General features: G+C 58.4%; 42 protein-coding genes and 18 pseudogenes. 35 read left to right on the forward strand and 25 right to left on the reverse strand.

Going from position 1 to position 48923, the window contains the following annotated elements; genetic code table 11:
* Positions 1-360 precede the first annotated feature (360 nt).
* On the reverse strand, positions 361-879 hold the full coding sequence (locus tag EFQ99_RS32515) for a hypothetical protein (protein ID WP_097603435.1): 519 nt from the start codon (positions 877-879) through the stop codon (positions 361-363).
* A gap of 28 nt (positions 880-907) precedes the next feature.
* Positions 908-1341 (reverse strand): annotated as a pseudogene (gene soxR, locus EFQ99_RS32520) (redox-sensitive transcriptional activator SoxR).
* A gap of 85 nt (positions 1342-1426) precedes the next feature.
* Here soxR and EFQ99_RS32525 point away from each other — a divergent pair.
* The 3 genes and pseudogenes from EFQ99_RS32525 to EFQ99_RS35840 form a co-directional block, all read left to right on the forward strand.
* Complete coding sequence (locus EFQ99_RS32525) at positions 1427-2149, forward strand: SDR family NAD(P)-dependent oxidoreductase (RefSeq protein ID WP_097603437.1); 723 nt, start codon at positions 1427-1429, stop codon at positions 2147-2149.
* Positions 2146-3192: an S-adenosylmethionine:tRNA ribosyltransferase-isomerase gene (locus EFQ99_RS32530; protein ID WP_097603438.1), complete on the forward strand. Its 1047-nt coding sequence runs from the start codon at positions 2146-2148 to the stop codon at positions 3190-3192. The genes EFQ99_RS32525 and EFQ99_RS32530 overlap by 4 nt, the downstream gene beginning before the upstream one ends.
* A gap of 78 nt (positions 3193-3270) precedes the next feature.
* Positions 3271-3585: pseudogene (locus tag EFQ99_RS35840) on the forward strand (hypothetical protein); the annotation flags it as partial.
* A gap of 172 nt (positions 3586-3757) precedes the next feature.
* Here the strand turns inward: EFQ99_RS35840 and EFQ99_RS32535 are convergent.
* Positions 3758-3985 carry a hypothetical protein gene (locus EFQ99_RS32535; protein ID WP_097603450.1) on the reverse strand — a complete coding sequence of 76 codons (228 nt, stop codon included), beginning with the start codon at positions 3983-3985 and terminating at the stop codon, positions 3758-3760.
* Positions 3986-4107: 122 nt separating this feature from the next.
* On the opposite strand from EFQ99_RS32535, the gene EFQ99_RS36080 reads away from it, so the two are divergent.
* The 5 genes from EFQ99_RS36080 to EFQ99_RS32555 all read left to right on the forward strand — a co-directional run bounded on the left by EFQ99_RS36080 (position 4108) and on the right by EFQ99_RS32555 (position 6892).
* Positions 4108-4236 (forward strand): hypothetical protein, encoded by a 129-nt coding sequence (locus tag EFQ99_RS36080; protein WP_280951838.1) that lies wholly within the window; start codon positions 4108-4110, stop codon positions 4234-4236.
* A 457-nt stretch (positions 4237-4693) separates the two neighbouring features.
* Entirely contained in the window at positions 4694-5224 is a 531-nt protein-coding gene (locus EFQ99_RS32540; protein WP_245436892.1) for a hypothetical protein, read from the forward strand.
* A 155-nt stretch (positions 5225-5379) separates the two neighbouring features.
* The gene (locus tag EFQ99_RS32545) at positions 5380-5586 is read left to right on the forward strand and encodes a hypothetical protein (RefSeq protein WP_097603440.1); all 207 of its coding nucleotides are present in this window, start codon (positions 5380-5382) and stop codon (positions 5584-5586) included.
* A gap of 9 nt (positions 5587-5595) precedes the next feature.
* Positions 5596-5823, forward strand: coding sequence for a DUF2188 domain-containing protein (locus EFQ99_RS32550; RefSeq protein ID WP_097603441.1), 228 nt, complete (start codon positions 5596-5598; stop codon positions 5821-5823).
* 124 nt (positions 5824-5947) lie between these two features.
* Positions 5948-6892: an Abi-alpha family protein gene (locus tag EFQ99_RS32555; protein WP_097603442.1), complete on the forward strand. Its 945-nt coding sequence runs from the start codon at positions 5948-5950 to the stop codon at positions 6890-6892.
* A gap of 81 nt (positions 6893-6973) precedes the next feature.
* Here the strand turns inward: EFQ99_RS32555 and EFQ99_RS32560 are convergent, their stop codons facing one another.
* From EFQ99_RS32560 to EFQ99_RS32570, 3 genes and pseudogenes are all read right to left on the reverse strand, one after another.
* Positions 6974-7894, reverse strand: coding sequence for a site-specific integrase (locus EFQ99_RS32560; protein WP_245436893.1), 921 nt, complete (start codon positions 7892-7894; stop codon positions 6974-6976).
* Positions 7891-8786, reverse strand: a pseudogene (locus tag EFQ99_RS35845) (TIR domain-containing protein). The gene EFQ99_RS32560 and the pseudogene EFQ99_RS35845 overlap by 4 nt, the downstream one beginning before the upstream one ends.
* 34 nt (positions 8787-8820) lie before the next feature.
* Positions 8821-9063: a hypothetical protein gene (locus EFQ99_RS32570; RefSeq protein ID WP_097603451.1), complete on the reverse strand. Its 243-nt coding sequence runs from the start codon at positions 9061-9063 to the stop codon at positions 8821-8823.
* Between the two features lie 309 nt (positions 9064-9372).
* Here EFQ99_RS32570 and EFQ99_RS32575 point away from each other — a divergent pair, with 309 nt between their 5' ends.
* The 3 genes from EFQ99_RS32575 to EFQ99_RS32585 all read left to right on the forward strand — a co-directional run bounded on the left by EFQ99_RS32575 (position 9373) and on the right by EFQ99_RS32585 (position 15701).
* Positions 9373-11523: an McrB family protein gene (locus EFQ99_RS32575; protein ID WP_245436895.1), complete on the forward strand. Its 2151-nt coding sequence runs from the start codon at positions 9373-9375 to the stop codon at positions 11521-11523.
* A 5-nt stretch (positions 11524-11528) separates the two neighbouring features.
* Positions 11529-12770 carry an McrC family protein gene (locus tag EFQ99_RS32580; protein ID WP_097603443.1) on the forward strand — a complete coding sequence of 414 codons (1242 nt, stop codon included), beginning with the start codon at positions 11529-11531 and terminating at the stop codon, positions 12768-12770.
* A gap of 237 nt (positions 12771-13007) precedes the next feature.
* Positions 13008-15701, forward strand: coding sequence for a UvrD-helicase domain-containing protein (locus EFQ99_RS32585; RefSeq protein WP_097603444.1), 2694 nt, complete (start codon positions 13008-13010; stop codon positions 15699-15701).
* A gap of 87 nt (positions 15702-15788) precedes the next feature.
* Here EFQ99_RS32585 and EFQ99_RS32590 read toward each other — a convergent pair whose 3' ends face one another.
* A complete protein-coding gene (locus EFQ99_RS32590) occupies positions 15789-17006 on the reverse strand; it encodes a phospholipase D family protein (protein ID WP_164736484.1) in 1218 nt (405 codons plus the stop codon).
* Positions 17007-17823: 817 nt separating this feature from the next.
* Here EFQ99_RS32590 and EFQ99_RS32595 point away from each other — a divergent pair.
* From EFQ99_RS32595 to EFQ99_RS36210, 4 genes and pseudogenes are all read left to right on the forward strand, one after another.
* Positions 17824-18498, forward strand: a complete 675-nt coding sequence (locus EFQ99_RS32595; protein ID WP_008534132.1) for an MreC domain-containing protein — start codon at positions 17824-17826, stop codon at positions 18496-18498.
* Between the two features lie 127 nt (positions 18499-18625).
* Positions 18626-19179: pseudogene (locus tag EFQ99_RS32600) on the forward strand (hypothetical protein).
* A gap of 135 nt (positions 19180-19314) precedes the next feature.
* Positions 19315-20409 (forward strand): nucleotidyltransferase family protein, encoded by a 1095-nt coding sequence (locus EFQ99_RS32605; protein WP_012489416.1) that lies wholly within the window; start codon positions 19315-19317, stop codon positions 20407-20409.
* A 167-nt stretch (positions 20410-20576) separates the two neighbouring features.
* Positions 20577-21415: pseudogene (locus EFQ99_RS36210) on the forward strand (HAD-IC family P-type ATPase); the annotation flags it as partial.
* 77 nt (positions 21416-21492) lie between these two features.
* Here the strand turns inward: EFQ99_RS36210 and EFQ99_RS32615 are convergent.
* Positions 21493-22314, reverse strand: a complete 822-nt coding sequence (locus EFQ99_RS32615; protein WP_008534144.1) for a universal stress protein — start codon at positions 22312-22314, stop codon at positions 21493-21495.
* 129 nt (positions 22315-22443) lie between these two features.
* On the opposite strand from EFQ99_RS32615, the pseudogene EFQ99_RS32620 reads away from it, so the two are divergent.
* Positions 22444-22899: pseudogene (locus EFQ99_RS32620) on the forward strand (pyridoxamine 5'-phosphate oxidase family protein).
* A 151-nt stretch (positions 22900-23050) separates the two neighbouring features.
* Here the strand turns inward: EFQ99_RS32620 and EFQ99_RS35860 are convergent.
* Positions 23051-23191: pseudogene (locus EFQ99_RS35860) on the reverse strand (alcohol dehydrogenase); the annotation flags it as partial.
* A 16-nt stretch (positions 23192-23207) separates the two neighbouring features.
* On the opposite strand from EFQ99_RS35860, the pseudogene EFQ99_RS32630 reads away from it, so the two are divergent.
* The 4 genes and pseudogenes from EFQ99_RS32630 to EFQ99_RS32640 all read left to right on the forward strand — a co-directional run.
* Positions 23208-23450 (forward strand): annotated as a pseudogene (locus tag EFQ99_RS32630) (alcohol dehydrogenase); the annotation flags it as partial.
* 204 nt (positions 23451-23654) lie between these two features.
* Positions 23655-24524 (forward strand): annotated as a pseudogene (locus EFQ99_RS35865) (S1C family serine protease); the annotation flags it as partial.
* A 94-nt stretch (positions 24525-24618) separates the two neighbouring features.
* Positions 24619-24912, forward strand: a complete 294-nt coding sequence (locus tag EFQ99_RS35870; protein WP_245436896.1) for a PDZ domain-containing protein — start codon at positions 24619-24621, stop codon at positions 24910-24912.
* A gap of 123 nt (positions 24913-25035) precedes the next feature.
* The gene (locus EFQ99_RS32640; RefSeq protein WP_008534151.1) at positions 25036-25683 is read left to right on the forward strand and encodes a BON domain-containing protein; all 648 of its coding nucleotides are present in this window, start codon (positions 25036-25038) and stop codon (positions 25681-25683) included.
* Here EFQ99_RS32640 and EFQ99_RS32645 read toward each other — a convergent pair.
* A complete protein-coding gene (locus EFQ99_RS32645; RefSeq protein ID WP_016737392.1) occupies positions 25649-26527 on the reverse strand; it encodes a response regulator in 879 nt (292 codons plus the stop codon). The two genes, EFQ99_RS32640 and EFQ99_RS32645, sit on opposite strands and share 35 nt — an antisense overlap.
* 774 nt (positions 26528-27301) lie before the next feature.
* Between EFQ99_RS32645 and EFQ99_RS35270 the strand changes: the two genes are divergently transcribed.
* A complete protein-coding gene (locus tag EFQ99_RS35270; protein ID WP_257784652.1) occupies positions 27302-27439 on the forward strand; it encodes a hypothetical protein in 138 nt (45 codons plus the stop codon).
* A 220-nt stretch (positions 27440-27659) separates the two neighbouring features.
* On the opposite strand, the gene EFQ99_RS32655 is transcribed toward EFQ99_RS35270, so the two are convergent.
* The gene (locus EFQ99_RS32655; protein WP_008534153.1) at positions 27660-28712 is read right to left on the reverse strand and encodes a type III polyketide synthase; all 1053 of its coding nucleotides are present in this window, start codon (positions 28710-28712) and stop codon (positions 27660-27662) included.
* Between the two features lie 270 nt (positions 28713-28982).
* Between EFQ99_RS32655 and EFQ99_RS32660 the strand changes: the two genes are divergently transcribed.
* From EFQ99_RS32660 to EFQ99_RS32675, 4 genes are all read left to right on the forward strand, one after another.
* Positions 28983-29192 (forward strand): CBS domain-containing protein, encoded by a 210-nt coding sequence (locus EFQ99_RS32660; protein WP_008534154.1) that lies wholly within the window; start codon positions 28983-28985, stop codon positions 29190-29192.
* 154 nt (positions 29193-29346) lie between these two features.
* On the forward strand, positions 29347-29604 hold the full coding sequence (locus EFQ99_RS32665) for a BON domain-containing protein (RefSeq protein ID WP_008534156.1): 258 nt from the start codon (positions 29347-29349) through the stop codon (positions 29602-29604).
* 39 nt (positions 29605-29643) lie between these two features.
* Positions 29644-29787, forward strand: a complete 144-nt coding sequence (locus EFQ99_RS35280) for a hypothetical protein (RefSeq protein WP_016737394.1) — start codon at positions 29644-29646, stop codon at positions 29785-29787.
* Positions 29788-30108: 321 nt separating this feature from the next.
* Complete coding sequence (locus EFQ99_RS32675) at positions 30109-30429, forward strand: hypothetical protein (RefSeq protein ID WP_008534157.1); 321 nt, start codon at positions 30109-30111, stop codon at positions 30427-30429.
* Here EFQ99_RS32675 and EFQ99_RS32680 read toward each other — a convergent pair.
* The 7 genes and pseudogenes from EFQ99_RS32680 to EFQ99_RS36380 all read right to left on the reverse strand — a co-directional run.
* A pseudogene (locus EFQ99_RS32680) lies at positions 30380-30780 on the reverse strand (transposase); the annotation flags it as partial. The gene EFQ99_RS32675 and the pseudogene EFQ99_RS32680 overlap by 50 nt on opposite strands.
* A gap of 178 nt (positions 30781-30958) precedes the next feature.
* Positions 30959-31283 (reverse strand): annotated as a pseudogene (locus EFQ99_RS32690) (xanthine dehydrogenase family protein molybdopterin-binding subunit); the annotation flags it as partial.
* Complete coding sequence (locus tag EFQ99_RS32695; protein ID WP_004674371.1) at positions 31280-32041, reverse strand: N-acyl homoserine lactonase family protein; 762 nt, start codon at positions 32039-32041, stop codon at positions 31280-31282. The pseudogene EFQ99_RS32690 and the gene EFQ99_RS32695, both read right to left, overlap by 4 nt.
* A 1-nt stretch (position 32042) precedes the next feature.
* Positions 32043-32321, reverse strand: coding sequence for a (2Fe-2S)-binding protein (locus EFQ99_RS36215; protein ID WP_008534159.1), 279 nt, complete (start codon positions 32319-32321; stop codon positions 32043-32045).
* Between the two features lie 186 nt (positions 32322-32507).
* Positions 32508-32723 (reverse strand): hypothetical protein, encoded by a 216-nt coding sequence (locus tag EFQ99_RS35880; protein ID WP_308821658.1) that lies wholly within the window; start codon positions 32721-32723, stop codon positions 32508-32510.
* Positions 32724-32925: 202 nt separating this feature from the next.
* A pseudogene (locus EFQ99_RS35885) lies at positions 32926-33144 on the reverse strand (FAD binding domain-containing protein); the annotation flags it as partial.
* A 200-nt stretch (positions 33145-33344) separates the two neighbouring features.
* Positions 33345-33503 (reverse strand): annotated as a pseudogene (locus tag EFQ99_RS36380) (transposase domain-containing protein); the annotation flags it as partial.
* Positions 33504-33712: 209 nt separating this feature from the next.
* On the opposite strand from EFQ99_RS36380, the gene EFQ99_RS32715 reads away from it, so the two are divergent.
* The 4 genes and pseudogenes from EFQ99_RS32715 to EFQ99_RS32735 all read left to right on the forward strand — a co-directional run.
* Entirely contained in the window at positions 33713-34180 is a 468-nt protein-coding gene (locus tag EFQ99_RS32715) for an avidin/streptavidin family protein (RefSeq protein ID WP_004674376.1), read from the forward strand.
* 217 nt (positions 34181-34397) lie between these two features.
* Positions 34398-34625 (forward strand): annotated as a pseudogene (gene tnpB / locus EFQ99_RS36090) (IS66 family insertion sequence element accessory protein TnpB); the annotation flags it as partial.
* Positions 34626-34951: 326 nt separating this feature from the next.
* On the forward strand, positions 34952-35239 hold the full coding sequence (locus tag EFQ99_RS32730; RefSeq protein ID WP_008534161.1) for a hypothetical protein: 288 nt from the start codon (positions 34952-34954) through the stop codon (positions 35237-35239).
* A gap of 47 nt (positions 35240-35286) precedes the next feature.
* Positions 35287-35954, forward strand: a pseudogene (locus tag EFQ99_RS32735) (transposase domain-containing protein); the annotation flags it as partial.
* A gap of 77 nt (positions 35955-36031) precedes the next feature.
* On the opposite strand, the gene EFQ99_RS32740 reads toward EFQ99_RS32735, so the two are convergent.
* The 5 genes from EFQ99_RS32740 to EFQ99_RS32755 all read right to left on the reverse strand — a co-directional run bounded on the left by EFQ99_RS32740 (position 36032) and on the right by EFQ99_RS32755 (position 40610).
* Positions 36032-36424: a hypothetical protein gene (locus EFQ99_RS32740; RefSeq protein ID WP_004674379.1), complete on the reverse strand. Its 393-nt coding sequence runs from the start codon at positions 36422-36424 to the stop codon at positions 36032-36034.
* Between the two features lie 26 nt (positions 36425-36450).
* On the reverse strand, positions 36451-38400 hold the full coding sequence (locus EFQ99_RS32745) for a multicopper oxidase family protein (protein ID WP_037174857.1): 1950 nt from the start codon (positions 38398-38400) through the stop codon (positions 36451-36453).
* A gap of 480 nt (positions 38401-38880) precedes the next feature.
* A complete protein-coding gene (locus EFQ99_RS36095) occupies positions 38881-39003 on the reverse strand; it encodes a hypothetical protein (RefSeq protein WP_009982859.1) in 123 nt (40 codons plus the stop codon).
* A gap of 22 nt (positions 39004-39025) precedes the next feature.
* Positions 39026-39727 carry a RibD family protein gene (locus EFQ99_RS32750; protein WP_008534164.1) on the reverse strand — a complete coding sequence of 234 codons (702 nt, stop codon included), beginning with the start codon at positions 39725-39727 and terminating at the stop codon, positions 39026-39028.
* A gap of 31 nt (positions 39728-39758) precedes the next feature.
* Entirely contained in the window at positions 39759-40610 is an 852-nt protein-coding gene (locus tag EFQ99_RS32755) for an SDR family NAD(P)-dependent oxidoreductase (RefSeq protein WP_008534165.1), read from the reverse strand.
* Between the two features lie 467 nt (positions 40611-41077).
* Between EFQ99_RS32755 and EFQ99_RS32760 the strand changes: the two genes are divergently transcribed.
* The 5 genes and pseudogenes from EFQ99_RS32760 to EFQ99_RS32775 all read left to right on the forward strand — a co-directional run bounded on the left by EFQ99_RS32760 (position 41078) and on the right by EFQ99_RS32775 (position 45000).
* Positions 41078-41860 carry an SDR family NAD(P)-dependent oxidoreductase gene (locus EFQ99_RS32760; protein ID WP_170967852.1) on the forward strand — a complete coding sequence of 261 codons (783 nt, stop codon included), beginning with the start codon at positions 41078-41080 and terminating at the stop codon, positions 41858-41860.
* The gene (locus tag EFQ99_RS32765; protein ID WP_245441629.1) at positions 41857-42819 is read left to right on the forward strand and encodes an SDR family oxidoreductase; all 963 of its coding nucleotides are present in this window, start codon (positions 41857-41859) and stop codon (positions 42817-42819) included. Before EFQ99_RS32760 ends, EFQ99_RS32765 begins: the two co-directional genes overlap by 4 nt.
* A gap of 131 nt (positions 42820-42950) precedes the next feature.
* A pseudogene (locus tag EFQ99_RS35895) lies at positions 42951-43130 on the forward strand (helix-turn-helix domain-containing protein); the annotation flags it as partial.
* Between the two features lie 12 nt (positions 43131-43142).
* Positions 43143-43847 (forward strand): LysR substrate-binding domain-containing protein, encoded by a 705-nt coding sequence (locus EFQ99_RS32770; RefSeq protein ID WP_244414416.1) that lies wholly within the window; start codon positions 43143-43145, stop codon positions 43845-43847.
* A gap of 286 nt (positions 43848-44133) precedes the next feature.
* The gene (locus EFQ99_RS32775; protein WP_237353332.1) at positions 44134-45000 is read left to right on the forward strand and encodes an ISAs1 family transposase; all 867 of its coding nucleotides are present in this window, start codon (positions 44134-44136) and stop codon (positions 44998-45000) included.
* A 409-nt stretch (positions 45001-45409) separates the two neighbouring features.
* Here the strand turns inward: EFQ99_RS32775 and EFQ99_RS35900 are convergent.
* A pseudogene (locus EFQ99_RS35900) lies at positions 45410-45590 on the reverse strand (hypothetical protein); the annotation flags it as partial.
* 468 nt (positions 45591-46058) lie between these two features.
* On the opposite strand from EFQ99_RS35900, the gene EFQ99_RS32790 reads away from it, so the two are divergent.
* On the forward strand, positions 46059-48503 hold the full coding sequence (locus EFQ99_RS32790; RefSeq protein WP_004674391.1) for a beta-glucosidase: 2445 nt from the start codon (positions 46059-46061) through the stop codon (positions 48501-48503).
* A gap of 297 nt (positions 48504-48800) precedes the next feature.
* Here EFQ99_RS32790 and EFQ99_RS32795 read toward each other — a convergent pair.
* Positions 48801-48923: pseudogene (locus tag EFQ99_RS32795) on the reverse strand (IS481 family transposase); the annotation flags it as partial.

The following is a 48923-nucleotide window of genomic DNA, read 5'->3' on the forward strand; positions in this document are numbered from 1 at the left end:
TCGATCATATGGAAGTTTCTAGTTCCAGAGCTAGGCGCAGACATAGAAGCTCACAGTTTGTGAATCGTCTGTCCGCAATACAGCGGCCAACGCTACTGACGCCAGATGGGGTCAGCTTGTCGCTTACCGACAATCGAAGCGATGTCCGCCATCAGCCGATAATCATTGCACATTGCTCTTAACGGTCGGAGGTGATCGCCGTGCACCCGGAGGTGGGCCCCGGAGTGAGGACGATGCCGAACAACGAAAACAGGCTGCTTCCCGCCAAGCGAACGTTCACGGTTGAAATTCAAACACGAGCCTGGCCGAGAGCGTCGAATGAAATGAGGACAGTTCATCCGGTTCTGGCGGCAGCAGCGATTACGTTTCCTGAGACGCTTCAAATTCGACAAAAGCGGTTGCGAAGAAGAGATGGCGCTTTGCCGGTCCCCTGTTGGTTTTGGGAAGGCCCGCTATTGTCGCGTGAGATCCCTTGAGCAGCGCGACCAGGAACAGATCGCAACTTTCGACGACCATTTTAGGCCGGAGCTGGTCGGTGGCCTTCAGGTATTTTGAAAATGCTGGAATAGTTCTCTTCACGGTTGCTTGAAGCAGCGCAGGCGACAGGACCTGGAAAAGATCCTTTGGCTGCGTGAGTCTTAGAGCCTCAATCGTGCCCCACAAGGCGTCGGCATTGAGGCGGTAATTCAGCGTCTTTCCCCATACTGTCGGCCCGAAATGTTCTTCAAGCGTATCCGACAGGGCCCTGACATCCTTGATACGGCCCTTGGCCAGGATGTCCTGCTGGCGCTGCGCCTCCACGCGTCGGGAGTTCGCGCTGATCAGGCTGGAGATGGTATGGTCGCCGGATTGCGTGAGCAGGCCGAGAGAGTCTAGCATCAAGACCTCGTCATTGTTGGAGGCTCATTCACCCGAGCCAATACCTCGCCCCCGGGCCTTTGCGTCCTGCCACGTCAGCAGGGTTCGCCAACCGGCATCGGTCGATCGACAGGCAGCCGCAACCGATGCATTCGCCAAGACCGGACCGCAGGCGCTGTAACTCGGCTATGCGCTGGTCGATACGTTTTGCCCACACGCTCGACAACTGCGACCAATCCCGACGTGACGTACGCGATCGGCCGGCAGCTTGGCGAGCTCGGCGCCGATCTCCTCAAGCGTCAACCCGATCCGCTGTGCAAAGACGATGAAAGCGATCCGCCGCAATGCAGACCGGTGATAGCGTCGATGTCCCGAGCCGGCGCGCTCGGATGCGATCAACCCACGCTCCTCATAGAAGCGCAGAGCTGATGAGGCAATGCCGCTGCGCCGCGACACGTCGGTGATGGTTAGCATCGGATCCATGCACAAATAAAAGCACGAAGCTCTCTTGACTTCAAGTTAACTTGAACTTGTAGCAGTTAGGCGTACCCATTGAAGGAGCACCGCAATGCAGGCGAATATCGATCTTCAAGAACTTCGCGTAGGGATCACCGGCGGCACTTCCGGCCTCGGACTGGCGTTTGTGCGGCAGCTTGCCGAGAAGGGTGCGAGCGTTGCCTTCGTCGCCCGCACCGCCGCGAATGTCGGACGCGTCGCAGCCGAGACGGGTGCGCACGGCATTGTCGCCGATATCGGCAAGAAGGAAGACATCTATCCGATCGCGATGCAGATCAGTGCCAATCTTGGCGGCGTCGACGTCCTGATCAACAATGCATCGAGCCTCGGTCCTGTGCCTCTGGCGCTTCTTGCCGACACGGAGTGCGAGGAGCTGGAAGCGGCCCTCGTAGTCAACCTGCTTGGCGCCTTCCGGCTGACGAAAGCCCTATTCGGTGCGCTTGCCACGTCGGCGCGCGAGGGCCGCGGCGCGCTGGTGATCAACATCTCCAGCGACGCGGCGGTCAACGCCTATCCCGGCTGGGGCGCATACGGCGCGAGCAAGGCAGCGCTTGCCCATCTGACGGCGATTTGGGACGCGGAGGCGAAAGGAGATGGAATAAGGTTTCTTGCCCTCGACCCGGGCGATATGGACACCCCGCTGCACGCGCTGGCGCTACCAGACGCCGATCGGTCGACCTTGAAAGATCCGGAACTGGCCGCTGCCGAGATCATCGAAAAGATGCTCGACGCGTTGCCGAGTCACGATGCGCTTGCCGCCGGAGCCCACGCGTGATCGCCGCTGATCGGCTCGATCGGCAATCGGCCAGGCTGCTCGTCGTGGAGCCGGACGGCACGATGCGCGACCTGCCGCGGGCTAACCTCGGGACGTTATTCGATCCTGGCGATCTGGTTGTCGCCAACGACGCTGCGACCTTGCCTGCCAGCCTGCACGGCACGCATCTCCAATGTGGAAAGACAATCGAGATCCGCTTAGCCGGCTGGCTGTCACCTTCCGCTCCAGTCCGCTTCCTTGCGATCGTCTTCGGCTCGGGCGATCACCGCACCCGCACGGAAGATCGGCTGCCGCCCCCTGCGCTGTCATCAGGCGATCGCCTCCAGCTCGGCCCACTTCAAGCCGTCGTTAAGCGCATTCTCGACCATCCTCGCCTTCTCGAGCTTAGCTTCCAAGGCACCCGAGCAGCCATGTTTGCAGGACTGGCGCAGCATGGTAGGCCGATTCAATACGCGCATGTTCCGGAGCCGCTGGCACTGTGGGATGTTTGGACGAGAATTGCCGCCCGGCCGGTCGCGTTCGAGGCGCCATCGGCTTCCTTCGCGCTCGACTGGCGCACACTGCAAGCTTGGCGTCGGCGCGAGATCGGTTTTGCAACACTCACGCATGCCGCCGGCATTTCTTCCACCGGCGATCCCGCGCTCGACTCGCGCCTTCCCTTCGACGAGCCGTACCACATCCCTGAATGTACCGTGGCGCAGGTAGCGCGGGCGCAGCTCAAGGGCAGTCGCATCATCGCGATCGGCACGAGCGTCGTGCGCGCACTTGAAGCAGCCGCCAATCCCGATGGCAGCGTGCGTGCCGGAGATGGTATTGCGACAGGGCGTATCGCACGGGGCACTCCGCTCCGCGTCGTCGATGCGGTTCTCACTGGCGTCCACCAGCTGGGCGAAAGCCATTTCGAGCTGTTGCGCGCCTTCGCCGACGACAGCCTCCTCGCCAGTGCCTCCACCGCTCTAACTGCATACGGTTATCGTGCGCATGAATTCGGCGATTCCATGCTGCTTAACCGTCAACCGCCACCTAATTGGCGCGAACCTTAGATGGATAAAGCAGTTTGCATCGCCGTTCCTTGGCTGGCGGCACTGAAGCGTCGCGTAAGGCCGGTTGGAACATCGGCTCGCTCGCGCAAGGTGGTGCTCGGCGTCATCGTGATCAATGGCAGGATACAGCAGGAGGCCGACGTGGAACACCTCGTCGCTCAGTAGATCTTCGATCTCTCGGCCGATCTGTCGTGCCTGCCGGGCGCGACAGTAAATTCTGGGCGCCGACCGGACGCGGCGGCGACGTGTTCGCGCACGGCTCTTCAGGCAGCCCGGATTCTCACGAACGGCCGGCGCCGGGGCTTCGGCTCGGAGATATGTTTGTGCCGGACCTTTGATATCGATACCCTGAAGATCAGGGCAGGAATTTTCAGTAGATTTGCTGCTGACTAATGGTAGCCACGGCGCCGCGGTTGTTCGATTCCCATCAGGGCGCGCAACCGAGGAAGTTGGCGAACGCATAAGATGCGACCGGAGCGTCTAGGCCCTACGCCGATGTCCTGCCGCGACAATTCTAATTGCCACCGCCTTAAATCCACCTATGAAGATGCCGCACCAGTGCGGGCTACTCGGCGGCTTGACGCAGCGGATATTTCGCCGGGTGTTCGGCGGGCCCAATAAATTCGAAATCGTCCGGCATGGCGTGCTGATCAGTGCCGAGGAGTGCTAACGTCCAGTAGTCGGGTTCTGCGCCGAAGATAGTAGAGACCTGTACTACCGTAATCTTGCCCTCGAAATACTTCGATGAGCGCGCCCAGTACAGCGCATCAGGGACCAAACTTGTTACAGCCACAACGCCCACTCCGTTTGATGACATGGATGGTATCAGAATCTCCATAGATGAACATCTCTCATTTTGATTGAAGACAGGTCACTCATCCTTGCCTTCATCAATCAGAGCCTGCTGTGGATATAATGAATAAACTTGAGCTGGTTATCTTCAACATGCGGATCGAGGGCGTCGGTTTTTACGGGCAAACCCTGGCCGCCCTGATCGGGATCGTGCTGATCGGCCTGATCTTCTGGCGGCGCGTCTATGCGTGAGCACCGGCCGCGTCAGCGGGAAAGCGGGACACGCGGCCCGCTTTCAGGTGCGGAGGATTGACGTGGGGAAGGTGAGGGGAACCTGCCGACCTGGCACATATGGTGCCGCCATCAGATGAGTAATGGACAGCTTAGAATGTCAGAAATTGTTCCGCTATCGAAACAAACTGTTGATATCGTCAAAATTTATCGGGAAACGGAGAAAGAACCGCCATGCGCGTATTCCGCGAACCACAACCAATTCCTATATTGAGACAGCAACAGTGCGCCACAGCTTAGATAAAGAGGCGCCGAGTTAAGACTTTCTTAGGGGTATCATCTGCAGAGCCTTTTTATCGGCCGAAAAGCGGCAAGAAGCCTTTACTACATCGACGAGCAGGCGCGCCGCATCGGGCGGCCGCTCAACACTCACGCAACCATCAATTTCGCCTGCACCGGTTGCGATCCGCGTGAGGCCGTGAAGGCCTTCGCCAAAATCAGACAGAACCATTTCGGCAAATGGACGACGCGCCAACTCCCCCCGCCACTTCGTCATGAGGCCACCGGCGCCTATGCCTTCGAAAACGTAAGAGACGACGCGCCTTTCCTTACTCTCCAGCCAGGTGATGATCATAACGTTCACGTTCACTGGATCGTTCATCTGCCGCCCGGCTGCCTGAAGGCCTTCGAAGAGAAGCTATGGCGCTGGGTCGAACGCTGCTGCAACGGTATTCACGACGCAAAGGCCATTATGATTACCGAGCGTCCGGCCGCCGTGATGCGCAATTACGTTCTCGCAGGCTGCGACCCCAAATGGGCCGAGATCTATCGGGCCACGGCCCAACCTCAAGGCATGATCGTTGGCGGTCGTCGCTCCGGCACAACCGAAAACCTGGCCCGAAAACGACGCATTGAACGCGATCGCCAGGACAAGAAGGTCCGCCCGCTTCCCTATCAAGGCGGATCAAAAAGCATCAAAACGCACCGAAAATCGGCGCTAGTAGATTGATTTTTTTGAGGATTTTGCTATATTATAAGGGAGTTCCGACGAAACGGAACTCCCTTCGACACCACCGCTTTGACAACGGTGAACGCCTTTTAGTCCGCAAACGTAAAAGTGCGTTGTCGAGGGCCTTTGTCAAGACCTAGAGAGGTTCAAACCGCATGAAGCATCGTAATAGCAGCCCCCGGCTGACCCCGATCCTCGCCTCGAAGATCAAGGGTCTCTGGGCACACAGCCCCCTCAACCAGGCCCAGATCGCAGCCCGCCTCGGCGAGTTGAACCAGGGCCGCGTCAGCGAGGTCATCACCGGCCAGAAGTTCCCTGACGTTCCGCCTGCAGACCTGCCGGCAATCCGCCACTATATGTGAGGTAAGACCATGGCACGTGATACCCATCGAGTAATGCCCCACAAGGACGGTGGCTGGCAGGTGAAGCGCGACGGCGACCAGAAGGCCAGCCACCGCACGGATACCAAGGCCGAAGCGGAAAAGCTCGCCCGGCCGATCAGCCAGCACCAGCAGACGGAACTGCAGATCCATGGCAAGGACGGCGCCATTCAGCGCTCCGACAGCCATGGTCATGACCCGAGGTCATCCAAGGGCTAAATCCCTGCTACGGCCGAAGCCTCCCAATCGGCCGTAACGTCATCTGCGAAGGCAGGTGCAAGATCCTCTTGCACCTGCTGGACGGGCTATGAACAAAATCTTTTGGTGCTCAATGAGACGATGAATGACCGAAAGTAATGACGCCAACTCGAAGCCTGCGGTCTCTGTAGATGTCAGCATAGGCAAGGAAATCGATCGCAGCCTCGCGGAGATCATCACCGCTTTGCTGCACCCTGCCGCTAAAGTAACTGGCAGTCTTCTCGCCGATAAAATCGGGATCTATGCCGACCGTGTTCGCCGGAAGCGTGAGCAAAATGCGCAGCTCGGGCTCAGCCAAGTTCGTGCCAATCTCGATGCCGCTGGCGTGGAGCTTGAAGCCATCACGCCCCCGAAGGAAGAAGAGCTGCACATGCTAATGAATGGCATGTCGCTGGCTGATGATGAAAACCTGCGAGACCTGTGGGCGGGACCCTTCACTCAGGTGCTGGACCCAAAATCAGCGATCACCGCTGAACGACCTTTCATAAGTGTACTGGAAAGCCTCTCTCCCTCAGATGCCAAAATCATCGATTTTTTGGCAAGCAAGCGCCGCACCGATGCGGAACTCAAACGGCTTGTGCGAATAGCCCTGCCCCGAGATTTCCAAAAAGCGACCGATGAAGAGCGCGAAGCGGTAGAAGAGGCAAGACGTTTTAATGCGGAGACACGCCGGAAAGCGCACCGAACGCTAGAAGACAAGGCTATTCTATATGAGCTGCACAAACTTCCTAATTCAGGCTGGGCGGACAATCTCCTTCGGCAAGGTGTAATCGAACGCGTTCCACTGCCGCTTCGCATGCCGGCACTTCCGAACATCGCTAACATCAACGAGCGTAACCTGCTTCAAGTTCTAAACAATCTCGTACAGCGGTTCGAGATTTTGCAGCAGGCGGAGGCACAGGATGCGAAGCTACCAGGATTGCTGCCAAAACATTCGACAGAGAACTCTTTCGAGCTTCCCGTAATGTTTACGGGGTTCGGAACACGATTGGCACAAGCGTGCGGCCTTTTAGACGAGGCCCATCAGTAATGCCGTACTCTTCCGACGCAACGATCCTTCGCAGACAAGGCAAATTAAATGAGGATCCGCTCGATCTCATCCAAGCTGACGTCATCGCTGCGGCGATCGTAAAACTGGGTCGTGCGTGTTGACGATGATTGGCAATGTTGGCTGCCTTCTGCTGCGTCCCACCGTTCTTGAGGTAGGCGGTGATGCCGGTGGCGCGGAAGGTGTGATTACAAACGGCCGTGCTGATGCCGGCGGCGATGGCCCGGCGTTGAACCATGGCATAGGCTTCGGCCTGCGCGAGGGCCTGATCCAGATAGCCGTCCTGTGCCTCTTGATCGTCTGAAACAGCGGCGCACGCAGATCCGCTTTCAGGCCCGCTGTAGCCATGTAGTCGTCGAGATAGGCTTCCAACGTATGATGACAGGGCAGTTCCACCTGCTTGCCGCCCTTCTCATGTAGACGCACCCATAGGCGCCGGTTCTGCGGATACACGTCCTTCACCTCCATGCTCGAGGCGGCACCAATCCGCGCAAAGGTGTAGGTCATCAAGCCAATCAGCGCCCGATCTCGCTTGCCGATCAGGGTGTCGGCCGGGATGCTGTCGAGCAGCTGGCGGGCTTCCTCCGGAGCCAGGACCGGCGTCTTGCCCCTCTTCCGGGAATGTTTTGGTCCACGGACGGAATGAGCGGGATTGGTTTGCATGACATGGCCCGTTACTAGCCAGTCAAAAAGGTGCCGCACGGCGGCCAGGCGCTGCTTGGCCGTTGGTGCGGCGTGGCTCCTAGTCAGCTCCTGGACCCAGCCGGCGACGTGGATGGGTGTGATGGCGTCCAGCGATCGGGCACCGCTGTGTTCGCACCACCGCAGAAGCTCGACGGCTGCCTTGGCGTAAGAGCGACGGGTATTTGGATTGCGGATCTGTGCCGTGAAGAATTCCAGGAATCGACGGCTGCCAAGATCATCCAAGGCGACGATCGCAGGAAGCGCATAGAAGCGTGGCTGACTGGGCACAACCTGGCTCATGCCCACACCCGATTGGGATCGAATTCCAGTTTGGCCGCCTTGAGCTCTTTCACAAGAGCCATTTTCCAGCCGTCGGACGAGTCCATATCGGTATAGACGACACCGAATAGGTCCGACGGAATTTCCACGTCGCCTTTGCGCAGCAGACAGACCTTTCCGCGCCCCAATTTCCCAGAAAAGTATCCGAGTTCAAAGATCACGTTCTGGCGCGCGCGCTGCGCGTGGCCAGGCGCAGCCACAGATGATCCCACGTCATCGGGTGTGAGGAGCACCACTGCGAAACCGACCTCACCGGCACAGTCCTCGTACTTCTCGATGATGGTGCGGCCCTGGTTCGGTTGCTCTTTGAGAACAATAACGTCGAGCTTCAACTTCTCCAAGAACCGGGCCAGCTTGTCCAAAGCGCCCTCGTCATGGCCGTGCACGATAAATACCTTGTTGGACGCAGGCATGGTGGACCTCGGCTTGCTCACGCTTGAATCAGGAAAAACTCCATCGCCGTAGTCCTCGGTGGAGATGATCCCGCTCTCGGAAACATCATTCATGGAACCTGCAGCGGTGGAAGCGCTTTTAAATGCGTTTCGTTCCCTTTCACCGATATTGCTGACCCAACCACGGCGATAAATCTCGCCAGCTCTGGCAACGATGACAGACTGCAGCGGGATTCCGTCAGGGGTACGAAGCTCCGGATCGCGAAGCACATAGGTCGCTAGCGAGGTCGCCCGCGCACTAAGCGTCGCCCCCCTCCTGCATCAGTATCCTGCAGATCCCACTCCAGGCGCATAGCTTCGAAACCATCATGCCCTTCAACCTTGAGCATATTGACCGACGCAATGACCAAGGCCCGTGACGGAAACGGAGGGAGTTTCAGCACCTCGACATGATCATCCACTAGCTATCTCCCTGTCTGTGCCAGCGTTTCAAACTTATTGCTCGATCTGGGGATCATCACCCGTTGGCTCCCGCACCAGCCGAAGAACGTACTCACCGCCGAAGCGTCCAGGCGGTTCAATCACGGTGAGTTGTGACAACTGGTGCATGCGCCTTACCCCTTCCAGAACAGCGAAAGAATCTTCGTCCCGATAGAGATGGTATTCGCCGTTGAGCCGCAGGGCTGCATCGATCTCGTGAACTTTATGCTGAATTCGCATCTGACGGCTCGGTGCCATTCGTCGACCTTTCATATCTATGATAAAGGACATTATCATAGATAATCAGCATTATAAGCTCTCGGAAATGTGGTGGTCGCAGGTTCGATTCCGTTCAAGGCGACGGGAAAATCCTCTCTTGAAATTCTGTCGTAGGGCCCTTGGTCGCCGCAGTAAGTTCGCTGACAACTTTTTCCGATAAGGAACAGCCATCGGTGGGATTGATCAGCAGCGGTCAACTATCCTGCACAACATTTCTGATTGCAAAAAATATACCTCTCTCGGTATCCAGGGTAGATCGCCCAAATAGTCGGGCGCGCTGGGGGGCATATGACGAGATACAGTCCGTTTCATCCGAACTCTGAGGCGACGCTAAAGGCCGCCGCCGTATGGTTCGACCGCTGCCTGCGGGTAGATGGCTCACTTTTCGGCGAAGAGCCACTTTGGACAACGGAGGCTCTGTCCGAAGCAGATCGCTGCTTCAATGGTCGGCCGGATGGAAGCAAGGACAGCTTTCATGTCAAGCTCGAGCGCCAGTTTCATGATGCGTCGCCGGCCACCTGCAAGCTTCTGGCAGAGATGCTTTGGATACTAAACCTTTTTCCCACGAACATGGGGCCGGATGCCAAGCGGCGGCCAATCTTGACCGCATGGGGATGGTCAGGAGAGACCCTTTCGGGCACTCTCGCCGATGAGTTGATGGCCGACGACATTTTGCGTGGCCTTGGTTCAGCTGGTCCCGGATTCATGAACCATAAGCCGCGAGAGCTTCGGTTCTTGATCAAATCCATGATCGGACTGAAAGCCATGAGCGCGTCAGAGCGCGATTCTGTCCTGGGCGACCCCTGGGCGTTCGCGGAGTGGATTGACGGAGTGCCGGACGAAGGATATCGGCAATTGCGGCACATCCTGCCGCATCTTATGTTTCCAGACGAGTTTGAACGCATTGCGAGCCCTGGGCACGTCCGGAAGATCCTTTCAGAACTCGGCGGTGTTGACCGTCAGGCTCTTCGACGCATGTCGAAGGTGGAGCAGGACCGCGAGCTGTTGACTGTTCGGCACAACCTCGAGCGGGAGCGCGGTGGTCCGATTGATTTCTATCAGCAGGAGATCAAGGAAAAGTGGCTGAAGGAGCAGGAGATCGAGGAGTCCGCAGCGAGCGAGGCTTTGGCGGCCGATACACCCGCTTCCGCTAGCAAAGTCGCCGCTCCGCTCAATCAGATTCTCTACGGCCCACCTGGTACGGGAAAGACCTATCGTGTCGTCGATCGAGCCCTGGCGATCCTTGATCCTGAGTTCGCTGCAAAGCGGGAGAGCGATCGCGACGCACTGAAAGAGCGTTTCGATGATCTCGTTACCGAGGGGCTTATTCGCTTCGTGACCTTCCACCAGAGCTTCAGCTATGAAGAGTTTGTCGAGGGATTGCGAGCCGAGACGACTCCCGACGGAGCGATCCGCTACCACGTACAGGACGGTATCTTCAAAGCACTCTGTCAGCCGTCAGCCGATCAGGCCCGTATCCCCGTCGGTGAGCGCTTCTCCAGTGGTTACGTGGTCACGAGGTCAACACCAGAGATCCTCTGGCTCGAAAAGCCGAACGGTTCGAGCTTACCGCTTCCATGGGAACTTCTCGATGAACTCGCGGGTTTGGTTCGCCAGGGCCGCATCTCAATCGCAGATATTCGCGACAAGCTCGTCTTCGATCGGGTACCCGACAGCCGTCTCGAGAAGTTCCTTGTGAATGGCTATAACAACATTATCCCGCTAATCGTCGAGCGGCTGATCGCGAGCGAAGCCAGGCCCGAAGATCATGAACGCAAGAAGGTACTGATCATCGACGAGATCAACCGAGGCAACATCTCCAAGATCCTTGGCGAACTCATCACGTTGATAGAACCATCGAAGCGGCTTGGCGCTGACGAAGCACTGACGACGATGCTGCCCTATTCCAAAACTCCCTTCGGAGTCCCGGTCGGGGTACATATTATCGGCACGATGAACACAGCAGATCGCTCTTTGGCCTCGATCGACATGGCATTGCGCCGGCGCTTCGTGTTCGAGGAAATCGAGCCACAACCTGAAACCTTGGACGAGATCGAGCTCGCTGGAGTTAACATAGGCGCCTTACTGAGTGTGATGAACGCTCGCATTGAGGCACTGCTCGACCGGGAACACAGACTTGGCCACGCCTACTTCCTGCATCTTGAAGCCGCGGACGATGTTGGCCAACTGAAACAGCTCTTTTCCCGGCGTATTCTGCCCCTTTTGAAGGAGTATTTCTTTGACGATTGGCAGCGTATCCGCCTCGTCTTGAATGATCACCGAAAAGTGGATCCGGCGGACCGGTTCATCGTCGAGAGTGCTGATGGCTCCGTCTCTCTGTTTGGGGCGGGCGAGATTTCCGTGCCAACAAACAAAGTCTGGCGGTTAAACGCCGAGGCCCTCAACAGACCGTCGGCCTATCAGCAAATCATCGGTTAGTTGGCATGTTGACCGTCAGGGAGTTTGCCAGGCTTACGATCGATGAGGCGGCCGGGTCGATTGACCTGGCGACTGTTCCCGCGAGCGCATTCGAATGGCTCGCGCGTCACGGGCGCGATCGGGGAGGGGCGCCATCGCTTGTGAAGCTCGAGGGGCCGCGAACCCTTAAGCTTCGCAACTATGTCGGCGTGGTGGAGACACCGTGCGGAACTCGAATTGAAATCCTGCCAAAGCATATCGGTTCATCGGAGGGGGTGGCGCAGGCCCGCCGCCTGCTTTTCAATATGGTCTCCGAAGCGCTGAATCTCACGCCAAGAATCGGAGGCGGGGCCACGATCGAGGCCTTTGATCTCCCGATGACGGAGTGGTTGGCCGCTAGTTTCCTGGCTAAGGCACTTGATCTTGCCCGGCGCGGCCCGCGCCAGGCATATCGCTCCATCGAGGCGAGAGAGCCCTTTTTGAGAGGCAGGCTCGATTTCAACCGGCAGCTTCGCGCCGCAGCAGGCGGCGCGCATATGTTTCACGTCACGCACGATGTCTATTCGCTGGACAGGCCGGAGAACCGTCTCATTCGTTCGGCCATTGAACACATCGCGCGACGATCGATGACGAGCGATAACTGGCGTCTGGCGCGCGAGCTCTCCACCCTGTTCGCCGACGTTCCGGAAAGCCGGAACATTGACGCGGACCTTAAGTTTTGGGGACGAGACCGCCATTTGGCTGACTATGCGGATATCAGACCGCTATGCGAGCTTCTACTGACACATCGGCTGCCATTCGCGCTTGCCGGAGATTATCACGGGATGAGCATGCTGTTTCCGATGGAGCGGCTGTTTGAGCGCTACGTGCTGGGCTCATTGCGAATGATTGCGCCTGAGCATTTCGAGATCCACCCCCAGCACGGCGCCATGCACCTTTGCTCACAGGAAGGAGAGGATTGGTTTCAGATGAAACCGGATATCCTCGTCAGGCGTGGTGACCAACGATGGATTATCGACGCGAAATGGAAACGGCTCAGCAATGATCGCGACAAAAACTACGAGCTGAGCCAAGCTGATTTTTATCAGCTCTTTGCGTACGGGCAAAAATACCTCGGTGGTACTGGTGAAATGTACCTCGTCTACCCGGCGGTGTCGGATTTCCCCATGATGCGGGCGCCGTTCAAACTGTCAGATAATTTGCTGTTGCATGTTTTACCGTTCGACTTGGAGCGACGGCAGGCTCCGTACACATTCCTCGCAGGCTGAAGTTGGCATGTGCCGCCCCTCATTGCTCGCTAGCCGCAGGATCGGGCCGGCGCGCATTTCGTTGCCGCCCTCGCGATGATTTGGAACATCTCAATATGTTGATGCTACACGGTTCCGAGGATCGCTGTTCTGGGCATATCGGATGTGGCTCTAAGTAACTTGTTCTCTGGCCGGGCGCGTACATATCGCCCCAGTTTGCTTGCGAGATTGTTCTCTTCAAGAAACTGGAAGCTGACCTTGGACTCGGGGCGACCTGAAAGCGTCCGGCTGCGTCAGGATGGCGACGAAGAGTTCCGCTGCCTCGAGATCGTATCCGTTTCCACTAGCAAGGCTCTCCTCTGGCATGCCGTCGAGGTCCGCACACGCAACAGAACGGAAACCCTGTCAGGGCTAACGGGTGAATCTGCGGCACAACTAGTCGCAGACGTTCATGCATTCATCAACGCCTACCTCTTTGGCCTCATCGGCAACGAGAGAGAGCGCTTGCTCGATGTCGATGCCAAACTTCGAGAAATCACAGCAGGCAACCGGCAATATCTCGCGCAAGCCGATCTTGGACAGGCTATCACGAGCGTGCCCGGCAATGCCGCCGCGGCGCTCGCTCATCCGCTTCTCGATCCACAACTCATGCCGGTCGGGCTCAAGAAGTCTTTACCGGCTTCGTTCGCAATGCTGACCGACCCGAGCGTTCGCCACGCCTATAATGAAGCGTTCGTCAGGTCTGAGCTGCTTGAATTCCAGCATTTCTTCGACCATCTCGATGGGCGATCGCTATCCGATCAGCAACGCGAGGCTTGTATCCGGCTGGACGACAATAATCTGCTGGTTGCCTCCGCCGGTTCCGGCAAATCGGCGACCATGGTCGGCAAGGTAGCCTATGTGTTGGAAAAGAAGCTCTATCGACGAGACGAGATTCTGCTTCTCGCCTTCAATAAAAGCGCCGCCGATGAACTCAGGACCAGGATTGCGAGACAGCTCGGGGTCGAGGAAAGCGCGCTGGAGTGCCGCGTCACGACGTTTCACGCGCTTGGACGCGGTATAATTGAAGACGTGGAGGGACGCCCGCCCCAGCTTGCCAACTGGGTAGATCATCCTGGCGGCGAGACCAAGGTAATAGAAGAGATCATCCGAGGCCTTGTCGAGACAGATCTGGAGTTTGCCAGATTGTGGAGCGACCTGCTTGTGGTCCATCCCAAAGCAGACATGCCGGCCGCGGTTTTCGACGTCGAGATGGATTTTCGCCGCTACGTGTCGGATCGCATCAGGAAGGGCGCCGCTACGATAGGTTCGCTTTCCGGAGTGACCGTCAAATCGTTGCAGGAACAGAAGATCGCCAACTGGTTATGGCTGCACTCCGTCGCGTTCGAATACGAGCGGCAGATCAAGATCGAAAATGAGGACGGCACCTTTCGACACCTGCATCCCGATTTCTACTATCCGCTGACCGACACGGTGCATGAGCACTTTGCGCTCGACGCCGACGGCACCTCGCCCTTTGCAGATTATGTCCAACACGCCGACAGCAAACGGCAGGCGTATCGCCGGAAAGAGATCGATTTTTTCGAGACCACCTCGGCGCAGGCCAGCAGCGAGACGATGCTCAGCACTCTTGAAGCGGAACTGGCACGGCGCGCCATGCCCTTCGAGCGCAAGAGCTATAAAGAAATCACTAAGGCCCTCGAGCCGGTCGTGATCAAGCATTATCACAAGCTTATATCCACCTGCATCAAGCATATCCGCGCCAGTCATCTGACGCTCGAAATGCTGCTCGAGCGCGCCAAGACCCTGCACGACAAGGAGCGTGGCAAGCTCTATGCGCGCGTCGTGTGGACGATCACGCAAGGATATTCCCGGAGACTCGAAGAATCCCAGCGGATCGATTTCGACTCGATGATCGCCGATGCTGTAAGTCTGATCCGGACCGGCCGATATCAAAGCCCGTATTCTCTGATCCTTGTTGACGAGTTCCAGGACATTTCCGAGCCGCGGGCCAACCTTATCAAGGCGCTCAAGCAGCAGAAGGCGTTCAGCAAGGTGTTCGCGGTCGGAGACGACTGGCAGTCGATCTATCGCTTCGCTGGCTCTGACATCACGATCTTCATGCAGTTCGAGGCGAATTTCGGAGCCAGTTGGCAGGGGCGCCTTGAGCAGACCTATCGGTGCAACCAGCTCATTGCGGAGACGGCCGCGAAGTTCGTCCAACGGAATCCGGAACAGATCACGAAATCGGTGCATTCGATACGTGCTGCGGTACCTCGCTCGATACGGGTGATACCCATCGATGGCAAAGGTGGCAGGCCAGACTTCGGGTTGGCCTGTCATCGCATTCTCGAGCGGCTTGATGCGTTCTTGGATGATATTGCGTCGCAATGGCGGAGTGCACCAGGCACCACGCTCAAGGTTTTGGTGCTGTGGCGATACAATCACGTTGACCCGTTTCAAGGAACCCTACCGTCCTTTGCGAACATCGAGGTTTCCGGCCAATCGTTTCATCGGGCGAAGGGACTCGAAGCGGACTATACGATCCTGCTTGATGTCAGCGAAGGCGATTACGGTGTGCCGAGCCGGGTCGAAGACGACGAACTTCTTAATCTGGTGATACCCCGCCCCGAAACGTTTGCCTACGCCGAAGAAAGGCGCCTGTTCTACGTTGCGCTGACACGCGCCAGCCGCGGCGTGTACATCGTCACCAACAGCCGCCAGCCGTCACGATACATCCGCGAACTTTGCGAGATCGCGGGCGCTGAGGTCCGCTTCGAGACGACCGAAGGGGCTGTTTTACGCCAGTGTCCTACCTGCCTAGTGGGCCAGATCATCGAAATCCACAATCGTGACGGCTCGGTATTTTGTGGGTGCAATCAGTTTCCCGATTGCAGTCGGACTGAGCGAAGCCCTGTTCGACCGGTGTCGAGATTGCGAAGAAGGAGGTGAAGCGACTCACATCAACCCCACAGGTGACTTGGGGCGGGGTGGCCATCGATGTCCGGCATGGCCGTCAGGATGCTGAGGTAAGCGTGGTCAGGCATGTTCGTCGTAATAGATCGTGTCAAGCATGGCGACTCGATAATCCCACAACTCGCTATCATCCCCGTCTGGGCGCGGTGCGTTATACCAAGGCGATGACTGGATCGGCACAATGACTCGATCCCAGTAATTTTCCAACGCAAGTGTTGTCGGGGCGAAATTTAAGGCTTTCGCCAAATTGGCCTTGTTCTTCCCGTTCGCGCAAACGAACGTGTCCGGACGTTTCATGGCGAGAAGCCGCGTCGCGGTAGGGTATTCGCCGATGTGATGGGCTTTGGCATCCACAAACGCTTTGCGGAATCTGCGACAATATTCCGTGAAATCCTCCAGCATTACCGGGTCTTTCCGGGGGATGCAGTCCAAGGCCGCGCCAAGCTGGCGGTCTTGCTTCGCTACTAGACCGGCGAAGTCGCCGTTACCGCCCATCGAGCCGAACCAGCCCCAATCATGGCCCCCAAGGCCTACGGCTTCCTTCTCGGCGTTGCCGAGCGTGCCGGCGATCCCCTTACATTCTGTCACTGAAAGGTCAGAGAACCGGCCGGCACTTGCGAAAAGGCGCTGAATTTCGCGAAGTAGTCTCATGCGGCGCTTGAAATGATGGTGGGGGTCGAGTTTTGCGGTCCGCGCGAATTCGTCCCAACTCATCATGGCCAAGGACGAGATGAGCCCCTTCCCGCTCTTCTTGTCGTCGGGAAGGATTGGGTCGCGCTGGCCGCGCCGCTTTCGAGCGGCCTCGAATTGTCGACGATAGCTATCCGCAAGTATCTTGGTGACAGGCTGTTTCAGTGCATCATAGCCGGAAAGCTCACTCTGTATCTGGTCGAAAATCTCATTGTTGGCAGAGCCTTCGATGTGCAGGCAAGCCTCGTGATTCAGGCCGAGGCCGCCCTTCGTGAAATTGGCACTTCCGACGATGGCTTCAGCTTCACTTCCGGTTCGAAACAAATAGAGCTTGGGATGGAAGATCCCCTTGTCTGCTTTGGCGATGAAGGCATTCTTGGTGCCGATTAGCCGCTCAACAAGATCGGGTGAGGTCGCAAAGCCGTTTAAACCGAAGGTGACGGAGCGAAATTTCGCCTTGTTTTCCATCAATCGATCGGCCAGTTTCCCATTGTATCCCCAAGCTACTGCGATCTGGATTTCATCATGGTCGCCAATAAGGCGATTCAGCAGGGCTGGCATTGTTCCGGCGTTAAGCAGCGTGACCTTCATCATTCCCCCCAAAAGCTAAGCCGGCGTCAAGCGACGGCCCAAGTCCCACACTCAGAACCAAGGCCTTACATGTGAAGTCTTTGGATTTGATTGCCGCCCATCCGCTCAATCGACATCGCCTGGCAAAATAGCCTCTCAAGGGCGCCTACCTTGGCTGGTTCCGTTCTGTGAGGGCGACACGCAAGACACCTTGGACCCGCCGAGGGAGCCAAATTTCGCCCTGAGGCACGCGTCCCCTCGCACGCTCGCTTGCTGGGTGGCCGCGAATGCGGCAAGCCAATGGGCGCGCAGACTTGAAGCTTCAGGATGGTGAGCCGAACCGTCGGAATCGGCTGCGGCTGGAGTCTGAGTGCAATTGGATGGAGTTGGGTGGGGTTCATCCCTTAAGGAAGTTGGGCATTGCAGCAGACACGAGCGTTGTGCTGTGTTTGTTTCCGATTTGTGCGTCTAGGATCGCATAATGGATCGAAGGGAACTGGCCCGGCAGGCGAGCAAAGAAAGACAAGGTTGACAGGCGCATTGCTTCTTCGATTGAGGGTTCGGCAGTTAAAATCTTTTAAGACTCCGGCGATGCACAACAAGGAAGCTCGCCGATAAGTTGCCCACGTGCAACTTTTGAATCAGTACGGTTTGACTTCGTTCAGGGCCAATGTAGCCTCACCCGTCTCATCCCCCATTCGACTGGCCACGAATTCTGCTCCTGGAAAGGTGAGGTGGACATTCGAGCGTGGCTATAGACGGGCAGTCCGGTAATCGTTATTTCGGATACACCACCCCATCACCAAATCATCCCGTGAATTTTTCAAGGGCTTTTATATTGAAAAAAGTGCAACGCAGTTTTGCCGTCGAGTACAAAAGCGGCAGACGAAAACTCGATACTAGGTCGAACTCGATCTGGGGCAACGTGGACCTAAAATCCGTCGCTCGCGACCTAGACAAAGAGGCAATGCCGTTTCTGTCGGATAGCTCTCAGAGTGGCAAATCCAACAGCGAAATTTCTCTACCAAAACCAGATCAGGCTGAGTCGTTGTTGACACCGCCTCTTGAGCCGTCGACAACTGCATCAGATACACAGGAGACGAGCATGGCCGACGAGACTGATACTGCAACCAGTGCCGATGTGCCGGCCGTTGTCGAAACGCCAATTACGCCGAAGAAACAGCGCAAACCCAGGGCCAAGAAAGCCGCGGCACTCGAAACCGCGTCAGCTGACACTACGGCAGAGCCAGCAGCTGCTCTGGCCGGCGCCGGTGGTGTGAAGAGGAGAGGGCGCAAGACAAAGGTGGTCGAAGCTGCGGCGAGTGCCAAACGCGCACCGGTGCGCCGCGCTCCAAAGGCTGTGCAGCCGGCGCCTGCCGCGCCGATGACAGCGATCGATGAAATGGCGGACCTCCTGCAGTTAGAAGAGGAAAATCAGCGGCTGCGCAAGCTTCTGGCTGAAAAACTTCGCGCTGAAAATGCCGATCTGCGCAAACGGCTCAAGCTCGATTGATAAAAGCAGCTGGTCAATCGCCGGCCGCATTTCCATGCTTATCAAGAGATAAAATTTGGCGACGGTGAGCTGTTGCCGGAATGAAGACTTACTGCCTGCTTGCGGGATAAAACGCGAGGTCGGATAGATGGCGTCTCCCTGGAAATTTCTTGCCCGACTGGTCTCACCGGGACGCGAACAAAAGCGAGAAAGCGGCTCGACCGAGAAGGTTTCGCCGGAGGCGTTGCCTAGTTCTGGTCCGACTGAAACGCCTGCCGAGGACAGCCTGAATAGCGATGGTCGGCCGGCAGGCGCGGAGCTACCTCGTCACGGTCAACCCGGTGCAATTTCCCTCAAGCCTGTGCATTCCGAAGAAGCCGAAAGCGATGTCCACGACAAGGTCGACGGCGAAGTTGCCGAAATCGTGGAGGTCGCTGATCCCGCTATATCAGGTGGTACTGGTTTCGACGTCACCGCTGCGAATGATGCCGCTAGGCTCAAGCGAATTGCCGAGTCGCACCGCGCGAGCAAAGGAGCCGCAGCAAGGAAGCGGTGGCGATTGCAGACGATCCCCAATTTATCCAAACTGCAAACGGGATGAGCCTCGATGACGAGATCAGGATGCTCAGGGATCAGCTGGCCAGAAAGCTAACGTTGCAAAACGCGCAGTTGAGAAAAATGCTGGAGCGGTTTGAACGATGAGCGTGACGCGCTGCCTGCCTTTTAAGCTTGTTGCAGGTGTCCTTTCAAGGCGATAGAGGCGGCATCCTATCTTGCGACCTATCCTCACGACCGTTATACTGTTTTTGAAAAACAGTATAACCCTGGAGTCGAGCTATGAAGTCCATCGACCTCATGTATCAGACGATGCTCGCTGAGCTCGGTCAGCGCTCGCTCGACGCCGCTTGGACGGCCGATTTCCCTCCGGAGGGTCGGTTCACCCCGGCAAACATCAAGGGGCGCAAGTACTGGTATTTCGACATCCCGGATGGACATGGTGGTACGAAACGTCGTTACGTCGGTTCCGCTGATGATCCGGTTATCGCACAGCGCGTAGCTGATCATAAGCGGGACAAGGACGATCTACGCGCTCGCAGGCGCTTGGTAAATACCCTGACCCGCGAAGGCGGGATGATCGCCCCTGACGCCATGTCGGGCGATATCGTCGAGGCTCTTGCCGATGGCGGTCTCTTTCGGCTCCGGGGTATTCTCATAGGCACGGTGGCCTTTCAGTGCTATTCAGGACTGCTCGGTGTCCGTCTTCCCATGGCTGCGATCCTGACCGGCGATGCTGACATCGCCCAGGACTATGCCATCAGTCGGGAGGTCGAAGATAGTCTGCCTCCGATCCTTGAGTTGCTGCAGGGCGTCGACGCCAGCTTTCGTCCAGTTCCACATCGATCGGGAGCCGCGGTATCGTCAGCGTTTCAGAATGCCGACGGCTACAGGGTTGAGTTCCTGACGTCGAACCGTGGTTCGGATGACTACATCGATCAGCCGGCGAAGATGCCCGCTCTTGGTGGCGCCAGCGCGGATCCACTGCGCTTTCTCGACTTCCTCATAAGGGAACCCGTCAGGACAATGCTGCTCCACCGAAGCGGTGTTCCGGTCGTCGTCCCTGATCCGTCCCGGTATGCCGTCCACAAGCTAATAGTCGCCAGCCGCCGAAACACGGACGGGCAGGGGCCGGCGAAGCGTGAGAAGGACATCCGACAAGCTGCGCTGCTCTTCGAAGCGCTGCAGCAGACAAGGCGATCTACCGACTTGGCGCTCGTCTACAACGAAGCATGGAGGCGCGGGCCTACATGGCGAGAAGGTATTCGAACCGGGGCGGGAATGCTGCCAGCACAAGATGCCGAGCGGCTCAACACGGTCCTGACCGAGGGCGGAAAAAGAAACGGCGAAGAAATTGAACTTCCGTTTGGAGAATAGGCCGTCTTTCAAGGCTAAGCAGTTGATTTGATTCGAAGTCGTGAAGACAATGAAGATGAATATGGTCCTGCGGGGTCCTGTGCCGAATATCTGCATCGCACGGTCTCAGATCTGGCCCCGGCCAGCGCCGGGCAGGCGAAGCGCTGATCTACATAGCAAGGGGGTCAATCGAGAAGATCGCGGTCGGCGACGTGCTCCTGATACGCAAGGGCGACGTCGTACCGGCCGACGGGGCTCTCGTCAGCGAAGTCGCGACGATCGACCAGGCGGTCCTGACCGGAGAGCCTTTAAGGGTGCGCATCGCGAGGGATGGCAACATTTCAAGTGGCGCTACGAACGAGGGGGACGTGATCGAAATCCGCGTTCTAAGTCGCGCCGAGACAGCACCTATGCCGGAATACCGGAATAGTGAGGCTCGTGGAAGCATCGAGGCGCTCCAAGGCGAAGCTGATGCGACTGGCCGACCGGTTCTCGGTGTGGTTCTTGTTCGCCACGGTAGCGATTGCAGGCGTCTCGGCGTTCATGTCCGGAGACCTGTCAAGGATCGTGGCCGTGCTGGTCGTCGCCACGCCCTGTCCGTTGATCCTGGCCGTACCCGTCGCACTTGCGAAGGAGGGCGTTCTGGTGAAGGGTGCGGGACCTCTCGAGGCACTCGTCCAGGCCACCGTGGCGGTGTTCGACAAGACGGGGACGCTCACCGCGGGACAGCCCGAAGTCGGCCACATCGAGGGATCGGAGCATCCTAACAGGATCCTGCGGCTGGCCGCCTCGCTGGACCAGGCGTCGGGCCATGTGGTCGGACGCGCGCTGGTGGACGAGGCGCATAGACGTGGGTTGGGAGTGAGCCGCCCATCGGAGGTGACCGAGACCGCGGGATCCGGAATCGTCGATGGCGTGCGCGTCGGCGTCGGAGGAGACGCCTAACGGGTCAGGCAGCGCAATGCGTGTCAAGGTAGTGTTTGACGGCACGCCGGCTGGCACGATCACGCTCGAAGACCGGCTTCAATACCTTCCGCCAGTCGGCGGGGCATTGCTTTAGGAGGCCATCGACGTCGCGGTCATTCTAAACGCCCTTCGCGCCCTCTAATGGGCGAGAAGCACTAGTAGCTCGGCCTTGACGAGAAGTTCTCGAGTGACGCCGCCGAGGATGAACTCACGAAGCCGCGAATGGCCAAATCCGCCCGCGACCAGAAGGTCCGCCTTTCGTTCCAGCGCGGCCGATTGGATGGCGCCTGTCGCGGTCTCGCCGCCTGCCTGGATCGATACGTCATCCACGTCGAGTCCCGAATGCTTCAACGAAGAGATCAGGAGGGCGCGGTTCGCCTCGTCGATCTCCTTGTCGTCGGTGATCGAGATGACCTGCACCTTGATCGCGCGTTCGATGAAGACCCGTGCGCTGGAAAGGGCGCGCGCTGCGGTGGCGCTGCCGTCCCAGGCGACGGCGATCGTGTCCACACGAGAGTAGACGCTGGTGGCTGGAAATAGCACGAGCGGACGGCCGCTTCCGAATAGCAGCGTTTCGGAGAGTTGCCGGGAGAGCTCCGAGGCTTCGACGATGGAAAGGTCGTAGCACTTGGCAATTTCAGAAAAGCGTTCATAGACGAACGGTTCCCTGACCTCGAATCCGTGGATTCGCACCTCGAAGCCAGTTTCCGAAATAGCGTCGGCGATGTGTCCCCGCAGCGAAGTCCCGCTGTCCCGGCTATACCGTTCTGCTTGTCCCCGCCATGTCTCGACATCGATAACGGTGGGAAAGGGCGGATGGACCTGGGGGATCCGGACTTGTGGGATACTGGCGACGAGATGGGCGTCATTCTGCCTAGCGAGGCCGATAGCATTGTCGATTATGGCGAAGGAACTCGCGTCGGGATAGGTCGACAACGGGAGATGGAACTGCGGCTTCATGCTTGCCTCCTGAGGTTAAACTTCCGTCATGATGCATGCCGCTGAGAGAGTTCGCATTGCGCTTGGTCAAGGCCGCGGCGCAATGAAGCTCCTATAATCGCGCCTTCATCGAAGCTGGAGGACACGGCCATGACGATCAATCTGACGGAGATCAACCCCGGTGAGTGCTACCGCATCCTGGAGAACGAGCGTTTCGGTCATCTGGCATGCTGCAAGGATGGGCAGCTCTACGTGGCGGCGATCTATTTCGCCTTTTCCAACGGCGTCGCCTATAGCTTCACCATGCCCGGCAAGAAGCTCGACTGGATGCGGGGAACGACAAGGTCTGCCTACACATCGAGCAGCGTTCGAGCGCCGGCGGGTGGACGAGCATCGTCGTCGAAGGCAGGTTCGAGGAATTTCCTGACAGCGAGGCGCGACAAAGCGAACGGCTCCACGCGTGGTCTTCTCCAAAAGTATTCGGACTGGTGGGAAATCGGCTCTATAAAGCCCCAGGAGTTCCCCATGCCCGATGGCTCTCCTCATGTCTTCTACGGCATTGCCGTCACGGCCGTGTCGGGACGCAGTGCAGTCAGAACGGAATGACCGTCGATGCTCGAGCCGAACCCGCATCCCACAATCGGAGCACCACATGCCATATCTACGCGGCCTATATCCAAGCGCCACATCTAATTTCACCTCGCACCCGCGTTTCGCGCGGGCGCTCTGATTCAAGACGAGATCTTTGCCGGTCGGCAACCGTTCCGCCCTTCCGCACCACGTCGAGCGCCATTGGCACGAGCTCGCCGGCCGGCGCGAAGATGATGGCGGCGTCGAGCGGCACCGGCGGCCTTTCACCGGAAAACCCGGTCCAGACGGCGCCAAGATCAAGCGTGAACTTCCGTCCGGCCTCGTTGGTCTGCGGCGGCATCGACATGTCAGACATTCCGAGCATGCCCTATCGTCTGCTCTGGGGCGAGCGGCGGGTCGTCTCGGTGGCGAACCTGACGCGGAGCGACGGGGCGGAATTCTTCTCGATCGGGAAGGCGGCAGGGGTCAGATGCTTCACCAGCGTCTACCCCCTCGAGCATGCGAACGAGGCTCTCGACGATCTGCGCGCAGGCCGTGTCTCTGGAGCCGCCGTGATCGTTCCGTAGCCGATGTTCCCCTTGACAAGGATCAATGCGCTTTGCTTGCGCTACACAAAAGCTTCTTCGTCAAGACGTCCGCCGACAACCGGCGGCGCTTCCGCAAGGAGATCAGAGATGTCGCGTTCGTTGCTCGCCTTGGCGGCGCTCTTCATCGCAGGTGAGAGCCTATTGTCGGCTCCAGCCGTTGCAGACAGCCTGTCGCTCGCGCCGATGCTCCAGCGTGTCGTGCCGAGCGTCGTCAGCATCTCGGTGCAGGGCAGGGAACTCGACGACGCGGATGCAACGCTTGCTGATCCCTTCTACAGAAAGTTCTTCGGACTACCTGACGACGCTGCGCCGGCAGAGCACAGCTTCCAATCGGCCGGATCGGGTGTCGTCATCGACGAGGTCCACGGCTACATCGTCACCAACCAGCATGTCATAGCAAGCGCCTCAAAAATCGAGGTGGCGCTCTCCGACGGCCGACGCTTCCAAGCGAAACTTGTCGGCGCCGATCCCGAGACGGATGTCGCTGTCGTTCAAATTCCACCTGATCATCTTGTTCAAGCCGAGTTTGGAAGCGCGTCCTCGCTTCACGTCGGCGACGTCGTCGTGGCGATCGGGAATCCCTTCGGCCTGGGCCAGACCGCGACGATGGGCATCGTAAGCGCGCTTGGGCGCCGTGCCGTGGGATCGGAGGGGTACGAAGGATTCATTCAGACGGACGCGTCGACCAATCCCGGCAATTCGGGCGGCGCGCTTGTAAGCGAGGACGGCGTCGTGGTCGGGATCAATAGCGCGATCATCGGCCCCGCCGGAGGAAGCATCGGCATCGGTTTTGCGGTCCCAGCCGAGACTGTCGGCATCGTGATGCGGCAGCTCATCCTGACCGGCAAGTTGGTACGCGGCGAGGTGGGAATTTTAACGCAGGACCTGACGCCCGGTCTCGCAAAGGCGTTCGGCGTCGATGAAGGGGCGGGCGCGCTGGTCAGCGAAGTCCTTCCGGGTTCACCGGCGGCAAATGCAGGAATTCAGCCGGGCGACGTCATTCGGATGGTCGACGGAAGGACGGTGCGCGGCGCGTCCGACGTTCGAAGGCTTGTGGGATCGCTACCGTTGCAGTCCAAGCCGTCCTTCCAGATCGACCGCGCGAGCCGAAGGATAGAAGCATTTCCCGTGGTGTCCGACGCACCGGTTGCCGAACCGGCTGCTTCGCGTACCATTCATATCGCCCGCGGCCCTCTCGCCGACGCCGAGATGGCGAACTCTCCATGGTCCCGGCGCCCGCGTCGTCGTCGTCGCCGAGGGTTCGGTCGCGGCACAGGCCGGCCTGCAGCCGGACGACGTTATCGTCGCTCTCGACCAGCAGCCGGTGACGGACGTCGGGCAACTCCTCTCAATACTCGTGAAGGAGCATGCCCGTGCTCTCATCACCGTCGTGAGGAACGGCCACCGCCTCTTCGTGGCCGCTGACGTGCAGACCCAGTAGCAGCCCGCAGACCGTGTTCTGTCCGCTGAAATTCCAAGGTCGCTCTCGTGCTTGATGAAGATCAACGACGAAAATCTGCGGCGCTGTCACGATCGGCACGTCGCAAACCTGAAGGAGGTTGTCATGAACGACATTCAACTCAGACAGAACATTCTCGACGAAATGGAATTCGAGCCCAGCATCGACGCGGCTGATATCGGCGTCGCGGTCGATAGCGGGATCGTCACACTGACTGGTCACGTGCGCTCCTACGCGGAGAAAGAAGCCGCAGAGCGCGTGGTTAGTCGCGTCAAGGGCGTGCGCGGAATAGCTGCCGATATCGAGGTCCGGATTTTCGGGCCGAAGGAAACAGACGACGACGACATCGCCCGGCGAGCTGTCAAAATGCTCGACTGGAACGTTTCCGTGCCAAAGGATTCGGTGCAGGTGCGGGTCCTCAAAGGGTGGATCACCTTGCGGGGAGAGGTCGAGTGGCAATATCAAAAGAACGCGGCCTACGACGCCGTGCGGGATCTCGCCGGCGTAGTAGGGGTGTCCAACCTAGTGGAGCTGAAGCCGCATATTACGGCGGTGGATGTCAAGAAACGCATCGAGGATGCTTTCCAGCGCGACGCCGCTCTTGAGGCCGATGCAATCAGAATCGACGTCCAAGGCAGAAAGGTAATCCTCTCCGGCAAGGTGAAGACCTGGTCGGAACGGCAGGCGGCGGAGCGCGCTGCATGGTCCGCTCCAGGGATCAGCACTCTCGACGACCGACTGACGGTCGGGTGATCGAATATCGGGATTGGCTAGACATTACTGCTCTGCCCACACTCAGCAGCAAGGGCGCCGCTGAGCGCCCTTCGCATAGAGCCCAATTTCCTTGATCGACTTGCGCGCAGATCTCGTCTTCGGAACGAAATTCCGCACCACCCGTTGCAGAGCCTCCGTCGCGAGCACAAGGCGACCATTGATGTTCTTGGAGAGCGACCTTGGGTGGCGACGTAGGCTGGGATCTTCCGCGAAGAAAGATATGAGTCCCCGCAACGGCAGCGCGATTGAGGTTTGGGTTTGATTTTTCTAAATTGAAATCCTGCTGTCGAGCAGAATCGCTATTAGGCCTCGTGGCGAGCAGCAGCCTGAGACGGGTCGACATCTCCGATGCAGTGTACGGCTTCTTCAGCCAGCCGGCGCCCGCTTCGATCTCCTTGTCCGCGGCATGGGGTTCAGAAAAGCCCGACGTCAGGAGAATTTTCACCCTCGGCCAGCGCTCCCGGACATTCCGGGCCAGTTCGTCGTCGTTCATTCCCGGCATGGCCACATCACTGAACAGGAGCGCTACGTCATGCCCCGCCTCCAGCTCCTTCACCGCGTCGATCCCGTTCGTAGCTTCGATCACGAAGTAGGCAAGCGTCTGCAGGCGGCTGACCGTCACTCGGCGAACTCTCGCGTCGTCCTCGACCACCAGGATAGTTTCCGTGCCCCGAGGCGGGGCTTCCTCAGCCCGCTGCTCGTTCGGATGAGAATCCTTTCCGGCGTCGGCGCGTGGAAGAAAGAGGCGCACCGTCGTCCCTTCGCCAAGTTCGCTGTAGAGCTGCAGGTGCCCTGCGGATTGCTTTGCGAAACCGTAGACCATGCTCAGCCCAAGCCCCGTTCCCGAGCCCGTCGGTTTCGCGGTGAAGAACGGTCGAAAGCCCTCTCCATCACATCGGACGTCATTCCGGTGCCGGTGTCGGTCACGGAAATGAGGACGTAGCTGCCGGGGCGGATCGCCGGGTACATCAGGACATAGTCGGAGTCGATCTTGCAACAGAGCCCTTGCAGGCGGGCACCTCAAAGCAGACAGGAGCTGCGATGGAGGACAAGGCTTCGCAGGTTCTATCGAGCACGAAATACAGCACTGCTACCAAGCAGTTGGCAGGATCCGTGCTCTCACAATCCAACAAAAAGCGCTGATGAACGAACAAGAACTTTCGAACCAGTTTCTGTTGTTTTTCCCGGGCTTCTCGTCAACCAGTCTTATTCCGTTTCCTGCCACCTTAACTCATCATCTTCCGGAAAAGCGGCAGTTGGTTGCGAACATCCAGTGCCTCGGTCGGTGGACTCCGCTGAAGCGCCTATTTGAAGTCACTCTGCCCCAGATACGCTTCAATGCAGCTAGGAATGGGAAGCGATGAGCAAAGTGCGTAGGAGATCAAAGTTTCCCACTCCTTGTGGCCTGCCGAGGTCGGCGATCGATGACAGGCGTAATCGAGAGACACTGGCCCCCGAGACATCAATCCCGCTTGGGGGAGACGTATCTGACAACGTTGGTTGTAAATCCGCTTTTGTTTGCCGATGCACATTCAGTGCCATGGCTGGATCGCATGGTTCAGATACACGCAGATAGACATCGCGACCGATCGCGCGCGTGCCCGGCCTCGCCGAAAAGGTGCCAGATGTGACGGCAGCCTTGCATGCAAAGCTCGACGAGCACCGGGCGTTCGTGCGGGAGCGTGGAGAAGACTTGCCGGAAATCCAGAATTGGCGCTGGGCACGCTCCTCCTAGTGCGACAGAGGACCGGATTGGGTAGCGACTACCACCAGCCATACTGCCGCAGCTACGCCGGCACGCAAGAGAAAGGATTCGAGTGCGAGGTGGCAACCTCGCCTTCGACTTGGGGTGTCCCACGGCAATCGCAGCCTTTGCAGCGTCAGCTACGTGTTTCGAGTCCTGTTCGTTCTGCAAACGATGCGATCTTAAAACGTCCTGGAGAATGATCGCCGGGTCATGCTGCAGCCGTCAACGAGAGGCAGCTAAGGGTGAAGCCCGGTCCCATCGCCGTCAGGACAGTTCTCCTGGGTAGTCCTTGCGCAAGAAGCTTCTCGAGTACGAACAGCGCGGTTGGCGAGGACATGTTCCCATAGTCCGAGAGAACCTCACGTTCCTGGTCGAGGGTTCCCTGGCTTAGTTTAAGCGCCGATTCCAAGGCGGTGATAACCTTTGATCCACCGGGGTGGCACGCAAACCGGTCAACGTCGGCAGGAGCAAGATCTGATCGGGCGAGTATGGACGTTACGCCCTTCAGCACATGAGTTTCGGCGAACGGTGGTATCGCACGATCGAAGATCACGCCCAGACCCTCCGGATCGACGCTCCATCCCATGATGTCTAGCGTGTCGGGCCACGTATGCTGGCCTGCAAGTTCGACCTCGGCCAGACCGGTCTCACTAGCACGCACCACGCAGGCGGCGGCCCCGTCGCCGAAGAGGGCGGTCGCCACGATGTTCGCCTTCGTAAGCTTGTCCATGCGAAATGCCAACGTGCAGGTCTCGACGGCGACCACCAGCACGACTGAGCCTGGCCGGGATGCCGCCAGCCGTGACCCGATTGAAAGCCCAGAGACTCCGCCGGCACAGCCGAGGCCAAACACGGGAACCCGTTCGACATCGTCCCGGAAGCCCAGTTCTCGGCTTACCCTCGCTTCCAGACTAGGTGTCGCAATACCAGTCGAGGAGACGGTTACGATCGTGTCGACATCGCCTGCTGCAATGCCCGCCGACACGAGAGCCTTGCTGGCGGCGGCGACGAACATTGCACCAGCGCCCTCGATATGAGCGAGGTTTCGTTCGGGCCATCCCGACGTCTCGAGATACCACTCGATCGGCCGGACGGCATAGCGGCGCCGAATTCCCGAGGTTTCGAACACCCTTGCCAGCTTTTCGAAATCGCCAAATCGCGATGAGAACGCGGTGTGCGAGGCTCGCGCCGCGTCACGCTGGTCGATGACATGTGGCGGAACGGCGGTGCCGACGGATACCAGCTTGACGGGTTGCTGCATAAGACTCCTTGCGACGGCGCGGGAAGAATTTGGTACGCCGCGCGAGGACGAGACCGAACCGTAACGCCTCGATCCTCAATAAGTTGCAATGCGGGCGAGCCTGACGCCGCACTTCGTCGGAAGGCTTCAGAGACGACGACGCGTGAAGGATGCCTCCCGCGGCTTCGTGTCTGCCTTGATCCACGTCAATGCGCTCAACAAGTTGGCTCCGTAATTGTCCGATCGAAAAGGAGACAGCGCGATGCTTGCTAGAGACATCATGACGACCCCGTGACGACGCTCGACGAGGGACACAACGTCAGGGAAGCCGTCGAGATCGTCAACGCCAGCAAGATCGGCGCGGTGCCCGTCATCGATGGCGAAGGGCGGCTCACCGGCATCGTCACCGGGGAGACCTGCTGCGCCGGGTGGCGTCATCCTGGGCGAGACGGGCGGTACCGCATACGCGCGACCGCGAAGATGCACTGGCGGACTATGTGAAGGCCCGAAGCTGGCGCGTCAAGGACGTGATGTCGACGCCCGTCGTCAGCGCCGCCCCGAGCGCAACCGCGAGCCAGCTCGCAGAACTCCTGCAGGCCCACGACATCAAACACCGAACGGCAGACTCGCCGGCATAATCAGCCGTCACGACTTGATGCGAGCGCTTCTCGATGTTCGACGGCAGTGTACTGCTTCCGGCGACGAGGCCCTAGGGACGGCCGTTCGTGGCCGCCTGGAAACCGAGTTCGAAATAAGGTTCCCCATCGTCAATGCGACCGTCTCCGACGGGGCAGTGACCCTGAGGGGAGAGGTCGAGACGGAGCTGGAATGCTCGGCGGCCAGGGTGGCGGCGGAAAGCATCCGCGGCGTCGGCGGCGTGGTAAACAACATCACCCTGGATACCGCATGGTGAGCTCTCTCAAACTATGAAATCGTCCCTGGAGTTTCCGTCATGTTTGTCAGGGTCATCGCAGACGCCGTCGTGTCGAGGCTTCTCCTCGTCATCCTGATCCTCATGGTGGGGACGGTCGTGAGCGTCCTACTGGTGAGGCCATCCGACGACTCCCGAACCGGGCGCGTCGAGCGCTCTCTCTGACCCGTGAGTGCGCGATGAACATCTGGCCCTCCAGGATTTAATTGTCCGGCCGCGTCCCGCAAATGGCGCGACGGATTCGATGCTCTCCGAACTATTCGGCTTCATCTGGCTGATGGGAAGGCGTCATCAGGCGTTGGTCGCAGGGCTGTCCCTGGCTCTTTTCGTTATCGGCGCGGCGCCTCTCGAACTCCAGCGCCGGATCGTCAATGAGGCGACCGAGCAAGCGTCATACCGGTCTCTTCTCTTTCTCGTCTCCCTCTATCTCGCGGTCGCAGTGTTGAAGGGCGCGATAAATTCACCTCCAACCTCTAAAGAAGCTGGGTGGGCGAAAAAAGCACGCTTTGGCTCGGGGCGCGCGTTCTGCATCGGGCCGAGACGCCGCCATCGGAATCCACGCTCGAGGGGGTTGAGCTGTCGATCGTCTTTGCGGAAGCGGAACCGGTGGGCAGTTTCGTTGGGACCAGCATCTCCGAGCCGCTACTCCAGATCGGCATCCTTGTCACCGTGGGCGGTTATCTGATCTATCTCCAGCCGCTGATGAGGATGGCCGTCGCAGCCACCTTCGCCCCGCAGATTGCGTTCGTCCCGATGTTAGGCTGCTCACCTGGCTTTTGGAGATGCCGCTCATACCCATGGCCTTGACCAAGTCGTCGACAGAACGAGTCGAGATTCCCTGGATATGCGCTTCCTGGATAACGGCCGTCAGAGCTTTCTCTGCCATGCGGCGCGGTTCAAGGAAGCTCGGAAAGTAGCTGCCTTTGCGCAGCTTCGGAATGCGAAGCTCGACGGTGCCAGCCCGCGTCTCCCGATGTCACGGTAGCCATTGCGTTGTGCGAGCCGCATCGAGTTCTTCACACCGAAGTCTGCACCCGTAGCCGAGCCTACTTCCAGCTCCATCAGCCGATCGGCAGCAAGACCGATCATCTCACGCAACAAATCTGCATCGGCACTCTTCTCAACAAGGGAGCGCACGTTCATCATGTCATTGGTCATCGGTGATCTTTCCGTCAGGTTGGTCTTGAACAACCCGACCCTAGCGGAAAAACACTGATGGCCGCCCGCAAAGCCGGTCACCCGCTACAGCGCAACGAGAAGCGCGCGGGCGCTCGGCTTTACTCCCTACCGTCACCTACGCCACGTACTGGGACACGATCCGATAGAACGGCCACCTTTTCCCGCGTGCAAGTGGCCATATGGGGGTGGCGTAATAACCAGGCATACGCGAGGTCGGTATGGCAGGTTTGATCTCTCCTTCCAGGTCGCTCGCGTTATAGATCGCGACGACGCCGGGCACCGAGAACGCATCGCCGACATCGATGTTCAGGATTCGGGCATGTGGCTGGTCGGAGCGTCGCAATGCGATATGCAACATACCGCGGCGCCATGTCATCGACATACTGACCAACACCCGTCAGCAGACGTGGATCTTCGGTGCGCTTGTCCCGCTTGCCGACAAGTTTGGGCCGCAGCTCGACGGAATGGTCCTGCTGGCTCATTCGTAGAACTCCACACCCTTTCGCAACTCTTGCCATTGCGCGTCGTCGTGGCCGAAAATGATAGAAGCTCCCCGCTCCCGAAGAGCTTTCAGGCGAGCGAGTGCCTCTGCGGCGAGTTCGATGTTCCAAGTATTTCTCGGAGCGATACCGGTGTCGACGCTCGCCTGGAGCGGGGCAGCATCTGAAGCGAGTATAAATGAACCATCTTTTTCCAGCTCGACACGGGCGACGGTCATTCCGGGGGTATGACCCGGCATGGGCAGCAAGACGATGCGCCCGTCGCCAAAGACGTCATGCTCGGCATTGAAGGTCTGGAAACCCTGGGGCTGGTCCCATTCTCCTCGAAGATAGCCTTGATTTTCTGCACCGCTTGCCGTGGCGGCCTGCGCCTCCGCTTCGTGGCAGAGGATCGTTGCGCGCCGAAAGTACGCGTTGCAGCCGCAATGATCGGGATGCAGATGTGAACAGATCACAACATCTATGTCCTCGGGATCGAGAGCAAGAGTCTTCAACTGATGAACGACCGTCCGCTCTGGCGAAAAGATCGGGGTCATAACCTTGCTTAACCCACCCCATCGCGCGCCTGGATCGATGGCGGCCTCTGGATTGCATCCGCTATCGAACAGCGCGTTGCCTTGGGGATGGCGCATCAGGGTGGCGTGAACCGGCAATTCAATCGCTTCTTCCTTCAGCGCCCCAGGGACGTAGATGGACCGGCGCATACGAAGGCGGCCGGCCTCGAGAAAATGCATCTTCATCTTAAGGTCCTCTCTTGCTAGCCAGTTCGCGGACGGCGTTGACGATGTTTTCATAGCCCGTACAACGACAGATGTTTCCTGAGAGCGCTTCCCTGATCTTATCATCGGTTTCCAGCGGATGGTGGCGAAGAAGGTCGATGATCGCCAACGATGAAACTGGGCCTACAAATTCGCATTGCAGGCCATGATGCTGGCGGAACGCTTCTTGGATTCGTCCGAGTATCGACGCTTCCCTGGCCATGGTTTCGATTTCGCTCCCGTCTGCCTGCACTGCAAGCATCAGACAGGAGCGTGCGCTCCTTCCATCGAGAATGACGGTGCAGGCACCGCAAACGCCATGTTCGCACCCGACATGGGTTCCGGTCAGGCAAAGGATCCTGGCGCAGGAAGTGGCTCAGCAGCGTTCGTGCTTCGATCGTGCGCGTCATATACGCTTCGTTGACGCTGACGGTGATCGTCTTCTCACTCATCTTGCTTGAAGCCTTTCGTGGTTCGCGCGGCTCCAGGCGGCGCGAAGGGCCCGTTTGGCAAGGACGCCTGAGAGATGCCTGCGGTAATCTGCAGAGGCATGGATATCCGTGTTGGGCGTGAGGATTCCAGCCAGGCGATCCGCCACCGTATCGAGAGCCGGCTCGGAAACATCCGTCCTCGATGATCTCTTCAAGCCGCAGCGGGGTTTCACCAACGCCCATCATGCCAACGCGAACGTCAGACGCCCTGCCATCTACACAATGCAGCGTCGTCGCAAAGCAAGCGAGTGCGAAGTCCCCGTGGCGTTTTGCAAACTCCTCAAATCCCCATCCGGCATCCGGTCTCATCGCGTCGAGCTCGACGCGAATTACAAACTCGTCCGGTTCCAACGAGTTGACCAGCGATCCGACAAAAAAATCGGCTGCAGGTATTTCGCGTCTGCCGCGCTGAGAGGAGGCGATGACCGTCCCACCGAGGAACCGTGTCATCATCGGCATCTCGGTCGCTGGATCCGCATGCGCGACGCTGCCGCCGAAGGTGCCGCGGTTGCGCACGGTCATATGGGTGACGTGATGCATCGCCTCATGCACGATCGGCAAGTGTTGGCGGATGATCGGGTCTGTCGCGGTCATGTGATGGCGTACCGTCGGCGCCGATTCTCACCCGATCTCCGTGCAGTTCGATCCGATCTCCATGAACCGACGTTACTACGCGCGGCGCCCAAAATCCCGCGGCCCTGCTCGGATGGATACGATCTCTCTGAGCAGTTCGAGGTTCTCGCCGGTCATGGTGGCCACGTCTTCGATCGTGCAGATATGCATCGAACGAGCCATCAGGCGGCCTTTTGCGCAGTGGAGACCGTCGGAAGCATATTCCACGGCAACAGGTCTTCAAGCCTATCTACCGGTTAATCTTTGATCTGGGTTAGGACGTCCGTGAGGTAGCTCTCGGGGTTGCGGCCATGCAGTTTGTCCGTTCCAATGATGGTCAAATATTAGCGTTGCGCTATCCCGTTCGTAATTTGCATCGTGTAAGTCTTCACTCCTGATGCTCGTTCTCGGGCCGCGCCACGCAACGCGCGGCCCGTCTTTCGGTTTTCTCAACCCGGGAAATTGCTACTCGGATTGATTGATTATTACGAGTTTATATGCAACCTTCGGTACGATCGCCGACGGTCGGCGCACATCAGGAGGAAAAACCATGATCCGTACTAATGCAGTTGCAGCACTTGTGTTTGCTGTAGCAACCTCAGCTCTTGCTTTCGATGCAAGCAACTTCAAGGATTTTTCAAGCATCGCATCGGCTTCCAGCAGTTGGCAGAACCAGTCCGGCTCGACGATGATCATTCAAGTCGACTCGTTCGGAAATGTCTCCGGCCAATATGTAAACAGAGCCCAGGGCACCGGATGCCAGAACTCGCCCTATCCGCTAACAGGAAGGGTAAACGGGACGTTCATCGCATTTTCGGTCGGCTGGAACAATTCGACGGAGAACTGCAATTCCGCAACCGGATGGACCGGCTACGCACAGGTCAACGGCAACAACACTGAGATAGTCACGAGCTGGAACCTCGCTTACGAAGGCGGCTCCGGTCCGGCCATTGAGCAAGGACAAGACACTTTCCAGTACGTGCCGACGACTGAGAACAAAAGCCTCTTGAAGGATTAATCTCCTCTGCCCTGCCGGCGCTGGCCCGTCAGAGATTGTGGAGCAAGAATTCATCGAATATGGCCAAAGGCTTAGACGAAGCTGCTTTCCCTGCCGAATAAAAGCGCCGCGTGCTCGTCCGCGCGGCGCAAATCCTTATTTGATGAGTTCAATGCGGCCAAAACTTTCCGGACAAAAGTAAGCATCCGAGGATGCGCCGCCTTGGGGCAAACGCGGCGATCTGATCAAGGTCGTTTGGCACGATGGCCAGGGGGCCTGCCTGTTCACGAAAAAATTGGAGCGAGGAAGGTTTATCTAGCGTGACGGCCAGGGCGCTTGTCTGTTCACGAAGAAGCTGGAGCGCGGCCGCTTCATCTGGCCGTCAGCCGCTGACGGCACGGTGGTGATCACACCGGCGCAGCTCGGTTATCTGCTCGAAGGTCTACAGAAATATCCCTGCTTGTGAGTCTGACGAATCATCACCGGACAAGATCGAGGTGCTGGATCCGAGCCATCCGTTATTTGGACGCTCCTTTAATGTGATGCGTGAGGTGGGACGTAGAGGCGGCAACTTCGCGCCGTCGTATGAGGTTGAACATCGTGGTGGATCGACCTTGCTGATACCCGTGTCTGCGACACAGGGATATGTCGAAGCCTGAAATACTGACGCGCGAAGGACACCATTCGCCCAATTGTGAGGAGAAGGTTTTGCCAATCACTGTGCAACGCCTCCGCCTTGCAGCGGGCATCTAGGTAAAGGCACAGCGCAACAGATGGACACACGAACCTAGTTTGCTCAGCGCCGTACAACTTGCCGCCAGGCTCGATATTCCCGTCAATTGGATTTACGTTCAAATCAGGCGGAAGCGCCTGCTCATCGACCAGCAATCAACCGGAGCATATTTGTTCCAAAATTCCCCAGCGGTCGTCAACGCGGTTCGCGACCTTCGCAACCGTACCATTCATCAACTCGATCTGAGAATCATTCAGCCTCACCAGGAGGGGCATCAACATGCGTTGTCGCTGGAGGGAATTGACTGGCGCGCACGGCAGGAAACCTGGCGCCCCAGCCGGGTTTGACTCAATTTTTGCATTGAAATTGTTGATAAATCTGATTCAATGTCGTTATGACATTGCCGCCGCTTACCCTGCCATCGGACCTTGCCAGCGCTCATCCGGCGCTGCTGGCCGAACGTGCTGCGCGGCTGCAAGCTGAGGCGGACGCGGCCAACGCGAAGGCGCGGCTGTCGAGCATTGAGGCGCTCAACGTGCATTTGCAGTTGCTGACCGGCAAGCTGGAGCGCGAGAAGCACGGGCCGCGCCGCGAGCGCACGCAGCGGCTGATCGATCAGTTGGAATTTGCAGCTCGAAGAGCTCGTGGCGTAGGCCGCCGAGGACGAACTGAGCGTCCAAGAGGCCGCGGCCAGAACGCAGTCCGTGCGCGCCTTCGCCCGCAAGCGTCCAGTGCGCAAGGCGTGGCCCAAAGACGTCGAGCGCGCACGCATCGTCATCGAAGCGCCGACGGCATGTGCCTGCTGTGGCGGCTCGCGGCTGTCGAAGCTGGGCGAGGATGTGACGGAAACGCTGGAGGATATCCCGCGCCGATTCAAGGTGATCGAGACGGTGCGCGAGAAATTTACCTGCCGCGATTGCGAGGCGATCAGTCAGGCTCCCGCACCGTTCCATGCGACGCCCGCGCGGCTTCATCGGCCCTCAGTTGCTGGCGACGATCGTGTTCGACAAGTTCGGGCAGCACATCCCGCTGAACCGCCAGAGCACGCGGTTCAAATGTGAGGCATCGGTCCGTCGACCTAGACCCTGGCCGGTGAATGTTGATCCGAATGTCTTCGAGCTGCGGCAAATGCTGGAGCATCACTGTCGCACGGCATACCAGGAGGCAACGTAGCCGGCTGCGGCGACCCCATGCGAATGCGGGACGTCGCGGACGATGCTACCGACAATGGCGTCCCTTTGATCGACGCCATTCGGCCAGTTCGGCACGATGTAGCCGCGATAGCTGTAGATCCAGGTCTCGCCGGCCACATCGCCCTTTCCAGTGAATTGCAGCTCGACAGGGTCTCCCGGACGCACCGTACCGGTCAATTCCAGCGACCACCCGGGCCCACCAATGGTTCCGCCGACCTTGCGCCGAGCCAACTCGGTCAGCACCAGCGTTCCCTGGCCAAATTCCAGTGCATTGAAATCAACCGATAAATCGGGATTGTTGATCAGGCTGCGATAACTCCAAGTGCCAGTGAAGCTCATAGTTCCTCCCAATGGCGATCGACGCCCTAATGATGGCCGGAAACGGTGCCACCCTGGCCGTCCGGCAGGGTGATCCTGATGTTCTGCATCATGCCCTGGTCCTCATGATCGAGGATGTGGCAATGCAGAACGAACTCGCCGATATAGCGCTGGTAGTGCGTCCGCACGGTGATCGTGTAGCGCGCCGACGGATCGGTGCCGGGATTCTTGATCCACAGCGTGTCCTTCCAGACATTTTTCAAGCCTGGATATTGCGGATCGCCGTCGTCATCGGCGCCAAGCGCGCTGACATCGTTGCCGGCCGCATCGACAATTTTGATGATCTGAAACGGATTGACATGGATATGGAATGGGTGGCTGACGAAATCCGAGCGGAGCGTCCATTCGTCGACTCCGCTCAGCGGCAACATCCGGTCGATGCGGTTGGGATCATAAGGTTTGCCGTCAACCTCGAAGAAGGTGGCACCCGGCTGTTTCACATCGATGTTAAACACCAGTTGCTGCTCGCCGGTGACCTCGCCCGCGTCGATGTCCGGATGGGGAATAAAGCTTGAGAGCGACATCTCGTTCTTGAGGTCATCGATAACCTTGCCGGCGACATTCTGTGACATCGTGCGCTCAGCCGCCGAAATCAGCCAATCCTGAAGATAGGTGCCGATCTCGCCATTGACGGCATGGCCGCCTACTGCAGTGACTATGCCGAGAAGCCGTCGGCTTGGAGCCTCCTGGTTGACGCTGGCCGCTGCCGGTGCGGCGCCATCGATGATGCAGTAGTCACCCGCTCCTGGCAACACCACCAGCGCGTCAACGCGGTAGCCCGGTTGCAGGATCGCTTGCTGCCGCATCTGCACCTGCGCCATTGTCAGCCCGTCCTGGGCCACCACCCCATACGGAATAGTATCCTTGCCGCAATTCTGGTCGATCCATCTGTCGGTGTCCGCTGCCGCAAGCGTGCGGAACGCGGTCGTCCCGGTCTTGCGCCGGATTTCGAAATTGATGGTGTCGCGAACCCCGGCGTGTATCATCCGCCACCGCTCGACCGAGCCAGCCTCCGCTGATGCCAACTGACCAAGCACCTGGCCGTTGACGCTGGTGAAGCGGCCCGAAGCCGGCCAACTGCCAGGTCCGAACTGATCGTAGCTTTCGATGCCGCCCACCTGTCCTGGCTGGCAATCATAAGTGATGTCGCCATTGTTATCGGTGCAAGCATATTGAATCTGCTGTAGCACCAAAACCCGTTCGGCGATATCGGAGCCGCCCGGCTGCTTCAATAGGCGGTCTATATCGCCAGTCTCGGTCGGTGTCGGCATGCGATCGCCACGGATGATCAACGCCCCGGACATGCCACTCGACACCTGCAATGCGGTTGATCCGTGTAGGTGTGGGTGATACCAGAAGGTGCCGGCGGGATGCTCAACGGCGATGTTGTATTCATATTGGAACGAAACGCCGGGACGGATTGAGATCAGCACATTATCGCCATTGCCAGACGGATTTACCCAGAGACCGTGCGAATGCAGGTTGGTACCGTTGAAGCAATGGGGGGTATTGGCACTGCCACCGCCGATGCCGCAGGTGGAATCCTGAGGGAACAGGTTGTGAAGCGTTACCCGCACCGTCTGACCGGGCCGTAGATCGATGGTCGGTCCAACCAATGGCGTGTCGGCACCGGATAAGCCGGTCTGGCGGGCGTCTTGATAGCCGCGCAGTTTAACGTGGTCGTAGCGCGCCGTGGCCGGATTGTAGATCTGTCGGTCGAGATAGGTAGCGTTCATATCGAGCAGAACCTCGCCCGGAAATGTCTCCCGGCTTTGTTCGAAGGTTTTCAGCATCCCCTGGGATTTTGTGATAGGTTGCAGCATATAGGCCAGGGGGTTAGTCACGGCCCTGGCCTCTTGAGCGACTGCGAATAGCGCATGGGTGACCGAAAAAACGCTCGCCATACCGAAGATCGCAATTTTGTCAGACACAGACAAACAACCCTCCCAAACCTCTGCCCGGAGTTTTGTTCTCCCCGGGTCGAACCGCATCCACAAAGTTCTACTGCGTCACCATGCGTTCACCTGCAATTCGACTTTGACTCGCGCGCTTTCTCGGGAGAAGACAGCTGCCGCCGCGCGACGAGAAAGTTTCAAGACTCATGCCACTCTGGCCGGATCGAGCCTCAGAAGGAATCTTGTGCCTATGCTTCAAGGACTTCCACGAGAGCGCGGTAGGAAGTCGGGCGGAACAGCACCATGGCGCGCACCTGACAAACCTGACAGCAGGTGTAGTAGGCCCGACATTTTTGTGGGGAGCATCGTTACGTGCGGCAATACGCGTCTCACCTTGTTTGTTTGTCGAGCTGCACTCGAGCAACGCCTTGACGCTCATATCGCGGTCACCGCCGCGGGCATTAATGTCGGCGTCACATACCGTTCATCACACCGCCTAATCGGAGAGACACCACGGGCAGACTACGCCAGTTCTTCCGGCTCTCTGCGCTGCGCGATGATCTCGAAACAAGGTTGCTTGCTCAGGAGTATCGCGCCCTGCTCCTCGACGATCATTTCGACGACGGCAGGAGGGAGCCCTTCCACAATCTTCTCCTATGGACGTCTCTTATGGACGTCCAACGCGATATCTCAGATGCACGGAGCCGAGGCCAGCGGCTTCGGCGCTGATAAACGTGAGCCTCGCCCTGCCGGCAAGCCCATCCTCGCCGCCCTCGAATATGGCCGGTGTATTCGACTTGCCTCCGATCGCAGGGAAGATGACCAGGCTGACCTCGTCAACAAGACCCGCCTTCAAGAAATGGCCATTGGTTTGCGCCCCGCCTTCCAGCATCAAGCGCTTCACACCGAACTCGGTTCCAAGAAGGTCAAGCGCGTTTTTCAGATCGACGCCATCTTTCTCCGAGACGATATAGGAAACGCCAGCCTGGGTGAGGCCCGCCAGGTAAGCATCATCCACGTCAGATCCTGTCAGGACCACAAGGTGAGCTCCGTCAATGTCGCTCTTGTCCCAGCGTAGCCGACCGTCCTTATCCACGATGACAGCGAACTCGCCGGCGTCCGGGTTGGCGATATGGATCGGTCGCGCGGCTGTGCCGGTTGCTTGATAGGGGCGGTCGACGGCGTCCGCGAACTCTTCTCCCGTCGCTCTTCCCGAAAGCCAGGCGTCGGCACCGATCTTCTCATGCAGGCCGTCATAGATCTTCACGAGCTCATCGACCGAATGGCCGGTTGCCTCGGCCCAATCATTGACGATCAATCGGCCATCCAGCGGCGACATCATGTGACAGATTACATAGGGTCTGGGCATTGGATTACTCTCCTCTACAAACATTCCACCGTCAGTGACCTGCCTTCAACCAGGCTGCGAATTTATCCATCCAGTCGGGGTGCCAGCGTGAAAGCGCCGGCCGGTTCAGGATCATGTCGTCGGCCGCCCAGCGGATCCTTCTGGCATCGATCGCAGACGTAACCGCGTTATCCGGACAGATGATGTAAAAATTCTCGTCGAGCAGACGGACCAGGAAGTATTCCACCAGTTGCTCTGCGGTCCATGCCTCATCGGGTTTCGCAATGCCCTGCGGCTTGAGTGCGATGTTCATGGGTGTCCACGTGTAGCCAGGGACGAGGAGATGAGCCGAAACACGACCTCCCGTCTCCTTCAGAAGCTCGTGCGACAGCTGTTCGGTCAGGACTTTGACAGCTGCCTTCGCCACCGAATATGCGGCGTTACCTGGAGGAGTCGTAATACCTTCCTTGGAGCCGAGGTTGACAACGGCCGACTGGCGACCGGCTTCGATCATGTAGGGCACGAAGACGTGTTGCGCGGCCTGAACACCTCGGAAGTTTACATCGATCTGGCGTCGCCACTTTGCAGGATTGTCCCAAGGGCCGGCTCCTTGCGTTATGCCCGCGTTGTTTACTAGAACGGCCACGTCGCCAAACCGCGAAATCGTTTCGTCCCGCAACCTGGTCAGTGCCGACAAATCTGATACGTCGCCGCTCACGATCAGGATGTCCGTGTCGAGTGTCGAAGTAACATCCTCAAGTGCGTCGGCGTCGAGATCCAGCAGCGCGAGCTTCATGCCGCGGGCCGCGAGAGCCCTCGCGATTGCCAAGCCGATGCCCTTCGCAGCTCCCGTGATGACCGCAACGCGGCCAGGAGCAACGACGCTGTTCATTCTCTCGCTCATTTTTTGTCTTTCCCGTCATTGGACCGTCACCGCTGGAAGGTGTGCCGGACAAGCCGTCGCCGTGGAATTTTTCTCCGAGAAGCGTGCCGGCCGATGGCACCAGCGCAGAGAAGTCCATCAACGCTACTCGGGCGCTTGGGTCGTCGGATCATATCCGCGGGCTGCGAACGACCGTTCGATCGCACTATAAGAATAGGGTAGCGCGACGGCTACTTGAAGTGAGCGGGATCGCACGCACCGATGAGCCGTGTTCACTCAAGGGCCTTCGTGACGTAGGGAATGCCTGGCCAGTTCGACCGCGGACGGGACCAAAAAGGTAACGCACTCCTGGTCCCTGCCAGATCGGTGGATGATTTTCACTCACCGCCCCGATCAATTTTGCTCATGTAACCAATCGGCTCCACGGGCATTTGGTCACCAGCGCCTCGAGACGATCGTGGTGCTGACCAAACCAAAGGAGTGAAATCATGACAGGGAATAAACCACTCGCAATGATCACGGGCGGCTCATCTGGAATAGGCTTCGAGCTTGCCAAACAATTCGCCAAGAATGGATTCGATGTCGCCATTTCAGGCTCAAGCGACAAGGTGAACGAGGCCGCCGATGCGCTACGAAGCCTTGATGCCGAAGCATATCCGTTCAAAGCGGATGCCTCGACGTACGATGGCGTCGAGAGGTTCTGGACCTTTACGCAGGGGCTGGGGCGCCCCTTGGAAGCCGCGGCTCTGAACGTCGGTATCGGTATTGGCGGCGCCTTTGTCGATAACGATCTCGAGGATGAGCTTCGCCTGCTTGCGATCAATGTAACCGGGACCGTCCATATGGCCAAACGCGTCGTCCAACATATGGTCAAGAACGGCCGCGGCAGGATTCTCATCACCTCCTCGGTTTCGGCGACCCTGCCCACGCCATACGAAACCGTTTACGGCCCGTCGAAGGCATTCGGTTACATGTTCGCGGAATCTCTGCGCGAGGAGTTGCGCTCGACCGGGGTCACGGTGACGGCACTCCTTCCGGGCGCCACCAACAGCGACTTCCACGCGAACGCTGGAATGGGCGGTACGAAGCTCGGTGGCCAACAAAAAAACGACAAGACGCTCGTCGCCCAGCAGGGGTTCGAGGCTCTCATGAACGGCATCGACCATATCGTCGGCGGAGATCAGGAAACCAAGCGCCAGGTGTTGGAAAACCGGACGACCCCCGAGCCCGTCAAAGCCGCGCGGCAAGCCGAATTGACCCAACCGCAGTGAAGGAGCACGTCATGTCACATCTGAAAAACAAGGTCGCCATCGTCACAGGGGCTTCCTCGGGCATTGGAGCGGCGACCGCCAGAGGATTGGCGGAAAAAGGTGCGCGCGTCGTCCTTGCCGGCCGCAATGAGGAACGCCTCAGTCAGATCGTCGAAGACATCACCGGTTCGGGAGGTATTGCCAGCTACAAGGTTGCTGATGCCACGGATTTTGAGAGTACCAAGGCCCTCGTCGCGTTCGCCACAACGACGTACGGCCCGGTCGATATATTGGTCAACAATGCCGGCCTCATGCTCTTTTCCTATTGGAAGGATGCCGCCGTCGGCGATTGGAACAAGATGATCGATACCAATCTGCGTGGCTATCTGCATGCGATCGCCGCGGTGCTGCCGTCGATGTTGGAGCGCCGGTCCGGCCGCATCCTGAATATGAGCTCTATCGCCGGCGTTCATGTCGGCGAGGCGGCAGGGGTTTACGGAGCCACGAAGTTCTTCATACGCGGTATTACCGAAAGCCTCAGGAAGGAGGTGGGCGTGGGTAGCGGGATCCAAGTGTCTATGATCAGCCCTGGCGTGATCGATACCGGCTGGGCCGACAAGGTTCATGACGAGACGGGCAGAAAGATCGCCGGAGAGCTCAACAAGCAGGGTATTCCGCCGTCGTCGGTGGCTGAAGCCGTGGTCTATGCACTAGACCAGCCCCCGGAGATCACGATCAACGACATTTCGTCCATCCAACCCGGCAGGACTGGTAGCCCGCGTTTTCGAGAGCTCAGAACTAGAACCTCCGGGACTGTTAGACCGCCTCGCGGAACCAACCGGTGCCGTCTCTCGTGGCTGTGGACACGAAGATCTTCATTGCATGACGATCTAATCCCGGACGTTTTCGTTTTTCAGCGACCGGGCCATCTCCGCCGTCCTTCGCAGGATCCAACATGGATCACTAGGTCAAATTTTTGACTGCTTCCTCGGCCATCACATACCAAATACAGGGCCAGTTAAATAAGGATTGAAGGTGCCGGCCGGCCTGAAGCAAGGTCGGCGCCGGCAAGGGCGATCTTTTTCAGTACAAGTGCGAGTATCCATAACTCATGGTATCAACGCGGGCCGACCTTGAAACTTTCGTCGCGATCGCGTGCGCGGGGGGGTTCCGAAAGGCCGCCGCGCTTCGCGGCGTTTCCGGGTCTGCCCTCAGCCACTCGATCAGGGGTTTGGAGGCCCGTCTGGGCGTCCGTCTGTTTCATCGGACAAGCAGGAGCATCAGTCTCACCGCCGCCGGCGAAGTGCTGCTTGCCGAACTGGAGCCCCGTTTCCTCGGCATTCAAGCTGCGATGGATCTCCTAGACAGTTTCAGGAGCGGGCCTACGGGCAGAGTGAGAGTGACCACCCTGCGTGACGCCGCCGAGCTGCTGATCGCTCCTCGACTGCACAGTTTTCGCAAGAGCTACCCAGATGTCGAGGTCGAAGTCAGCGTCGAGGATCGCTTCATCGATATGGTCGCCGAAGGTTTTGACGCGGGCATCCGTTATGGGGGAACGGTTCCCGAGGGGATGATCGCGTCGCGTCTGACATCCGAACTCGAATGGATCGTAGTCGGTTCTCCGGCCTATCTCAACGAACGAGGGCGGCCCGCGCGGCCGGAAGATCTCTTGACGCACGAGTGCATCCGGATCCGAACCGGTACAGATCACCTCTGCAAATGGGAACTTGGCGACGGCGATCGCATGGTTTCTCTCGACGTTCCGGGACTTCTCACGCTCGGAGATTCGGAACTATCTATCCGCATGGCGGAGGAGGGAGGCGGTCTCTTTTATTGCCTGCAGGCCCGGGTCGAGGACAAACTTGCGGCCGGTTCACTCGAAGTCGTGCTGCCGGACTGGACCTCTACCGGGCCGGGTTTTCATGCATACTACGTTTCGCATCGACAGGTGCCGTCCGCTCTCCGGACGTTTCTCGACTACCTTAAGGCGCCGGTTGCGGGCGATTGAAGTGACGGCCAGACGAGACAGCTTCACCAGGCAGGAGAATCGCATATGGATGGTAAGGAGTTGTTTTGCTGAGGCAAATCGACTCAAGAACTCTCCGATAATTTGGAGGTACGGATGAATCGATTTGCCACCTGTTTTAAAGATCTGCCCGACCCTCGGGGCGCAACACACGTCATCCGCTGATGTCGATCCTGTTCATTGCCATTGCCCTGATCGTTTGCGGCGCCGAAAGCTGCGCCGACATGGCCGATTCGGCGTTTCCAAAAAGAAGTGGCTCAAGACGATCGTGCCGCTGCCCTATGGCATCGCCGGCCATGGCACCTTCTCCACCGTTTTCCGCTGCCTCAATCAGGTTGCCTTCGAAGCCGCTTTACCGAAGCCTTTGCAAAGGGCATGGAAGGCGTGGTGGCGGTCGACGGCAAGGCGGTACGAGGCGACGCCGCTGCCCCTCGTCAAGGTCTGGGCTGCCGGTTGCGGCCTGGTCATCGGCCAACAGACCGCGCCGGGCCGCAACGAGGTCCAAGGGGCGCTCGATGCGCTTGCGCTTTTGTCGCTGGAAGGTGCCATCGTCACCGCCGATGCCCTGCATTGCCGCGCCGATACCGCTCATGCCATCCTTTCCGCCGGCGGCGACTATGCCCTGGCGTTGAAGGCCAATCAGCCCGGCCTCCTGGCACAGACGATTGCTCGTCTGGACGACGTCGAGCCACTCGGCGTCCAGACCGCCGCCGAGAATGACCATGACCGCTGCGAAAGACGCCGTGCCTGCATCGTCGCCGTCAATGACATCGACTTCCCCGGCCTGCAGGCCATCGGCTCCGTCGAGGCCACAAGCCGTCATGCCGATGGCCGTCTGACCAGCCATGTCCGCTACTTCCTGCTCTCCACCGTCATGTCGGCTGCCGCCCTGATCGAGGTAACCAGAACTCATTGGCAGATCGAAAACAAACTGCACTGGGTGCTCGACGTCCAGTTCCGCGAGGATGCCGCCAGAAACCGTAAGGATCACGGACCGGCAAACATTGCTCTGTTACGAAAGATTGCCCTCAACCTCATCCGGGCCCATCCAGATAAGGCCTCCATTCGTCGAAAGATCAAGAAGGCAGGGTGGGACGATCAGTTCCTCATCTCTATCATCGCTCATATGCGATAGCCCTGCTTCACCAGGGGAATTTGAGTGCCGGCAGAAAGCGGTCGCTCGCAGCCAGAAAAATAATTGGCAGCAAGATCGCCTGGCATCCTTTAACATGCCGAAAGCGGAAAAAAATACGTGACAGCCTCCGATCCCTCTCTGAGCCGAGGCCATCCATGATGGTAGAGAATCCGCAAGTCTTCGGCTGTCTGACACGACCAGCCGGTACGAATGCGGTACTGCCACGGCTCTCCTCCAGGCGCCCGTTTTTGATCTCTCGATATCTAAATTTGTGCAGACGAGCAGGCAAAGCTATAACGGCAGGATCAACGAATACTGGTAGCTCTCAGACAATCTGGATCGATATCAACCGGGAATGCCTGCATATGTAGGGAGGATTCAAGCACGGCGTGAGGGCGATGCAGACGGACGAGGCGGAGACGTCACGGAAACCCGAGAGCACCTGCATCACCTCGCTCGAGGTTTCCAGGCGGCCTTGTAGGAGACCCGCGGCGTAGTGCCCCGAAAACCCCACCGCGCAAATGCTGATTATGAAAGACAGTACGAAAATGATTACTCTGTAGCCGGAAACGGGACAACAGCCTGTCCATTGTGGTCGATCCTTGTCCATAGGCGGTGAAGAAACTTCATCAATCGGGATCCGCCTCCGAGGGAAGCATCGAATCATCAATGACGACACGAAAGCTGCGCGACCGAGGTTGTCTGTCAACAGATTGTCTGATAAAGCTTGCTAATGTTCGAACTGTCTCACAAACTTGCGGAGGAATAACTCCGTAACAGAACCGGCGCTGCCGCAGCCGGCACAACTTTCACTGCTGAAATCGATTGCCGCGATGTTCCTTGTTTTCAATGGAAAGCGGTGACCGCATCTCGGCTATGTGAAGGCTTCGAACATGTCGTCGTCCTCGCGACGGCGGGACGCGACGCCTTGATGAACAAACGGGCGTCCTTTTTATGGATGGACGGCTCCATGGCGCCGAGATCACCAGCTTCCCCGATATGCATCTTGAGATGTTGATCTGGGACAGGTAAGTATTGAGATTCAAGAAGCAGAGAAGATGATTGATAAGAAAGCATTGCTCGATAATATGACCTTGGCGGAGCAGGTCTCGCTACTTTCCGGCGATACGTTCTGGTCTTTACCGCCCATCGACCGCCTAGGGATAGGGAGATTGCGCTTGACCGACGGCCCCAACGGCGCCCGCGGGGCGGGGTCTTTTGTCGGAGGTGTGACTGCAGCGGCTTTCCCGGTGGGCATCGCCATCGGAGCGAGTTGGAACCCGGATCTAGCCAAGGAAATCGGCAGTGCCCTAGGTGACGAGGTTCTTTCAAAAGGTGCCCACGTCTCGTTAGCCCCCACCGTTAACATCCAGCGTAGCGTCACAAACGGCCGCAACTTTGAGTGCTTCTCTGAGGATCCGATCCTGACGGCGGAACTTGCAGTCGGCTATATCGAAGGTCTGCAGTCCACGAAAGTCGGTGCCACGATAAAACATTTCGTCGGCAACGAGTCCGAGATTGAACGTACAACCATCTCTTCAGATATCGATGAACGCACGCTGCGCGAAGTCTACCTGATACCCTTTGAGACGGCGGTGAAGCGGGCAAAGGTCTGGGCCGTGATGTCTTCGTATAACAAGCTAAACGGTACTTACACGGCGGAAAGCCATTGGCTGTTGAACGAGGTTCTGCGCGGTGACTGGGGTTTTAACGGCGTGGTGATGTCGGACTGGTTCGGCTCGCGTTCGACCGCACCCACCGTGAATGCTGGGCTGGATCTGGAGATGCCGGGCCCGACCCGCGATCGCGGCTCCAAGCTACTGGCTGCGGTCGAAGGCGGCGAGGTTAGTGTCGAGACGATCCGCGCCTGTGTGCGCAATATCCTGACTTTGATGGAACGCACCGGCGCTATCAACGATCATCGCGAGTTTAAGGAGTACGCCATTGATCAACCGAAACATAGGGCATTGATCAGGCGCGCGGGAGCGGAAAGCGCAGTTCTGCTACAGAATGACGGGATCCTGCCATTGGCTCAGCAAGGTATGGTCGCCATCATTGGACCCAATGCCAAGGTCGCGCAGGTGATGGGAGGCGGCTCGGCGCAGTTGAACCCTCACTATGTCATCAGTCCGTGGCAGGGGCTGGTGGACGCGCTGGGTGAGGAGAATCTGTGCTACGCTCAGGGCTGCAACAATTATCGGTTTCAGCCGCTAATCGAAAACCCCACAACCTTCGAGTTTTTCCAAGGAAGGGAGCTAGCTGGCGAACCGGTGAAGGTCGTCGAGGAACCGTCGAGCCTTGGTGTATGGTTGCCCCCCGTGGCCGAGGGCTTTGTCGATCCCCTTCGCTTTTCGGCTAGAATGCGCACCATCTTCACAGCCTCGGAAGCCGGCGTCTATCGCGTCGGACTAACCTCGGCCGGGCTTGGCCGGGTCTATGTGGACGGCAGACTTGTGGTGGACGCTTGGGCTTCCTGGATACGTGGTACCACATTCTTTGAAGAAGGCTGCGAAGAGGTCGTGGGTGAAATCACGCTCGAAGCCGGCCGTACATACGAGGTCGTCGCCGAGTACGCCCGGCACGACCACGTCAACCTCTATATCGCCGCAATTCGGGTAGGAATAGGCAGATTTTCGGCCGAAGCGGAGATTGCCGAGGCAGCAGCCGTCGCGGCAAAGGCTGATCATGCGGTAGTCTTCGTGGGCAGAACGGGCGACTGGGATACCGAGGGCTCCGATCTTCGCGGTATTGCACTTCCCGGTCTGCAGAACCAGCTTGTTGAGGCGGTAATTGCGGCCAATCCGAACACGATCGTCGTACTACAAACCGGTGGACCGGTGGAAATGCCCTGGCTTTCCGGTGCTCGTGCAGTACTGCAATGCTGGTATCCCGGACAGGAGGCTGGCAACGCGATCGCCGATGTGCTCCTCGGCAAGGCCGAGCCCTCGGGCCGACTGGCACAGACCTTCCCCGTGCGCTGGGCTGACAACCCCACACATACTGAGGATGACGCGGTCTATCCAGGTAAGGACGGCCATGTGCGATATGACGAAGGTGTGTTCGTCGGTTATCGGCACTACGACCGCCACGGCATTAAGCCGCTGTTCCCGTTCGGTCATGGTCTCGGTTATTCAAGCTTTGCGATGTCGGACCTGACGGTAGGGCTACCAGACGCTGCCGGCGCGGTGACAGTGACACTGGAATTGACCAACATCAGCGAGCGGCCAGGTTCGGCAGTGGTGCAAATCTATGTCGGCGATGTTGAAGCATCTATACCCAGACCGGTTAAAGAGCTGAAAGCCTTCTCGAAAATTGCCCTGGAACCCGGTGAGAAACGAAGGTTGCGTTTCATACTTGACGCCCGAACATTTGCCTTCTTCGACACGACCGAGCGGCGTTGGCGGATAGAGGCGGGGGAATTTGCAGTGATGGCTGGGTTCTCGGCCACCGACATCCGTTTGAGTTTAACTGTCACGCAAAAGGGCGCTGTCTTGGCGCTCTGAATGGGCCGCAAATCAATGACCACATTGGGCAGTGGTCGAGTTCCAACGTATGCAGTTTTGGCGGTGAAGCTGGGTGAGTTGAGTGAGAGAATGCCTCAAAACCGGTACTTGGTTAATGGCATGGCGAAACACCGCCTGCGCCTCCAAAAACAGGCAATGTTTTCTGAACGATCGTAAGCGCGATTTTCCCCGCACCTTCTGCAATTGAGTGAGCTTTGGCATGAGGTGTCCACCAAAATAGGTGGACACCAAGGGATGGAAGAAGTGACCTGCCACTGAATTTTCATCCGGCGGCGACTAGATGTGGAGCCTCAACAGGTTGTCCTGGGTAAGAGCGAGCCTAGTGATTGGTGGTTTTGAGTTTAGACTTCCGTGAGGCCTGTGCCAATTGTAGCGATGAAGCCATCGTGGCAGTTCGGC

This window comes from Rhizobium vallis, from assembly GCF_003985155.1.
GTDB classification, from domain to species: Bacteria; Pseudomonadota; Alphaproteobacteria; order Rhizobiales; family Rhizobiaceae; genus Rhizobium; species Rhizobium vallis.

Excerpts from the sequence above, each read along its gene's own strand:
- EFQ99_RS32665 (WP_008534156.1), top strand. The coding sequence starts at position 29,347 with ATGCGAGCGCTTCTCGATGTTCGACGGCAGTGTACTGCTTCCGGCGAC.
- EFQ99_RS36080 (WP_280951838.1), top strand. The coding sequence starts at position 4,108 with ATGAATAAACTTGAGCTGGTTATCTTCAACATGCGGATCGAGGGCGTC.
- EFQ99_RS32790 (WP_004674391.1), top strand. The coding sequence starts at position 46,059 with ATGATTGATAAGAAAGCATTGCTCGATAATATGACCTTGGCGGAGCAG.
- EFQ99_RS32645 (WP_016737392.1), bottom strand. The coding sequence starts at position 26,527 with ATGGTCTACGGTTTCGCAAAGCAATCCGCAGGGCACCTGCAGCTCTAC.
- EFQ99_RS35280 (WP_016737394.1), top strand. The coding sequence starts at position 29,644 with ATGTTTGTCAGGGTCATCGCAGACGCCGTCGTGTCGAGGCTTCTCCTC.
- EFQ99_RS32545 (WP_097603440.1), top strand. The coding sequence starts at position 5,380 with ATGAAGCATCGTAATAGCAGCCCCCGGCTGACCCCGATCCTCGCCTCG.
- EFQ99_RS32760 (WP_170967852.1), top strand. The coding sequence starts at position 41,078 with ATGACAGGGAATAAACCACTCGCAATGATCACGGGCGGCTCATCTGGA.
- EFQ99_RS32640 (WP_008534151.1), top strand. The coding sequence starts at position 25,036 with ATGAACGACATTCAACTCAGACAGAACATTCTCGACGAAATGGAATTC.
- EFQ99_RS32615 (WP_008534144.1), bottom strand. The coding sequence starts at position 22,314 with ATGAAGCCGCAGTTCCATCTCCCGTTGTCGACCTATCCCGACGCGAGT.
- EFQ99_RS32550 (WP_097603441.1), top strand. The coding sequence starts at position 5,596 with ATGGCACGTGATACCCATCGAGTAATGCCCCACAAGGACGGTGGCTGG.
- EFQ99_RS32695 (WP_004674371.1), bottom strand. The coding sequence starts at position 32,041 with ATGAAGATGCATTTTCTCGAGGCCGGCCGCCTTCGTATGCGCCGGTCC.
- EFQ99_RS32590 (WP_164736484.1), bottom strand. The coding sequence starts at position 17,006 with ATGAAGGTCACGCTGCTTAACGCCGGAACAATGCCAGCCCTGCTGAAT.
- EFQ99_RS32755 (WP_008534165.1), bottom strand. The coding sequence starts at position 40,610 with ATGAGCGAGAGAATGAACAGCGTCGTTGCTCCTGGCCGCGTTGCGGTC.
- EFQ99_RS32570 (WP_097603451.1), bottom strand. The coding sequence starts at position 9,063 with ATGGCACCGAGCCGTCAGATGCGAATTCAGCATAAAGTTCACGAGATC.
- EFQ99_RS32525 (WP_097603437.1), top strand. The coding sequence starts at position 1,427 with ATGCAGGCGAATATCGATCTTCAAGAACTTCGCGTAGGGATCACCGGC.
- EFQ99_RS32655 (WP_008534153.1), bottom strand. The coding sequence starts at position 28,712 with ATGCAGCAACCCGTCAAGCTGGTATCCGTCGGCACCGCCGTTCCGCCA.
- EFQ99_RS32740 (WP_004674379.1), bottom strand. The coding sequence starts at position 36,424 with ATGAGCTTCACTGGCACTTGGAGTTATCGCAGCCTGATCAACAATCCC.
- EFQ99_RS32750 (WP_008534164.1), bottom strand. The coding sequence starts at position 39,727 with ATGCCCAGACCCTATGTAATCTGTCACATGATGTCGCCGCTGGATGGC.
- EFQ99_RS32580 (WP_097603443.1), top strand. The coding sequence starts at position 11,529 with ATGTTGACCGTCAGGGAGTTTGCCAGGCTTACGATCGATGAGGCGGCC.
- EFQ99_RS32555 (WP_097603442.1), top strand. The coding sequence starts at position 5,948 with ATGACCGAAAGTAATGACGCCAACTCGAAGCCTGCGGTCTCTGTAGAT.
- EFQ99_RS32560 (WP_245436893.1), bottom strand. The coding sequence starts at position 7,894 with ATGAGCCAGGTTGTGCCCAGTCAGCCACGCTTCTATGCGCTTCCTGCG.
- EFQ99_RS32605 (WP_012489416.1), top strand. The coding sequence starts at position 19,315 with ATGAAGTCCATCGACCTCATGTATCAGACGATGCTCGCTGAGCTCGGT.
- EFQ99_RS32715 (WP_004674376.1), top strand. The coding sequence starts at position 33,713 with ATGATCCGTACTAATGCAGTTGCAGCACTTGTGTTTGCTGTAGCAACC.
- EFQ99_RS32515 (WP_097603435.1), bottom strand. The coding sequence starts at position 879 with ATGCTAGACTCTCTCGGCCTGCTCACGCAATCCGGCGACCATACCATC.
- EFQ99_RS36215 (WP_008534159.1), bottom strand. The coding sequence starts at position 32,321 with ATGCTTGCAGTGCAGGCAGACGGGAGCGAAATCGAAACCATGGCCAGG.
- EFQ99_RS32575 (WP_245436895.1), top strand. The coding sequence starts at position 9,373 with ATGACGAGATACAGTCCGTTTCATCCGAACTCTGAGGCGACGCTAAAG.